Here is a 57,170-nt window from a genome sequence, read left to right on the forward strand (position 1 = left end):
TTCCTCGACCAGGGCCCCGGCTCGACGGTCAACAACGTTGTGCTGCAGGAAGGGTGCGAGCAGGACATCTCCGATCACCTGACGATGATGTACTCGCCGCGTGCTTTGTCGATCGCGCTGCGCGCGCTCGATCCGGTCCAGAACCCGAACCTGACCTGCACGTTCAATCCGTGGCTGATCGGGGGTGGTGGCTCCCTGTAGACGAGCGGACGATTCGGGTGCATCGCGGCACGGCTTGGTCGCGATGCACCCGATTTTCGTGTGTTCAGGGGACGAGCAGCGCGGCGGCGCGTTCCCAATAGGTGTGCATGTCCTGCTCCCAGTAGCCCCACGAATGCGTGCCCGCCGGGCGGAAATCGAAGGTCGCCGGGATATCCAGGGCGGCCAGGCGGTCACGCAGCAACGCGGTGCACACCACGGTGATCCCGTCGAGTACGCCGCCGATGAGCAGCTGATCGAGCAGTTTCACCGGATTGCGCTGGATACCAGGGCCGTTCAAGGTGTCCAGCGGGCCGGGCAGGCCGTTGCCGGTGCTCACATACACCTGAACTCCGCGTAGCTTCTCGGCATTGAGGGCGGCGTCATTGGCCGTCCAGGCCGGATCGGTGGGTGGTCCCCACATGTTGAGCGGGTTGCCGCGGCGCGCGGTGACGATCGAGGCCACCATCGCCTGTCCGGCCGGGTTGCTGGTCTGGATGCAGCCGCTGAACGAGCCGACCATCTGAAACCGCTGCGGTGCTTGCTGTGCCATCCGGAAGACCGCCGAGCTGGCCATCGAGAGTCCGGCGACGGCGTCGCGGCCGGTCCCGTGGAAGGCCGAATCGATGATCGGCGGCAGTTCGGTGGTGAGGAAGGTCAGCCAGCGGTTGCGTCCGGTACCGGGATCGTCGGCCTGCCAGTCGGTGTAGAAGGTGCCCGCACCGCCGATCGGCATCACGATGTTCGCCTGTTTCGCGGCGAAGAAGTCGAGGGCGTCGGTCTTGGTGAACCAGTTGCTGCCCTCGCGCCAGTCGGGGGTGTCGGTGCCACCGTCGACGCCGTTGATCAGATACAGCGAGCCGGCGGGCGCCTCGGGGTCGGCGGCGGGAATGACCGCGACGGTGACCGGTCGATTCATCGCCGCGGAGTGCACGGTCACATCGATCACCTTGCCCGGCCCGTTCGCCGCGGCCGCGACGGCGTAGGAGCCGTTCGGCGCGGGCAGCGCCGCCGCCATGCCACGGGCGGCCACCAGGTCCGGGGCCGCCTGCGCCGTCGCGACGACGGGCAGGCCCGCGGCGGCGACCGCCACCGTGAGCGCGAGCCGTCGCACCATCGAATTGCGCACTGTCTTGTCTCCGTTCACTGCTGCGTCGTTATCGCCCATGCCGACTCGTTCCGTCGACCAGGCGCAGTTCCTTGGCGTCGGGCCACAGCGCCGACCACGGTTCGCTCGGGCCGTCGCACAGCCACAGCGCGACGCCGCGGTTCACGCCGGGAAAGCCGAGGGGCTCGTCGACGCGGGTCAGCAGCGTCGTCTGCGTGAAACGGGTACGCAGCGCGGTGTCGGGACCGTCGACCCCGAGGTAGAGCACCGTGGTCGCGGTGTCGGGTGGGGCGCCGAAGTAGCCATAGCCGCGGTTCGGACTGAACACCGCGGGAAGACCGGCGGCAGGCCCGAATTCCTCGAGTGCCGCTGCCTGCCAATAGTTCTGGGTCACGATCACCACACCCTCGCGCTGCCGCGGCGGTATCCGGTGATAGGTCTCGGCAACCGCGGTGACCAGGTCGTCCCAACCGCTCGGACCGAAAAGCACACTGCGCGAGTGGATCTGGGAATAGTCGGTCGTCGACTGCCGCAACGCCGACCCCGGTAGGGGCAGCGCGACGACGAGCGCGACGCAGATCGCGGTAGCCAGCGTGCCGAAACCACCGCCGATGATCGCGCCGCGTCGCGTGATACCCCGGTCCGCCAGATACACCGCGCCCGCGGCGAACAGCCCGGGGAAAGCACCGGCCACGAAGTAGGGGCGCAGGCCCGCCAGCACCACCGCGCCCAGCCCGATCGCGATCATCGGGATCAGGAAGTAATACGGACGGAACCGCTGCGCGCGCAGCCCGGCCCACATGCCGGCGAGCAACAGCAGACCGGCTGCTCCGGTGACCTGAATCATCGTCCACGGCGCCGCGAGAACCCCGGCGGTGGCGAGCTGCTCATCGCGCACAATCGCGCCCATCGCCAGCTGTGGCCAGCCATTGCTGTGCTGCCACCACAGAATCGGGACCGCCGACCCCGCGAGCAGACCCGAGCCGAGCCACCACGCGGGCCTGCGCAGCATCTCCCGCGGCCCGAACACGGCCACGCCGAGCGCGAGCACCGCCCAGATGATCGGAATCAGCCACTTGACCTGGAAGTCGACGGCGGCGACGAACCCCGCCGCGACCAACAGGTAGTCCTCGCGAGTGCGCACCCAGCGGATCAGCAGCCACGCGAGCACCGCCGTCAAGGTGATGTCGAGGGCGAAGGTGCTCAGCATCGCCGATTGCATCACCGCCATCGGGGTGGTCGCGTAGGCGAGCGCGGCGACGGTCTGGGGGAGTCGGCCGCCGCCGAACTCCCTGGCCATCACCGCGCTGAGCACGATGGCCAGCACTGTGAACAGCAGCGCGGGTACCCGCAGTGCCACTGTGGATCCCGGTGCGAGGTGGTCCGACAGTGCCGCCAGCAGCGGAACCAGCGGGCCCTGATCGGCATAGCTCACCGACGGATGCCGTCCGGCCGCGAGGAAATACAGTTCGTCACCGCCGATCCGATAGCGGTCGATCCTGGCGAGGAACAGGATGGCGGCCACGGCGGCGACGATCGATACCTCGCGCCACGCGAAGGCGGGCAGCGTGCGGAGGGGGGCGGTGGGCACCTCGACGGTGCCGCTCCGGACGTTCATGGTGGTACTCCGCGGGTTCAGTCCCGGTCGCCGCGGACTGGCGTCGGAGCAGCTCCGGAAGGTGTCGGGTGGGCGAGGGTCTGGTGTTGCGGCGCGGGCCGCAGGCGTTCGAGCCACGTCGGCGCCCACCAGCAGGCGTCGCCGAGCAGCCGCATGGACGCGGGCACCAGCAGCATCCGCAGGATGGTGGCGTCGATGAACAGTGCGGTCACCATGCCGAAGGCGATGTACTGCATCATCAGCAGATCCGACAGTGCGAACGCGCCGGTGACCACCAGCAGGATCACCGCGGCCGCGGTGATGATGCGGCCCGTCCGGGCGATACCCGCCTGCACGGCTTCGGTGGTGGAAGCGCCCGCGGCCCTGGCTTCGACGATGCGTGACAGCAGGAATACCTCGTAGTCGGTCGAGAGCCCGTAGACCACCGACACGATCACGACCAGGACCAGCGACATGATCGGTTGCGGGGTGAAGCCGAACACCCCCGCGCCGTGCCCGTCGATGAAGACCCAGGTGAGCACGCCCAGCGTGGCGCCGAGCCCGAGCAGATTCAGCACGGCTGCTTTGAGCGGCAGCACCAGCGAACCGAACGTCAGCGCCAGCAGTAGCGTGCTGGCCAGGAAGACGAACAGGACCATCAGCGGCATCCGCTCGACCAGCGCGTCGATGCTGTCCTTCTCCACGGCGGGCTGCCCACCGACCATCAGCGTCGTGCCGGGCGGTAACGGCATCGAGCGCAGGTAGTCGATGGTCGCCTCGGCATCGCCGGATCCGGCGAGCACGGTCTGGGTGGTGAGGACCTGGGGCTGGAACGGCGACTGCATCGGTTCGGCGAACGGCGCGGCCAGGCCGGGGGCGTGGTTGGCGTCGGCGCGCACGGTATCGGCGGTCTTGGGGTCGAAGGTGACGATGACAAGGTCGATCGGGTCGATCTGGCGCAATGGGAACAGTTCGTCGAAGTGCTGCTGGGCCAGGCGCGTCGGATGCGACGGCGGGAGAAACCGCTCGTTGATGGAACCGAAGGCCAGATTCTGGATCGGGACGATGAGCAGCAGCAGACCGAGGCAGATCGGAACGGCCACCACCAGTGGACGTTTCATGACTCCCGCGGCGAATCGACCCCAGCCGTTGCCGGGAACACGATCTCTCGCGACCGGTTTACGGAACCAGTCGACGCCGAGCCAGTCGACGCGCCTGCCCAGTACGGCCAGCATCGCGGGGAGAAGGGTGATCGAGGTCAGTGCGGCCAGGGAGATGGTGATGATCGCGCCGTAGGCGAACGACCGCAGGAAGCCCTGCGGGAACACCAGAATCCCGGCTGCCGCGACCACCACGATCAAGGCGGAGAACAACACAGTGCGTCCCGCCGTGGTCACCGAGCGCCGGACCGCATCGTCGACAGTGCGTCCGTCGGCGAGTTCCTCGCGGAACCGGCTGAGCACGAACAGTCCGTAGTCGATCGCCAGGCCGAGCCCGATCATCGAAACGACCGGGGAGACGAAGGAGTTCACCTCGGTGACCGCGGTGAGGCAGCGCAGCAGTCCCCACGCGCCGAGCATGGTGAGTCCGCCGACGATCAGCGGCAGCGCCGCGGCGACGACGCCGCCGAACAGGAAGAACAGCAGGATCGCGACCGCGGGGACGGCGAACAACTCCACCCGACGCTGATCCTGAACCATGGTGTCGTTCAACGCGAGTGCGACCGGTTGTCCGCCGGCGAGTTCGACCTCGACTCCGGGGATCACGAACTCCTCGGCGATCTTGCGGTAATTGCGGCCCTGTTCGGTGGGGTCGAGGCCGCTGACCGCGACCGAGGCGAACGCGTAGTCACGGTCGGGGGATCCGAAGACCTCGGGAATCGCCACGCCGGTATCAGTCGGCCAATACGCGCCGTTGACGCGGTCGATCTCGTTCGGGAACCGCTGCGGCAGAGTGTTCAGGCCCGCCACGACCGTCGCGGCGAAAGCCGGATCGTCGATGGTGGTGCCTTCGGGCGCCCGCACCAGCAGGAGCACGTCGCTGCTGTGATCACGGCCGAACGCGTTGTCGCGCACGTGTGCCGCGCGCACCGATTCCGAGGACGGATCGTCGAAGCCCTTCGAACTGAGATCCGCGCCGAGTCCGAGCCCGTAGGTGCCCAGTGCCAGTAATCCGGTCACCATTATCAAGATCACCAGATATCGCCGCCGCACGACGGTGTCTGCCCATTGTGTCAACTCGGCGAACACATTCGCCTCCCAACTGCTCGCGATGTGGTCGAACTTGTCAGGAGTCGCCTGCCTTTTCGGTCGCTACCGCGCAATGTTGCGGCCGGTCACAACGATTCTCGGAATGCTGTTGTGAGCCATGACTTCGCGCGCTGGGCCCGATCACAGGAGACCGCGCGATTACCCGTCCGAAATTCCAGAGGTCGGTAATCGCCACGATCGCCGCGGGGGTGGGCTTCTACGTTGACACCAACGGTCACATGCCACAGGCCGGTCGAGCCGGAGGAAATTTCGTGTCGGATATTGCCATTGTCGGAATCGGATGTCGGTTCGCGGGCGGAATCGATTCCCCGGAATCGTTCTGGGACTTTATCGTCGACAAGCGCGACGGCGTCGTGGAGATGCCCGCCGATCGCTGGGATTGGCGCCGCTACTACGACCCCGAACCGCGAACCCCGGGGCGCAGCTACACCAAACACGGCGCCTTCATGACCAACGATCCGTGGGAGTTCGATCCCGACTTCTTCGGGATCTCACCGCGCGAGGCCACGGTGCTCGACCCGCAGCAACGGTTGATGCTCGAGGTGACCTGGGAGGCCCTCGACGATGCCGGGATCGCGGGGCGCTCGGCCGGCGCGCAGGTGGGGGTCTATGTGGGCGGCTTCGTCGTCGACCAGTCTGTGATCGGGGTGGTGGGCCCTGCCCTGTTCCACACCGACATGCACACCCCGGCCAGCGCCTCCTACACGATGCTGTCCAACCGCATCGCCTACGCGCTGAACCTGGTCGGTCCGGCGATCACCGTCGACACCGCGTGCTCGTCGTCGTTGGTGGCGCTGCACCTGGCCTGCCAGGCGCTGGAGAACGACGACTGCGAGGTCGCGCTGGCGGGCGGGGTCAATGTGATGCTGCAGCCGGAAACCTTCGTGCTCATGTGCAAAGGCGGCTTCCTGGCCACCGACGGCCGCTGCAAGTCCTTCGACGCGTCCGCCGACGGTTACGGTCGCGGCGAGGGCGCGGGCATGGTGGCGCTGAAGAAGCTCGAAGACGCTGTCCGCGACGGTGATCGCGTGTACGCGGTGATCAAGGCCACCGGGTCGAATCAGGACGGGCGAACGACCGCGATCACGGTGCCGAACGCCGACTCGCAGGAGGCGCTGGCCCGCACCGTGTGCGAACGCTCGGGCCTGGCGCCCGACGAGATCACGTACCTGGAGGCACACGGCACCGGCACACTGGTCGGCGATCCGGTCGAATTGCGCGCTCTCGGACGGGTTTTCGGTGCCGCGTCCGGGCGCACCGGCACCATCGGCGTCGGCTCGGTGAAAGCCACGATCGGTCACACCGAGGCCGCCGCGGGCGTGGCCAGCGTGATCAAAGCCGCACTGGCACTGCGACATCGCACGTTGCCGCCGCAGGGCTGGCTGAACGAGCCGAACCCCGACATCGCGTTCGACGAGCTGGGCTTGCACGTCCAGACCGAGGCGCAACCGCTGCCCGCCGACGCCGCGCCGATGTCGGTGGCGGTCAACGGGTTCGGGTACGGCGGCACCAATGCCCACGCGATCCTGCAGGAGTTCCGCGCGCCCGAATCGCCGACCGAACCGGCCCGTCACCTCGGCATTCTGCCCATCTCGGCCCGCAGTACGGGTGCCGCGCGTGCGTTGGCGGGCCGGTTCGCCGACCTGATCTCCGCGGGGGCCGACCCGGACCGGCTGGCCGAAGCGGCGTGGACCCGGATGGCGCACCACCCGTTCCGCACCGGTGTACTCCTCGACGGTTCCACCGACGACCTGGTCCGTGAACTGCACGAGTACGCCTCGGGTACCGGGCGCGACGCCGGCCGCACGGTGTCCTCCAGCGCCGCCGAGCCGGTGTTCGTCTTCTCGGGCATGGGACCGCAGCACTGGAAGATGGCCCGCGGGTTGCTCGCCGCCGGTGGAGTGTTCGCCGAGACCGCCGAGCAGATCGACGCGGAATTTCGCGCGATCGCGGGCTGGTCGATCATCGAGGAACTGAGCAAGCCGGAGGACGAGTCCCGGGTGACCAGCACCGAGGTCGCGCAGCCCGCGAACTTCCTCGTCCAAGTGGGCCTGGTACGCGAGCTGGCCGGATACGGCATCGTCCCCGCGGCCATCGTCGGACACAGTGTGGGCGAGGTGTCGGCGGCGTACGTCAGCGGCATGCTGACACTGCGCGAAGCGGTGCGGGTGGCCTATCACCGAGCGCGACTGCAGGCCACGACCGCCGGAACCGGCGGGATGCTCGCTGTCGGCTTGACCAAGGAACAGGCCGACGCGCTCGTCGCCGACGATCCGCGCGTCGACATCGCCGCGATCAACAGCCCCACCTCCCTGACGCTGTCCGGCGACGTCGACCGACTCGACGAGATCGCCGAGAAGCTCACGGAGGACGGCATATTCGCGCGCCGGCTGCGGGTCGAGGTGCCGTATCACAGTCGCCTGATGGATCCGATCCACGACGAACTGCGCACGGCGCTGGCCGATCTGGCGCCGCAGGCGCCCACGGTGGCGCTGTACTCCTCGGTGACGGGGGAACTCGTCACCGACGGCGACTGGAACGCCGAGTACTGGTGGTCGAATGTCCGGCAGCCGGTGCGGTTCTTCGCCGCGATCGCGAGCTTGATCGCCGCAGGCAACCGGATCTTCCTCGAGGTCGGTCCCCATCCGGTGCTGTCGGGCAATATCCGCGAGGCCCTGGTCGACGCGGACGTGAACGGCACCACGGTGCCCACCCTCGACCGCGAGCAGTCCGATTCGCACAGCATCCGGCGCACCCTCATCGGTCTGCATGCCGCCGGGGTACTCGACCGTGAACTGTTGTTTCCCGCCGAGCGTGGCGTCACCGCGCACGTACCGTTGCCGCGCTATCCCTGGCAGCGCACCCGCCTGCACTCGGCGCTGCCACTGTTCGAGCAGGCCCGCCTCGGCACACCCGGCGGGCACGCGATGCTCGGCGACCCCGATGTGGAGGGCCGCCCCGAGTGGCTGCTGCAGGTGGGCACCGAACTGTTGCCGTGGCTGGCCGACCACGTCGTCAACGGCGTCAAGATCATGCCCGGCGCGGCCTACCTGGACGCCGCGCTGAGCGCCACCGCCGCGCGGATCGGCAGCAAACAGGTTGCGCTGGAGGGCGTTCGGTTCGTCGCGCCGCTGATCATGGGTGCCCCCGATGTGCCGTTGGTCGCGATGAGCGTCGAGGAGGCCAGCGGTCGCTTCATGATCAGATCGCGCAGCGCGACCGGAACGGCGTGGACGGTGCACTCGACCGGGCGCACCCTGACCGGCAGCCACGAACAGACCGAAGTCGCGTTGCCCACCATCGAGGTCGGTGTCGACGTCGACCCGGCGATGTTCTACGCGGGCCTGGCCTCGGCCGGGCTGCAATACGGTCCGACGTTCCAGCGGGTGAGCTCCGTGCGGGTGGGACGCGACGTGGTGCTGGCCACCGTCGACGGGAGCATCGCCGAAGGCTCGCGACATCTGGCGCATCCGGCCGTCGTCGACGCCGCGATGCAGTGCGCGGCCATGCTTTTCACCGACGAACGGATCAACGAGGGCGTGATGGTGCCCGTCGGGGTGAACGCGGTGCGGCTGCTCGCCGAACTCCCCGCGGAGATCACCGTCATCGCCCGCCGCGACCCCGGTGCCCGCCTGCGCGCCGATGTCGACCTGCTCGACCGGGACCGAAACCTGGTGGCGCGGTTGACCGGCCTGCAGATCGGTGCGCTCAAGCCCGGTGACAGCCCGCTGCACCGGATGGCCGACTTCTACTACACCGAGGTGCTCGAAGAGCGCGACCCGATCGACCCCGCGGCGCTGACCGAAGCCGGGTCGGTGTCCACCGTGATCGTCGCGCTCGGTGACAGCCCGCGCACCGCCGAACTGGCCGCCGCGATCCCGGGGTCGCGGGTGCAGCTCGTCGACCCGAACAGCGACGAACTGGAGTCGGAGCTCGTCGCGAATCTGGCGGCGGCGAAAGCCGACGAAACGCAGCGCACCCACGTCTGTGTGGTCGTCGGTGCGAGCACCGACGACGTCGCCGACCTGTGGACGCTCAAGCGCGTCGCGGTCGCGGTGTCGGAGTACGTCACCCCGACCGTGGAAGGCGCCCCGCCACAGATCAGCTTCGGCGACGGCAACGTCCACGCCACGCTGGTCACCGAATCCGCCTTCACGGTTCCCGGCAGCGATGTCGCACCGGACCCGCGCCAGGCCGCGCTCGCCGGTGGCCGCCGGGTGCTGCTCAACGAACAGACCCCGCTGCGCTGGCGGTTGGTCGACACCGAACCCGGCACCACCGTCGCCGAACTCGTCGCCGAACTGGGTGTGCCCGGTGCCTTCACCCTCGACAACAGCGACGAGGTGCTGCTGCGCGACGGCAGGCGCTGGGCGCCGATGGTGACCAAGCCGCTGCCCGAGCGCATCGACGAGCTCGAGACGTCGCATCCGCTGGCCGATCCGGCGGCGAACTTCGAGCTGGACATGCCACGCACGCGGGTGCTTTCGCAGGTGGCGTGGCGTGAATGCCCACGTCCGGAGCCGGCCGCGGGCCAGATCGAGGTCGCGATGGCGGTGATCGGATTGAACTACAAGGATCCGCTCAAGGTCATCGGCCTGCTCGGCGAACGCGAACTCGCGCCGACGTATTTCGGCACCGTGCCCGGTATGGAGGGCATCGGCACCGTGGTTCGGGTCGGTGCCGAGGTCACCGATGTCGCGGTCGGCGACAAGGTCGCGGTGGCGTCCAAGGGCATGATGCGCCGATTCGCCGTCGTCGATCGGGCGCTGGCGGTGATCGTGCCCGCCGACACCGATCCCGGCTACTGCACCAGCACCATCGCCTTCGGCACGGCCGAATACGCCCTGCACGACCTGGCCCGCCTCGAACCGGGCGAGACCGTGCTGATCCACGGTGCGGCGGGCGGCGTCGGCACCGCGGCCATCCAGGTGGCCAAGTCGATCGGCGCCCGCATCATCGGCACCGCGAGCTCGCCCGAGCGGCGCGAACACGTCCTGGCCATGGGTGCGGATTTCGCGGTGAACTCGCGTTCGCTCAATTTCGTCGACGATGTCCTCGCGCTGACCGGCGGCGCCGGTGCCGATGTGATCGTCAGCAGCGCACCTGGTGAGATCCTGCGCCAGAACTTCAACGCCGCAGCTGAATTCGGTCGCATCGTCGAGGTCGGCAAGGCCGACATCTACACCGGCGGGCTGCTGGAACTGGCCAACTTCGACAAGAACCTCGCCTACTACTCGATGGATCTGGACCGCCTGGTCGCGGTGCGCCCGCAACGGCTGTCGCGACTGCTGGAGCGGGTGTTCGAGAAGGTCACCGAAGGCGTCTACACCCCGCTGCCGTACCAGATGTTCGAGACACACGAGGTGAGTCAGGCGTTCGAGGAGACACTGCGGTCCTCGCGCGTCGGCCGGGTCGCCCTGCGGATGGACGATCCGCGCCCGCCCGTGCGGCCCTCGCTGCCGCCGCTCGACATCGACGGTGCCGGAAGCTATCTCATCACCGGTGGGTTCGGTGGGTTCGGCATGGCGATCGGCCGCTGGCTGGCGCTGCGCGGTGCGCGCAGGCTGGTACTGGTCGGGCGCAGCGGCGCCGCCACCGAGACGGCGCGCCGCCAGCTCGAGGTGTGGCGCGCGGTCGGCATCGAGGTGATCGAAGAACACGCCGACGTCACCGATGCCGCCGCCGTCGCCGCGATCGTCGCCCGCGCGCACACCGAACAGCACCCGTTGCGCGCGGTGTTCCACGCCGCGGGCGCGGTGGCCGACAACCGTCTCGCCAGCATGGCGCGCGACGAGCTCGACCGGGTCTATCGCCCCAAAGTCCATGGCGCGCAGGTGATCCACCAGGCGGTAGCCGATGCGGGCATCACCCTCGACATGTTCGTGCTGTGTTCCTCGGGCGGCTCGATGTACGGGATCTACGGTCAATACAACTACTGCGCTGCCAACGTCGCCGTCGAAACACTGGCCCGGCGCTGGGCCGCCGCGGGGGAACGCGCACTGTGCGTCGGCTGGGGACACCTGTCCGGCGCCTCGGGCGGCATGGCATCGGATGAAACCGCCGAAAAGTATCTGGACCTGGTGGGTTTCGGTCCAATCGACATGGCCGACGCCACCGCCTACCTCGAACAGACCCTGCGCCTCGGCGTGACGAACGCGGCGATCATTCCCACCGACTGGGCGAAACTGACCGGAACCTTCCCGCAGCTGGTACGCACCGGCCGCACCGCCGCCCTGGCGCAGTCCTCGGCCAAGGACACCTCCGAATTGGCCAAGCTCCGCGCCGAACTCGCCGCGATGGAGGAAGCCAAGCGCGGACCCGCCATCGCCCGCAAGATGGCCGACGAACTCGCGGTGGTCATGGGGGTGCCGGTCGAATCGATCGACATGACGGTGCCGGTGCCGGAGCTGGGGCTCGACTCGTTGATGGCGGTCGAACTGGGCGCGCGGGTCACCAAGACGCTCGGCATCGACCTGATGTCGATGCAGATGGGCCGCTCGTTCAGTTTGGAACAGGCGGGCCCGAAGGTCGCGGAGCTGATTCTGGCCTCCGAACCCGCTGTCACACCGCCACTTCCGGAGGTGACGCCCGGTGAATCCGCCCCGCGGATCGTCGACGTGCCCGACCAGTGGACCGTCGAGCGACCGGCGGAAGTCTCGATGGCGGGATCGCACTGATGGTCGACTTCGGCTTGATCGACGAATGGCGCCCGGCGCCCGGTCGGCTCGTGACCTGGTTCGCCTCGGCGGACTCGGTCGCGCGCGCGGCCAGGGCGCCGGTCCATCCGGCGCCGCCCTCGCTCCAGCAGGAGCAGTATCTGCGCCTGGCCGACCGGCACGCGGGCGCGGACTTCCGGTTCTCGGGCCTGTGCCTGGTCACCGCCGAGATCCCCACCGGTGACCTCGACCGCGCCGCGATCACCCGGGCGATCCACGCATTCCTGTTGCGCCACGACACCTTTCGCACGTGGTTCGCTGTCGAAGCCGGCGGCACAGTGCGGCGTCATCTGGTGCCCGAGGCCGATGTCGAGTTCGTGCCGGTCGACTACGGCCACATCGACGATCCCGAGGCGATCTGCCGGCACGTGGAGAAGACGACACCGGGCCCGTTCCAGTGGGATTGCTTCACCTTCGGTGCCATCGAGCACGGCGATTCCATCACCGTGTACCTGGCCGTCGACCACCTGCACACCGACGGACTCGGGCAGTACCTGTCCGCGGCCGACTTCGCCCAGCTCTACGCCGCGCAGCTGTGGGACGAGGCCGAACCGCTCGCGCCCGCGGCGAGCTATCTCGACTACTGCCGCAACGAGCGGTTCTTCAGCGACCAGCAGAGCCTTTCCTCTCCCGGTGTGAAGAAATGGCTGGCGCTGTTGGGCGGCAACGACAACAAGCTTCCGGTCTTCCCGCTCGACCTCGGCAAGAAGACCGACGGATACCATCGCAGCGCCCACCGCAGCGTCGTGCTGTTCGACGACGACGAGGCCGATCGATTCGACGAGGTCTGCCGTGCCAACGGCGCCGAATTCGTCGGCGGTGTGTTCGCCGCGGCCGCACTGGCCGAACGCGAGCTGGTCGGATCGGACTACTACTTCGGCATGACCCCGGTGAGCACCAGGACCTCGGCGGCCGAGAACAATTCGGTGGGCTGGTACGTGACGCTCGTTCCGGTCGCGTTCCCGCTCGGCGAACGCACCACGGTCGCCCGCGCGCTCGCGCTCGCGCAGCGGGCCTACGACAGCGGACTCCTGCTGGCGCCCACCTCTTTTCACCGTGTTCTCGACCTGCTGCCCCCCGATTCCGAGATCAAGGCCGAGCCGGGGTGGGTCACCCCGATGATCTCGTTCATCGACGCCAGGGACTTCCTGGGCAACGAGCTGTTCGACAGCATGAACGCCGGGGTCTTCGCCAACCGGGCTGCCTCCGAGGAAGCACTCATCTGGATCAACCGGCTACCGGGCCGGACCTCGTTGAGCGTCATCTTCCCCGACACCGCGATCGCGCAGGAGTCGGTGCGCCGCTACCTGGCCACCATGAAGTCCGTATTCGGAGCCATCATCGACAGCGCCGCGGAGCACCCATGATCCGAGAAGAGTTCGTCCCGACCATCTTTCGCGACCCCGCCATTCCCGATGGCGAGAAGTCGAGATACCGCGTCGGCATCGCCGGCGAGCCCGGCGGCTTCGAGATATCGCACGTGGTCGTGCACGACCGGGGCGGCTATCACACGACACTCGAGGCGAGCCCGGAAGACAAGAGCGGACGCGACCGTGAACTGGTGATGACCGTCGAGCAGCGAATAGGGCGTATCGACGGCCGACTGCACGCGGAAAGCTATCGCGCGCAGACCCGGTCGGGGTCGACGGTGGTTTCGCGCGAGGAAGTGAATTTCGTCGACACCGTGCACCTGCAGTTCGGTGGCCTGCCCGGACCGTTCCCGCCGAATGTGATGCCGATCGCCGGTGGGCTGACGATGTTGCGTGGACTGGACTTCGCCGACGGGCTGGTCGAAACGGTCGACGTCTGGCTCGCGGCGTCGGTGCACTGGCCACTGCTCGTCCGGGTGGAGAAGCAGGTCGTGTTCGCGGGACCGGCCGGGGTGTTCCCGTGTTGGCAGGTGCGGTTGCGGCCCGGCTTCGACCAGGTGAACGGGATGCTGGACAAGATGGTCGGCTCGGTCGTGCCGCCGTTCATCGCCCTGTTCGAGGTGGCGGCGCCGCACCGGATGGTGCAGTTGAGCTTTCCGACCCAGATGTCGATGTCGGCCCCGCGCGCCACGATGGAACTGGTGTCGTGAGCGACACCACCGGGGTCGCGAAGGCGCAGGTGCCCGAGCTCGGCGCGTGGCTGGCGTTCGGCGCCTGCCTGATCGCGGTGTTCATGCAGATGATCGACGTGACGATCGTGAACACCGCGCTGCCGAGTCTGACCGCCGACCTCGGTGCGTCCAGGTCGGCACAGCTGCTGGTGATCTCCGGGTACGCGCTGGCGTTCGCCTGCACCCTGCTCACCGCCGCGCGGATCGGTGCGATGGTCGGTCGGCGCACGATGTTCCTGGTGTCGGTGGTCGCCTTCACCGCGGCTTCGGTGTGGTGTGGATCGGCCGGTGGCCCTGCCGAACTCGTGCTCGCGCGGGTGGTCCAGGGTGCGGCGGGGGCGGGGATGGCCGCCCAGACGATCGCCATTCTCACCGCCGGTTTTCCGCGCGAGCGCCATCCCCTGGTTTTCGCGCTGTACGGGGGAGTGGCCGGATTCGCCGGGATGCTCGGACCCATCGTGGGCGGTGTGCTGCTCACCATCGATATCGGTGGGTGGGGGTGGCGGTCGGTCTTCCTGATCAACCTGCCGATCGGGCTGTTCGCGTTCGGATTGGCCTGGAAATTCCTGGACCGGAGCAGTCCGGCCGGTCGTCATCCACTCGATCTGGTCGGTGCCGCGCTGTCCGGGCTCGGCTTGTTCGCGCTGATCGGGGGCCTGGCTCAGATCCAGGAGCACGGGTGGCGGCTCGACCTGCTCGCCGTCACCGGTGCCGGGCTCGTGCTGACGGCGGTGTTCCTCGCCCAGCAGCGCACCCGCACCGCGCGCGGTGCCGACCCGCTCGTGCGGCTGGACCTGTTCGGCAACCACGGCTTCCGGATCGGCTCGGTGCTGGTCGGCGCGTTCTTCGGGCTGTTCACCGCGTTCGTGTTCGCCGCCTCGATCACCATGCAGGATGTGCTCGGCTACTCGCCGCTGCTCACCGGCATGGTGATGACGCTGTTCGCTCTCGGTGCGGGCGCCGGCGCCCTCGGTTCGCTGATTCTGGTGCCGCGCTGGGATATCTGGGCGCTGGCCGCCGGGATCGCGCTGTTCGGCGGATGTATCGGCGCGGGCGGGGTGTACCTGTATCTGGTCGACGGTGTAGCGAACGCGCTGCTCTGCGCGGGTCCCGTGTTCGCGGCCGGATTCGGTGTCGGCCTGTTCGGCGTGCAGTTGCAGCCGATGATGCTGTCCGGGTTGGACGCGAATCGGATGGCCGAGTCCTCCGGTGTGCTGCCCACCATCGAACAGGTCGGCAATGCGGTCGGACTCGCGGTGCTGACCACAGTGTTCTTCGGTTCGCACAGCCTCGGCGGCAGCATCATGATGATGGGCGCCATCGCCGCGGTCGCGCTGGTGCTGGCGGTGCTCACCTTGGCGATGCCCTCGCGCGAGCGTCGAGAACAGGCCGCGATCGGCGTTTCGTAGGGTTTTCGCTGGTCGTCGGCGTGCGGGTGCCGCTGGTTGTCGGACCCCGGTGTCAGACTCTGGCACGTGAGATGGGCGATAGCGGAGACGGGCGAGGGCGGCGCTCGGTTGTGTCCGCTCGATCAGGACGGTCACCCGGCGGGACCGGTGCTCGACGAGCCCTCGCTCGTCGAGGCGGTGCGCACCCGCCCGGACGTGCAGCGGTGGGTCTGGCGGTCCACGGCCGACATCTACCGTGTGCTGCTGGCAGCGGGCGTGTGGGTCGAACGGTGCTACGACGTCCAGGCGGCGGAGTCGTTGCTGATCGGCCACGAGGAAGGACAGTCGGGGCAGGCGCGCTCGCTGGCGGCGGGCTGGGCGCGGTTGCACAACCTGGCCGTTCCGCCGGATGCGCCGGTGCGGGCCGCCGAGACGCAGCCGTCGCTGTTCGAATCGGGTCCGGTGCCACTGCCGCCGGGGATCGACGAGTTCACCGCCCTGCTGGCGGTGTACGCGGGACAGGTCGCGCGCACCGCTCGGGCCGAGCACCCCGAGCGCATGCGACTGCTGCTCGCCGCCGAATCGGCGGGCATGCTCGTCGCTGTCGAGATGGGGCAGCTCGGCATTCCGTGGCGCGCCGACGTCCACCGCGAACTCCTGGATTCGATGCTGGGAGAGCGCTTTCCGGGGGGATCGGAACCGCGGCGGATGGCGGAACTGGCCGAGGAGGTGTCGCGGGCGTTCGGGACCGGAGTTCGAGTCCGGCCCGACCTGCCCGCCGACATCATCAGGGCTTTCGGTCGCGCCGGAATCCTGCTGTCCTCCACCAGGAAATGGGAGCTCCAGCGGATCGACCACCCGGCGGTAGCGCCGCTGCTAGCATACAAATCGCTGTACCGTCTCTACACAGCGCATGGCTGGTCCTGGCTCGAACAGTGGGTGCACGGCGGCCGCTTCCGCCCCGAATACCTACCCGGCGGCACAGTGTCCGGGCGCTGGACCACCAATGGTGGTGGCGCACTACAGATTCCGAAGATCGTCCGGCAAGCGATCCGGGCCGACCCCGGCTGGTCGCTGGTGGTCGCCGACGCCGACCAGATGGAGCCGCGGATCCTCGCGGCGATCTCGCGCGACCCGGGGCTGATGGAAGTGGCCGGTCGTGGCGAGGACCTCTACGCGGACCTGGCCGCTCGCGGATTCGGCGGCGACCGCGATCAAGCCAAGATCGCGCTACTCGGCGCCATCTACGGCCAGACCTCCGGCGACGCCCTGACCCACCTCGCGGGCCTGCGCCGGCGCTATCCCGCCGCCGTGGCCTACGTCGACGACGCCGCGCGCGCCGGCGAGGAAGGCCGCCTCGTACGCACCTGGTTGGGACGTACCTGCACGCCGCTGTCGGTCGCGCTCGACGACGCGGACCCGCCCCAGGACACCCGCACCGAGTTCGGCGCCGACTCCGCCGCCCGCGCCCGTGGCCGCTTCACCCGCAACTTCGTGGTGCAGGGCAGCGCCGCCGACTGGGCCCTGCTCGTCCTGGCCGGAATCCGGCACGCGATCCGCGACCTCCGTGCGGAACTGGTCTTCTTCCAGCACGATGAAGTGATCGTGCACTGCCCGACCGAGGAAGCCGCTGTGGTGGCCGAAGCGATCGCCACCGCCGCAGACACCGCGGGCCGGATCGCCTTCGGGCAGACGCCGGTCCGCTTCCCGTTCACCACCGCCGTAGTGCAGTGCTACGGCGATGCCAAGTAGGAACGCCGCTAGATCAGTACTTCCCGCAGGTGGGGTCTAGCGTGGTCGCATGCTCAGTCTCGAACAGCTGGTCACCTTCGGCGCGGCAGCCTTGATCATCATCGTGATTCCCGGTCCCAGCGTGGTTTTCGCCATCGGCAGGGCTCTCGCCCACGGCCGGTCCGTCGCATTGGCCAGCGTGGCGGGCAACACCCTGGGTCTACTCACAGTGCTGGCGCTGGTCTCGGTGGGGCTCGGTGCGGTCGTCGCCGAGTCGGCCACGGTGTTCTGGATCGTGAAAATCGCCGGGGCGGCCTACCTGGTCTACCTCGGGGCCACCGCGATCCGACACCGCGCGGCGTTCGGAGCGGGAGACCTGAACCCGGAACGCTCCGCATTGCCGTGGCGGACCTCGGTGCGGCAGGGCTTCGTCGTCGGCGCGTCGAACCCGAAGTCGTTCATCCTGGCCGCCGCCGTCGTACCGCAGTTCGTGGATCGAGGCGCCGGGCAAGTCCAGCTTCAGATCTTGCTGCTCGGCCTGATCGCGGTCGCGATCGCCTTGGTGTCGGACAGCCTCTGGGCGGTGCTGGCCGCACGGCTGCGCGATTGGTTCCGCCGGTCTCCGCGTCGCGAGGAGACGCTCGGGACCGTCGGGGGCTTGTCGATGATCGGGCTCGGCGTCTCGGTGGCGTTCACCGGCAACCATGCGAAGTAGCGTTGTGACCAGTTCGAACGGCGACATCTGCCGCTCACGGGATTCGGCCGAACGGGGTGAGCTTCCCCCGATCCTGACAGCTCGAGGATGTCGGTCCGTAGATGTCGGTGGGTATCGGTAGCGTCTTGTCCGTGGAAACAGGGGAACGTATCCGAGAACTCGCCGACCGGATGGTCGCGCTGCGCGACGCCTACTACCAGGGGGCGCCGCTGGTCGCCGACGCGGAATTCGACGCGATCGAAGACGAGTTGCGCGCCCTGATCGAGGCGCACCCCGACCTCGCGCCGGACCCGAATCCGCTCGAGCAAGTCGGTGCGCCCGCGGTGCTGCACGCCCCGGTCCGGCACTCGCGGCCGATGCTGTCGCTGGAGAAGGCGACCAAGCCGGAGCAGGTCGAAGCGTTCTTCGATCGATTCCCCGGTCAGCCGGTGGTCGTGATGCCCAAGCTGGACGGCTTGTCACTGGCTCTGGTCTTCGAGAACGGGCGGCTGGCGCGTGCTGTCACCCGCGGTGACGGCACCACCGGTGACGACGTCACCCCGCTGGTCCGTGCCCTCGTCGACGGGGTCCCCGAGCGGATCGACCTGCCGGGCCGCGTCGAGGTGCGTGGGGAGGCGGTGATGTTGCGTTCGACCTTCCTGGCCTACAACACCGCACACCCGGACAAGCCACTGATCAATCCGCGCAATGCCGCGGCGGGCACCCTGCGCGCGAAAGACCCGGCGACCGTGTCGGAACGGCGCCTGCAGTTCTTCGGCTTCGACCTGGATACCGCCGCCGACGACGCCGCGCACGACCTCGGAGAAGGACTGCGGGCGATCGGCGTCGCGGGGGCGCAGATGCGGTTGTGCGCCGACGCCGCGCGGGCACAGGCGGCGATCACCGAGATCGAGCAGGGTCGCAACGACCTGGACTACGACATCGACGGTGCCGTCCTGCGGCTGGCCGACCGTGACGCCTACGCGGCGGCCGGAACCCGGTCGAACTCCCCGCGCGGGGCGCTGGCGTTCAAGTTCGCCGCCGAGGAGAAGACCACGCTGCTGCGCGAGGTGATCTGGGATGTCGGCAAGACAGGCAAGATCGTCCCTGTCGCGTGGCTCGAGCCGGTGTTCGTCGGCGGTACGACGGTCACGAAGGCGACGCTGGCGAACCAAGAGGTGATCCGCGCCCGTGACATCAAGGTCGGTGACACGGTGCTGGTGCGTCGCGCCGGTGATGTCATCCCGTTCGTGGCCGGCGTGCTCGACGCCGCCAAGCGCACGGGCGAGGAGCTCGAGATCATCTCGCCCACCGAGTGCCCCTCGTGCGCTCAGCCGGTCATCGAGCAGGGCAACAGCCGAGAACTGTTCTGTACCAACGTCGCCTGTCCCGCCCAAACAGTGCGCAGGCTGATCCACTGGGCCTCGCGCGCGGCGGCCGATATCGACGCCATCGGGGGAGTGTGGATCGAACGCCTCGCCGAGGCGGGCATTCTCGAAAGTCCGTCGGACTTCTACACGCTCACCAAGGAACGCCTGCTCGAATTCGATCGCATCGGCGAGGTCTCCGCCGCGCGCATGATCGATTCGATCGACGCCAGCCGCCAGGTCGGCCTGCGCCGCGCCCTGATCGGACTCGCCATCCCGATGGCCTCCGACGGTACCGCCGCGCGCCTGGCCCGGTCGGGCTTCGGCTCTCTCGAAGAGGTCGCCGACGCGGGCGAGGAACGCCTTGTCGCAGTGGAGGACATCGGCCCGAAGGTCGCCGCCTCCCTGGTCGCCCACCTGACCCGGTTGCGTCCGGAACTGGACCGCTTGCGCGAGCTCGGTGTCTGCCTGGATGTGCGCGAGGAGGACCTGCCGCCGGTCATCGCGGCAGGCGCACCCCTCGAAGGCAGAACAGTGGTGATCACCGGTGCGATCAGCGACCCACGCTCCGGCGAGAAGGTGGCCCGCCCGACGTTCCAGCGCCTGTGCGAGCAGGCGGGCGCGACGGCGGCCTCCTCGGTCTCGGCGAACACCGACATGCTCATCACCGGCGCGGGAGTCGGTGACAGCAAGCTGGCGAAGGCCGAGAAGCTCGGCGTCGAGGTCGTCGACCAGGGCGAGATCTGGAAGCTGCTGATCGACGCCAAGATCATCTGACGAGCCCGCGATGCCTCACTCGGACTGATGGTCGGGGGCTCGGTCGGTGACGAAGTCCTTGGCCCAGCGGTAGTCGGGTTTGCCACTGGGGGAGCGGGAGATCGTCTCCGCCACCCAGATGCGTTTGGGGATCTTGTACCCCGCGAGATGGGGGCGCAGGTGGGTGCGCACGGCATCGAAGTCCAGGGTGTGGTCGGGGGCGATCGAGATGATCGCCGCCACCTGCTGGCCCCACCGTTCGTGCGCGACACCGATGACGACCGCGTCGTAGATCGCGTCGTGTGACTTCACGACGGCCTCGACCTCCTCCGGGAACACCTTCTCCCCGCCGGTGTTGATCACCATGTTGCCGCGCCCGATCAGGGTGATCGAGCCGTCGGACTCGGCGCGGGCGCGGTCGTCGGTGACCACGATGCGGGCACCGTCCACCGTCTTGAACAGCCGGGCGGTGCGTTCGGGGTCGTTGTAGTAGCCGAGCGGGACTGCGCCGGTCTTGGCCAGCCAACCCTCCTCGCCGGCGGCGACGGGCCGCCCGTCCTCGTCGACGACCACCGCGCCGCGCCCGGTCTGCACTCGTGGTCCGCGCGCCGGATCGTCGTCCTTCTGCGCGAAACCGATACCGCCGAAGCCGGTTTCGGACGACCCGATCGAGTCCGACACCATCGACGTCGGAAACTGCTCCAGCAGTGCGTTCTTCACGGGTTGGGACAGCAGCGCGGCCCCGGAGGCGATGACGAGCAGCGAGGAGGCGTCCACCGGTTCCGCGCTGTAGGTGTCGATGAGTGGGCGAGCCATCGCGTCGCCGGTGATGACCATGACGTGCGGCTTGTGCGTGGCGACGGATTCCCACACCCGCGCCGGGTGGAAGCGCGGCTCGAACAGCACGGTATTGCCCGACCAGAGTGCGTTGAACGTCGGCATCATCGCCGCGGCGTGGATCAGCGGCGGGAGCACGAACCAGATGGCGGGCACCCCCTGGGCGCCCGTCGCGGACTGCTGATATTCGTCGCGCACCGGTTCACCGCTGTAGAAGTCGACGCCGCCGCCGAGCACACGCCACATGTCCTCCTGACGCCACATGACGCCCTTGGGCATGCCGGTGGTGCCGCCGGTGTACATCATGAACAGGTCGTCCGCGGTGCGAGTGACCGAGGGGCGGAACGGTTTTCCCGCCTCGACGAGCTGCTCGTACAGGACCGCGCCGGTCTCGGGGGTGCCGACGTCGCGGTCGTCGTCGACACAGATCGACAGGCGCACCCCCGGCGCGAGCGCGAGGCCGGCGCGGACTGTCTCGGCGTAACAGGCGTGGTACAGCAGCACTTCGAGGTCGGCGTTGTTGTAGACATAGGCCAGCTCGGTCGGGCCGTACCGGTAGTTGATATTGATCGGGACGGCGGCCAGCTTGAAGCACGCGAGCAATGTCTCCATGGTCTCGATGCTGTTGTGCATCTGGAATCCGACGTGCGTGCCGTGGCCGACGCCCGACTCGGCGAGCCGGTGCGCGAGACGATTGGCGCGAATATCCAGTTCCCGGAACGTCACTCGACGATCGCGCTGAATCAGCGCGATCCGATCGGGCATGGCGTCGACGGAGTGTTCGAACAGGTCGGCGAAGTTGTTGGCCATGTCAATCCATCTCTCGACGATCTCTCACACGACGGTGAGCGGCAGGGGTTTGCCCCGGTCGGTGAAGGCGAAGCTCGCACCGGTGCTGAAGCGGGTCACCGCGACCTCGGACGCTTCACGGAACGGTTGTTCGGCCAGGTCGATCTCGACGGTCCAGCCGTGCTGGTCGGTAGCGGCGACCCGGGCGACGAACCGTGGGTCGACCCCGCGAACAAGGGCATCGAGGGGGCGAAGGTCCTCGGGCGTCAGCATCGAGGGCCACGCACCGTCGGTCCGTGCCCCGCTGGCATGCGGAAACCGCAGACGCACCCCGGATTCCACGACGGAGATGTCGATTCCCGTGTAGCCCAGCGGGTTCAGCGCCGGATGCACGCGCAAGACCCGGGCCAGCGCGTCCGGATCACGGCCGAGGTTCAGGCAGTTGCGGATGCGCTCGGAGGTCAGTCCGGCGATCCCGGCGAACTGCTTGCGCCCGATCCCGAGGGCGGTCGCCGCATCGGCGCGTTCCCCGATGGCGACCATGAACCCCAGGGTCAGGAGGTGCTGTTGCAGGCAGATCTCGTCGGCCATCCGGCGCAACGCGGCATGGGAGAAATCGGCGAACCGCAGATCACTCAGCAGCGGCCCCGCGTAGTCGGCCCTGCCCTCCTCACCCACGTCGATGTCGGCCAGCTCGAGCTGCGCGGCAACGGAGTTCGTGAGCAGCGCGGCGTTGCGGGGAACCTCGGGCGGGACGTGCGCGGCATCGATGACGACCGTCCACGCGCACACCGGGGTCCGGTCGGCGGGCTTGCGCGGTGGGCGGTGCACCGGCCGCACCTGGGCGTGCGGATTGGTGGCCAGCGCCGTGGCATCGAAGGTGGGGTCCTCGATGTCGTGGCACATCGCCACCACGAACTCCTCGCCCATCGGCTCCACATCGGCCAGTGCCCCGCAGTGATCGAGCCAGAACTCGCCGTGATCGTGGTCGTCGACGCGGAACCGGAAGTCCATGAACTGCGGTGGCGCGCCGATGTCGAGTTGCAGCCCTTTGAAGATGGTTTCGACGCTGTCGCCGGTGAAGCGCAGCGCGCGCTGCATCCGGCGGGTGTAGATCGGACTGGCCAGCTGCCACTCCTCGATCGCGACCGCCGTCATTCCCTCGCGGCCGAAGGCGGCGATGGTGTGCGCCATCCCGGACCGGTCGATGAGGTGACCGCACAGCAGCAGTTCGGGGACCAGTGCGGCCAGCTGGTCCCGGGACAGCTCCGCGTATCTGCTCATCGACGTCACCACAGGGAAGCGGGCGATTCGCCGATGGGGTACCAGCCGGGCAGCGGGTCCCGCGAGACGGAGCGCTCGATGCGCTGGTGCATGCCCGGCGACAGCGCGTTGTCGGTGATCATGTCGAGGAACATCGCCGAGACATTGCCGAAGTCGAAGAAGTCACGCTGCCAGGACCATTGGAAGTCGCCGCCGTAGCGGAACCAGCTGCCGCCGATGCCCTCGGGGGAGTAGTGGCGGCCGTCGGCGCGCTTGCCCTCGTTGATCTGCTTCCAGAAGCCGATGACGGTGCCGCTGCGCTCGTCGACGACGAACTCCTGATACGGGTAGGTCCAGCCCTCGAGGCCGAGCATCTCCTGGCCCAGGGCGTAGTCGCGGATCTCGTCGCGGCCGACGGCCATGAACTCCTGCTTGGGGCCGTAGTTCCAGCCGTAGGTGGCGTCGGCCGTGTACATCTCGGCCAGGGGCTTCCAGTCGCCCTTCTCCTCACATCGCTGGTTCTCCACGACCCAGCGCCGAACCATCTCGTCGAGTTCGGCCCGCTCGAAATTTGCCATCAGTCTGTGCCTTTCGCAGGGGAGTCGGATTCGCCGCCGTCGGCGATCGACAGAGCTCGGGTGGGGCAGTAGCGGATCGCGGCCTCGACGGCCTTGTACTCCGCGGCGTCGGGGGTGGCGTCGGTGATCTGGACCGGGCCGCGCTTGGGCACGGTGAAGACCGCGGGCGCCTCGTCCTGGCAGACGCCGTGTCCCTGACACAGGTCGAGGTCGACCACGATTCTCATGACGCGCCTCCGTCCGGCGTCGGACGCAGCGGTGCCTCGGGCTGCACCTCGACCAGCACCATGTGGGCACCTCGCGGGACCGAGACCACCGTCGCGACCGCGTCGGCGAGGTGGTGCGGTCGCAGCATGTAGGGGTGGCGGGCCAGGCCCCAGTCCTTCCAGTCCTGCAGTACCGGCCCGACGATCTCGGGAGTCGAATCCATGCCCATCCCGGTGAGGGTCGGGCCGGGACGTACCAGCGAGGCGCGAATTCCGGTGCCCTCCAGTTCCATGCGCAACTGACCGACCATCGCCTCCAGCCCGTTCTTGGCGGCGCTGTAGGCGCCGGACCGCGGCCGCGGGTTGTCGGCGCAATCGGAGCTGATCACGACGAGATCGCCACGGCGCCGCGCGGTCATCCCGGGCAGTACCCGGTGGACGAGACGCTGCGCGCCGACGAGATGGACCTGCACCTGGAACAGGAAGCGTTCCGGGTCCATCTCCCCGACCAGGGAGAATTCGATGTCGCCCGCGCCGGAGACGAGGATCTCGGTCGGGCCGAGCGTGCGCTCGGCGGCCGTCACGAACTCGTCGACGGAGTCGGCATCGGTGACGTCGAGACGGTGGGCGTACGCCTCGCCGCCGCCGGCCCGGATCTTGGCCGCGATCTCCTCGCACAGCTCGACCCGGCGCGCGCCCAAGGTCACCGGATGGCCGAGTTCGGCGAGCGCGACGGCCGTCGCGGCGCCGATACCGGAGGACGCGCCGGCGATCAGCGCGGGCCTGCGGTCGGGATGGGGTTCGAATCGGGGCACTAGCTGACCTCTACTGTGATGGGGAGTTTGGCGAAGCCACGGACGTTGGTGGAGTGCACCCGTTCGATGCCGTCGGCGTCGACCTCGTATCCGGTGACGCGCGAGGCGAATTCGCCGAGCACGATGGTGGCCTCGAGCCGGGCCAGGTGCGCGCCGAGGCAGAAGTGCACGCCCGCGCCGAAACTGGCGAGCGCGCTGCTGTCGTTGCGGTCGATCACGTAGCTGTCGCCGTCGTCGAAGGCGGTCGCGTCGCGATTGGCCGAGCCGATCAGCAGCAGCACCTTGGCGCCGGCCGGGATGGTGCCGCCGTGGTAGTCGAGGTCGACCGCCGCGGTGCGGGCCACGATCTGGCTGGAGGTGTCGTAGCGCAGCGTCTCCTCCACCCAGTCGCTCACCAGTTCCGGGTCGGCGACCACCTTGGCGTACTCCGCGGGATTGGCCGCCGCCCAATAGAGTGCGTTGCCCAAAAGCTTGGTGGTGGTTTCGTTTCCGGCGACGACCATCAGGAACATGAAGCCGATGATCTCCTCGTCGGTGAGGGTGTCGTCGTCGATTTCGGCGTCCAGCAGCGCCGAGGTGAGGTCGTCGGCGGGCGCGGCGCGGCGCTGGGCGACCATGTCGGCGTAGTAGCCGAACAGCCGAATCGAGGCGTCGATCGCGTCGACGGGCACATCGAGGACGCCCTCTTCGCGGTGTACCACGAGATCGGCCAACCGGCGGATCTCGGCACGGTCGGGTTCGGGCACGCCCATCAGTTCGGAGATGACGTCCATCGGCAACTTGCCCGCGACGTCGTCGATCCAGTCGAAGCTGCCGCGCGCGAGGGCGGGCTCGAGATGCTCGAGGGTGATCTCGCGGATGCGGACTTCCATCTCGGCGACGCGTTTCGGCGTGAATCCCTTGAAGACGAGTCTGCGCATCCGCATATGCCGTGGATCGTCCATTGCCAGGAACGACATCACCCGATGCGCGTGCGGACCCCAGGCCGCCGGATCGAGAGAGACGCCATTGGCGCTGGAGAGCCGGTTGCTGTCCCGAAAAGCCGCGATCACATCGGAATGCCGGGAAAGGGCCCAGAAATCGAGATCGGGATTGTGATAAAGCGGCGCCTCGGTGCGCAGGCGGTGGTAAGTCGGATACGGATCATCGTGGAATCCGTAGTCGTACGGGTCGAAAGTCAGGGGTTGCACAGCGGCGCTCGTCATCGTGAATACCCCGGTTTCGATAGGTCGTCGCCGCCGGGTGCTGGGGTCGATCGCACCGAAGGAGACAGGTAGCTGGACATGTGTCTGGACGGTACCATCGACACAAGTTCAACACAACGGTTTCTGGGCCGAAGGAGGGCCTCGACCGGCCGTTGTCAGCGGATTTCAGGGCTGGTCAGAAATCTGGACCAGTGTCTGGAATGTGGTCCAAATCATATGGTACGGTCACCGCCATGGCAGGGGTAGACGGCGAAGTCGCACCGGCTCGGGGCGGTGCGGCGGACACGGCCGACCCGGCTGTACCGGAGGCGGAACAGGCGAGTGCGGCCCGGATAATTCGGCGCAACTTCTCCGAGACCGTCCTTTCGAGCGTGGCGACGCTCGGCCGGGCATTGCGGATGGGCGCCGGCGCCGTCTATCTCGGGGCGAACGACGCCGTTCGCGGCCGATTCCAGATACACGAAACTCTCGCGCAGGCCTGGTTTCTGATCAGAGTCACCGCGGTGCCGAGCATTTTGATGGCCATTCCGTTCGGTGTCATCGTTTCCGCCCAGGTGGGCAATATCGTGTCCGAACTCGGCGCCGATTCGATGATCGGCGCCGCGGGTGGTCTCGGCGTCATCAAACAGGGCGCGCCGATGGCCACCGCGATGCTGCTCGGCGGTGCGGGCGCCGCCGCGATCGCCGCCGATCTCGGGGCGAGAACCATCCGAGAAGAAGTCGACGCGCTCCGGGTGATGGGCATCGACCCGGTGCAGCGGCTGGTGGTGCCCCGCATCGCGGCCATGATGCTGGTCGCGCCGCTGCTCAATATCTTGATCATCTTCGTCGGCATCAGCTCCGGGTTCGTGGTCGCGGTATCGGCGTTGAACGTCACCCCGGGCAGCTACTGGCAGTCCTTCGGTTCCTTCACCACCTCGATCGACGTGTGGGTCTCGCTGGTCAAGGCGTTGATCTTCGGGTTCCTGGTCGTCGTGATCGCCTGTCAGCGCGGGTTGGAGGCCAAGGGCGGGCCGCGCGGCGTCGCCGACGGGGTCAACGCGGCCGTGGTGATGTCGATCGCCGCGGCCGTGGTGCTGAACACCGTGATCACCCAGGTGGTCACCATGTTCTTCCCGGTGAGGATGGCCTGATGAGCGCCGCTCCGTACTATCCCGCCGGGCTGCGCTGGGTGGGCAGACTGCGGCGCCGCCGCATCCGTCCACTCGGCCCGATCGAGTCGATCGGCTTCGTGATCGGCTTCGGTTGGCAGGTGCTCTCGTCGGTGCCCTACACGCTCGTGCACTACCGGCGCCAGACGGTCACAATGGTGACGGACATGACGTGGGGTCGCGGTTCGGTGATCATCGGCGGCGGCGTGGTGCCCCTGATGCTGTTGCTCGGCGCCGCCATGGGCGCGTCCATCGGCATCGAGGCGTTCAGCGCGCTGAACCTGTTGTCGCTGGGTCAGCTCAGCGGCCTGATCTCGGCCTTCGGCGTGACCCGCGAGCTCGCGCCGATCGCGGCCGGGATCGGCTTCGCGGCCCAGGCCGGGTGCCGGATGACCGCCGAGATCGGTTCGATGCGCATCTCCGAGGAGATCGACGCGCTGGAATCACTCGGGATCCGGTCGGTGCCCTTCGTCGTCACGACGCGGGTCATCGCCGGGATCTTCGCCGTGGCACCGGCATTCGTGGTCGCGCTGATTCTGAGCTACGCCTCCTGCGCCTTCATCGTGACGACCATCCACGGCACACCGACCGGAACCTACAACCACTACTTCGATCAGTTCGTGGTCGGGTGGGACGTTTTCGCCGCGACCGTCAAGGTGATGGTGTTCGCCATCGCCGTCGTGCTGATCCATTGCTATCAGGGCTATTTCGCCACGGGCGGCCCCGAGGGCGTCGGTATCGGCTCCGGGCGCGCCATTCGGGCGAGCCTGGTGGCCATCATCGCGCTCGACATGGTCGCCACCATCGCACTGTGGGGATTTCAATCCCCCGTCACGTTCACCGGGTGATGCCATGCCTGCTTACGCCCTGCCGGGCACCGAAGTCGGGCCGCTGCGCGCCCGGATCCTCGGCGCGCTCGCCATCGCGCTCGCGCTACTCGCCGTGCTGGTCTGGCGCGTGGTGCCCGACAGCGTGCCCGCCGACCAGATCCGGGTCGCGCTGCTGGTCGGCGCGGTCGGCGAGGGCGTGGGGGAGGGCACCGATGTCCGGCTCGATGGCGTGCGGGTCGGCTCGGTCGACACGATCGACTTCGCCGGCCGGAGCAAGCAGCGAATCGAGCTGACGCTGAGCGGGTCTCAACTGTTCGGCCTGACCGACGCGCTGGCCGTCGACTACGCGCCGGGAAACCTGTTCGGCATCAGCGCCATCGAGCTGCACTCGACGGTGGGCGGTGCTGAGCTGGTCGACGGTTCGACCGTCGACCTGACCGGTCGCGACGCTGCTCGGGTACACGACGCCACACTCTCCGCCTTGCTGAAAGCAACGGGACAACTCACCGACGAGGTACTGACACCGAAACTCGTCGCATTGCTCAGCACCGTCTCCCGCGATCTCACGGCGTTCACCCCGCTGCTGGAAGCGATCGGCACGACCGCCCGCTCCTACGCGGAGACCAGACAGCTACCGCCCTCGGTGCTGTTCGAACAGTTCGGTTCGGCACTGACCGGTCTGCCGCCGATGCTGACCGGTGGCCTGACGCTGCTGAACGCGGAGTACACGAACAAATACCTGGCGGTCCCCGATCAGCTCCAGCGGTTCGGCCGGATGTTCGAGGGCGTCCAGTACCAATTGCTGCCGACGGTCACGCGACTGTTCAGCACCTCTCAGCAGTACTTCGGGGAGATCTTGCCGATGCTCAGCCTTGTCCTCGACCGACTCGCCGCCTCGGTCAGCACCCCGCAGCGTTCGGCGCAGCAGCTGAGCGAGCTGCTCACCCGACTCGACACCGCCTTCCAGGACACACCCGAGGGCCCGGTGCTCCGGGCCGAGGTCGCGCTCGACGGTGTGCCGGGTCTGGCGGCGCCGCTGGCCGCGATGCTCGGGGGCGGGCGCTGATGACGACGCGTGCCCTGCTGATCCGGGTAGCCACCGCAGTCGCGCTGATGGCCGTGGTGCTGGTCGGTGTCCTGCGCGTGATCGAACGACCCGTCGACGGCGAAACCGACACCTACACAGCGCTGTTCACCGATGCGAACGGGCTGCGCAGCGGTGACGACGTGCGCCTCTACGGGGTGCAGGTCGGCAAGGTGCAGGCCGTCGAGCTCGACGGCGCGCTCGCCCGCGTGCGCTTCACCGTCGCACGGGATCGGACGCTGTTCCTCAACTCCCGGATCGCCATCCGCTACCAGAACCTCACGGGTTTCCGGTATCTGGGCGTCGAGCAACCCGACCAGCCGACGGGCCGACGTGATCCGGCGTCGGTTTTCAGTACCGCGGAGACGGTGCCGGACTTCGACATCACCCGTCTGTTCAAGGGTTTGCAGCCGGTGCTGGCCGAACTCTCTCCCGAGGATCTCAACCAGTTCGCGACCAGCATCCTCGCCGTGATCCAGGGCGAGGGCACAGGTCTCGGGCAGGCGCTGGGCGCCATCGACAAGCTCAGCCGCTTCGCCTCCGACCGTCAAATGGTCCTGTCGACCCTGGCGCGCAACCTCGCCGAGGTCGCCGATCATCTCGACGGAAAGTCGGGCAACGCCATCACGCTGCTGACCAATCTGACCAACCTGTTCATGGCCATCACCGCGAAACTGCCCGGGCTGGTGGACTTCTCGATCGGCATTCCCGGTGTGCTGAAACCGCTGCGCAGCATGCTGACCGTCTTCGGGGTCACCGGCGAGCCGAACAGCGATCTCGACGCGGCGCTCACCCGAGCCTTCCCCGATCCGTACGAGGCGGTGGCCGCGTTCGAGAGCCTGCCCGGCCTCATCCAGTCGATGACGCGGGCGATTCCGCAGACCGGGCCCGGCCTCACCTGCTCGCACGGTGACGCCACCGCACCGCCACCGCTGCAAGTGCTCATCGCCGGACAGGGGATCGTGCTGTGTCACCGATAACGCGCCGACGCGCCATCAACGATCCCCGCGCCGGTGAATTGCGCTGGGGGATAGCGGGAATGTGCGCCGCGGTACTGCTCCTGGTCGCGATCGGTTTCGTCTATGTCACCGGAACCACCTCGCAGAGAACCTATTCCGCCGACCTGACCGAGGCGGGTTCGGTCCGCGTCGGCGACGATGTGCGGCTCGCCGGGATCCCCGTCGGGAAAGTGACCTCGCTGGACCTGCTGCCCGACCGGGTCCGGATGAGGTTCACCGTCGCCGCCGATGCGTTCATCGGCGATCAGACCACCCTCGATATCCGGATGCTGACCTTTGTCGGCGGCTACTACGTGGCGGTACTGCCCGCGGGCACGCAACCGCTGGGTGATGCGGTGCTGCCCGCGCAGCGAGTGATCGTGCCCTACAACCTGACCCGGGCATTCCAGGACGCGGTGGCGCCGGTGCGCCGCATCGACGGCGAGGTCTTCCGGCGCGATCTCGCCGCGCTGTCCACCGCGATCGACAAGAGCCCGGACGCGGTGCGCTCGGCCGTGCGCGCCGCCGGTGACGTGGTCGCGATCCTGGACGAGCAGAACGCGGACATCTCGCGCACCCTGTCCATCGCCGACGAGTACCTCAGCGCACTGCGGGCCAACGCCGATGTGCTGGCGAACCTGATCATCACCCTCGGCACGCTCGAGCAGATCATCCAGACCAACAAGGTGGTGGTCGCGGATTCCCTGATCGATCTGGCGGTCGTGCTGAAACAGGTCACGCCGCTCGGACGCGCGTGGGATGCCTCGATCCAGCAGCGGGTGGCCCCGCTCGCCGCGGCGGTCCCCGCGCTCGAAGAGCTCGGCACGCGCCTGGGCGCCCTGTTCGATTCCGTACGCGCACTGGAGGAGCGGTTGCTCCCGCTGCTCCCACCGGGCGGCGGGGTGAGTGTCGATCAGTCCGGGGCGACGATCCAGCTGCCCGCCGTCTGCGTGCCACTGCCGGGGGGCGGCTGTTGATATCGAAACAGCTACTCGGATCGCGTGGGCTGATGTCGGTCGCGGTGGTTCTGACTCTCGTCCTCGCCGGTGCCCTGGGTCTGCGACTGAGTACACCGAACCCGCCGATGCGGGCCTACTGCGCCGCAATGCCCGACAGCATCGGACTTTACGAAGGCAGCGCCGTCACGGTGCTGGGGGTGCAGGTCGGGCGGGTCACCGGCATCAGCGTCGACGGAGCCTCGGCGCGCGTCGAATTCACCGTCCGCGACGATCGGAAGCTGCCGCTCGAGGTCGGGGCGGTGACGGTCAGCGACACCCTGATCGCCGATCGCCGACTGGCCCTCATCGGCAACGAACCTGTCGGGCCGGGCTGGAATTCGAGCGCGTGCATCACCAAAACCCTGACGCCCAAGAGCCTTACGCAGACCTTCGACGCCCTCGCCGGCCTGGCCGACCAGCTCAACGGCGCGGGCGATCCGGCGCAGCGGACCGCCCTCGGCGCCGGGATCACGGCCCTGGAACGCGCCACGGCGGGGACGGGCGAGCAGATCAACGACGTCATCGTGGCGCTGAGCCGGGCACTGGCCGCACCCGATGCGGCGATCGGTCACCTCGGGCAGTTGCTCGACGCGCTCACCGAGCTCGCCCACCGCGCACGCGGCGGCTGGTCGCAGGTGGAGACGACGGTGACCGGGTTGCCGCAGACTTTCAACGACATCGTCACCATCGCCTTTCCGCCGGTCATCGCGATCGTCGCCACTCTCGCCGATCTGCTGCCCCAGCTCAACGATGTGATCATGATGTTCGGCTCGCCCGGACTGCGCGCACTGGACGCGGTGCCCGACCTGTCGCGGATGATCGCGGCGGGGGTCGGCTCGCTGGCCGACGTGATCGCGATGGCGCCTGCCGTCGCCGGTGGCTTCGCCGGTGCTGTCGACCCGGCCACCGGCGCGCTGACCATCGGCTACGCGCCGCCGAAACTCGCACTCGCCCAGCAGGACTCGGGCCGGATCTGCGCGGCCGTGCAGGTCGTCACCGGGCAGCCGTGCCTGCCTTCGGACAGCGGCGCGATGACGATTCCCGCGATGCCCGTCCTACTGGGAGCGGTGAGCGCCCGATGAAACGTGTCGCCCTGTTCGTCCTCGTGGTCCTGTTCGCCGCCACCGGTTGCGGATTCCAGCCCGCCGATCTGCCCGTGCCGGGAGCCGATGTCGGCGGACCCACCTATCCGCTGCGGATCGAGTTCGCCGACGTTCTCAATCTCCCGCAGGGCGCCAAGGTGATCGCGGCGGGTGTCCGCGTCGGCGGGCTCACCGGCGTCACCCTGGTCGACCCCGTCCCCGGCACGGCGGAGCGGGCCGCCGTGCCCGGGTATGCCGTCGTCGATGTCGAGATCCAGCGGTCGGTTCGGCTCCCAATCGGCACCACCGCCGAACTGCGCCAGGAGACGCCGCTGGGCGACGTCCACATCGCCCTGAGCGAGCCCGCCGACCCGACCGCGGGCGAGTTGACAGCGGGCGCGACCATCCCGCTCGAAGACACCACCCAGTCGCCGCCGATCGAGGACATCCTGGCCGGATTGTCCACCTTCATCGGCAGCGGTGCGGTGACCGACTTCCAGGACATCGTGCGCACGACGAACGGGGTATTCCCCGACGACCCGCGCGAAACAGCCAGAATCGCAGACACTCTCGGAGCCGACATCACCGACCTCGGCGACCACCTGAACTCGGTCGACGCCCTGCTCGACGGCCTGGAAGCCACCGTCGACGAGGGGATGCGGCACAACCTGCCGATTCTCGACGAGCTACTCACCCCCTACGGCGTCCAGCACACCACCGATGCGGTGAACACCCAGATCAGCGTCATCTTCGTGCTGACCGCCCTCGGCCCGGTCGCGCCGAGCGTCCAGTGGCTCGGCCCGCTGCTGTCCGCCCTGGACGACACCACCCGCGCCGTGGTGCCCATGCTGCTCGGCAGCCACCCCCTCGACACCGACGCGCCCTCGAACATGAAGGCGCTCATCGACCTGATCAACACCGACCTGGTCCCGTTCGCGCAGCACGGACCCACGATCGACCTGTCGATCACGCCCGGCGACCACACCGCCCGGATCGTCGACTCCCTGCGAATGATCGGTCTGGTGCGATGAACCTTCGTGCGACAGTGTCACTCTCGGCGATCATGGCGGTGCTGGTCTTCGGGGTCGGGTACATGTCGCTCGGTGTGCTCCGGCTCGATCCGCGCATCAGCTACCGCACCGCGGATCTGCGGCTGGCGCACTCGGGCGGGCTGGCGCCGAACTCGCCGGTCCTGCTCTCCGGTGTCCAGGTCGGGCGCACCGAGTCGGTGCGCAAACAGGACGGGGGTGTGCTCGTCCGGTTGCGGATCGACAGTCGCTACCGCATCCCGGTGTCCAGCGATGTCCGCATCGAGCAGCTGTCGGCGCTGGGCGAGCCCTACATCGCCTTCGCACCGGAGTCAGGGGCAGGCCCGTATCTCGAGGACGGCCAGGTCGTCGCGGCGGACCGCGTCCACCTGCCGACGACCATCACCGCGCTCTCGGCCCGCCTGGTCGAGCTGCTCGACCAGCTCCGACCCGAGACGATCGCGAACCTGGTCGACACCTTCGATCGCGCGCTCGCCGGTACCGACGCCGCGATGGGGACGCTGCAGCGGTCATCGACGCTGCTCGCGGCGACGTTGCTCAGCCGCACCGAGGCGATCCGGCAGCTGTTCGCCGATATCCAAGCCCTCGGTGGTGACATGGCGTGGCTCGGGCCGTCGCTCGCCACGGCGGGCCCGCTGTTCGGCGAGTTCGGTGTCACGCTGAACGCGATCGTCGAGTCCGGTGCGGAGCTGGTGGAAAGCCGTCCGGTCGAGGACTACTTCACCGGCGACGGCCTTGTCCCCTTCCTCGACAACCTCACCGCCCTGATCACCGAGATCGGCCCGAGTATCGCCCCGCTGGGACAGCTTCTCGGGCCGGTGGTCACCGACGCGGTCCATCGGACGCCGGCCATCGACATCAGCACCCTGATCGACCAAGCACTGCAGAACGTGGACGCCGACGGCACCGTGCATTTCCGCCTCGGCGTCAAATAGCCGGACAAAGGACTGACCATGAGTACAGCGACCGAAGTAGAAGCCACCGCCGCCGACGAACAGACACCGCGCACCGTCTCCGTCCGGCTCTCGACCGTCCTGATCAGCGGCACGATCGCGGTGCTCGTCGCCGCGGTCGTCACGTTCGCGGCGCTGTACTTCTCGGCGCGGGCGACCATCGCCGAGCGCGACGCGCGCGCGGCCGACGCCGAGCGCGTGGAGCAGATCGCGACCGGCTACGGCGTCGGCGCGTCCACGATCGACTACCGCGACGTGCCTGCCTGGTTCGCCCGGCTCAAGACCGGCACCACCGGGTCTCTGGCCGCCAAATTCGACGCCACCGCACCGCAGTTGGAGCAGATCCTGCTCCCGCTGCAGTGGACGTCGAAGGCGAACCCGCTCTCGGCGAAGGTGATCTCGGAAGCCGGTGGCATCTACAAGGTCAATGCCTACCTCGACGTGGTCTCCACCAGCGCCCAGACGCCAGAGGGAACGCGGACCACCGTCACCTATTCGCTCACCGTCGACCGGAATTCCGACTGGCAGATCACCGAGGTGGGTGGCCTGCAGAACGCCCTGCCGACGAAATGATCAGTAGGCGATGAAGAGGATCTCGTCCGGGGTGTAGTCGTGGCCGGGGTGGTTCGCGGCCAGGTGCTCTTGGGTCTGCTTGATCAGATCGGCCTCGTCGGTGCCGCGAATGCTGACGCCACAGGGGCAGTTGAGACGAGTTTTCATCGATGTTCTCCTTGGGTTCCGGCTATCCGAGCATCTTTCCGGACAGTAGTCCGGATTGTATTCCAGGTCATGTGTTAGCGTCACCCGCATGGGAGCTGTAGACGAGATCTCCGCCGGTACCAGCGACCTGTTCGCCCTCGCCGAACAGACCGTCGGATTCATGCCGCCGGAGGAGGGACAGGCGCTCTACACGGCCGCCCGCGCGTACGCGGGTGACGGAATCATCATGGAGATCGGCACCTACTGCGGCAAGTCGACCGTCTATCTCGGTGCCGCGGCCCGCGAAACCGGTGCCACCGTGTGCACCGTCGACCACCACCGTGGCTCCGAGGAGCATCAGCCGGGCTGGGAGTACCACGACACCAGCATGATCGACCCGGAGACCGGCGTCTTCGACACCGTGACCACGTTCCGGCGCACCATGATTCGCGCGGGTCTCACCGACACGGTGACCGCGATCATCGGCTCGTCGAGTGCCGCCGCCCGCATCTGGCGGGCCCCGCTCCGCATGCTGTTCATCGACGGCGGCCACACCGAGGAGGCCGCCCAGCGTGACTACGACAACTGGGTGCACTGGGTGGCCGGTGGCGGGCTGCTCGCCATTCACGACGTCTTCCCCGATCCCGCCGACGGTGGTCGCGCGCCGTACAACATCTATCGACGCGCGATCGACAGCGGCAAGTTCCGCGAACTCTCGGTCACCGGTTCGCTGCGCATCCTGCAGCGAACCGCCGCGTGTAACTGAGCCGGATCACCGGGGGAGTGCGTCGCGGAAGATGCCGTTGCCCGCGGTGGTGCGGCTGAGGGCGTCGGCGGCGAGCACGACCGCCGCCGCGGTCCACGTGGTGCGCTCCTCGGGCCAGCGCTTACCGTCGGTGAAAACGAGTCCGGTCCAATAGGACCCGTCCGATTCTCGCAGATGCTGCATCGCGGTGAACAGCGTGCTCGCGGCGGCGGTATCGCCGATGGCATCGAGGGCGAGCACCAGTTCGCAGGTCTCGGCGCCGGTGACCCACGGTGCGTCGGACACGCAGCGAATGCCGAGATCGGCGACCACGAATTCGTTCCAGTGCCGCGCTATCCGGTCCGCGGCCGCCGCGCCGCGCACCGCGCCGCCGAGGATCGGGTAGTACCAGTCCATGGAGTAACGGCTCTTGTCCAGGAAGGCTTCCGGATGATGGCGCAGGGCGTTGCCGAGCCGGCTGCGAGCCGCCGCCCAATCCGGTCGCGGGTCGCCCACCCGCTCGGCGAGGGTCACCGCACAGCCGAGGCTGTGGAAGATGCTGGAGCAGCCGGTCAGCAGGGCTTCCCCCGACGATCCGGATTCGCCGGCCGACCAATGGATCTCGCCGTGCTCGCCCTGTTGCAGCCCGAGGACGAAGTCGATGCCTGCGCGGACCGTCGGCCACATCTCCGCGGCGAACCCGGTATCGCCGGTGATCGTGAGGGCGTGCAGAACACCGGTCGCCAGGTAGGCGCAGAAGTTGGTGTCGGCGTCGTGGTTCTCGATCACGCCCGCGCGTACCTGCGTGGGCCACGACCCATCGGAGCGCTGCGATTTCGCCGACCAGATGTAGGCCTCACGGGCCACGTCCCACAACCCGCCCACGGTGAGCGCCATCGCGGACTCGATGTGATCCCACGGATCGGTGTGGCCGCCGCTGAACCAGGGGATCGCACCGTCGGGTTCCTGTGCGGCGGCGATGGATTCGGCGGTCTGCCGGATCTCACGCGCGGAGACGACCCCGGGAACGGCCGGTAGCTCAACGGGCATCGCCGCGCACCGCCGGTTTCGTGAAGTAGAGCGCGACCGACTTGCCGACCAGCGGATTCAGCACACGCTCGGCGGTGCGCGTGAGCGCGGGCGCCGACATCATGTCCCACACCAGCATGCGGTGATAGGCGCTCACCAGCGGGTGCTTGTCATTGCGCACGCCGACAGCGCATTTCAGCCACCAGAAGGGTGCGTGCAGCGCGTGCGCGAAGTCCTGGTGGTGGTAGCGCAGACCGCGCGCGGTGATCTTGTCGCGCAGCTCGTCGGCGCGATAGATGCGGACGTGACCGCCCTCGTTGGCGTGGTACTCGTCCGAGAGCGCCCAGCAGATGCGTTCGGGCAGCCAGCGCGGCACCGTGACCACCAGCGCGCCACCGGGTTTGACCACCCGCGCCAGTTCGGCGATCGCCTGTGTGTCCTGCGGGACGTGCTCGAGGATCTCCGAGGCGATGACCACGTCGAATTCGTCGTTGCCGTAGGGCAGGTCGAGCGCGTCGCCGCGCACGGTCTCGGCCTTGGCGTACTCCGGTGCCTCGCCCGCCGCGGCCATGGCCTCGAACATGATGTCGACATCGGCCAGGTCGGCGGCGTTCTGGTCGAACGCGACGACGTCGGCTCCGCGGCGGTAGGCCTCGAAGGAATGTCTGCCCGCGCCGCAGCCGATGTCGATCACCCGTGATCCGGGGCCGATGCCCAAGCGGTCGAAATCGACGGTCAACATGAGGCCTCCAGGTGCTGCGCGGGGTCGGGCGGTGTCGTCATCGGGCGGTGCCCGGCGGGGTAGGGGAGTGGCGGGTGATCGCCTGGTCATAGATCGCGAGTGTTTGCGCGGCAACGGCCGACCAGCTGAACAGTTCGAGAACGCGGACACGACCCGCCGCGCCGAGGCGCTCGCGCCGGTCGGGATCGTCGAGCAGTTCGCCGAGCACCCGGGTCAGTGCGTCCACATCGCCTGGCTCGACCAGCTCGGCGCACTCGCCGACGACCTCGGGCAGCGCGCCTGCCCGGCTGGCGACCAGCGGTGTCGCGCTGGCCATCGCCTCGACGGCGGGCAGCGAAAACCCCTCGTACATCGACGGAATGCAGGCGATCTCGGCAGAGGCGAGCAACTCGGCGAGCTGCTCGTCGCTCATTCCGCTGACCGGAGTGACGATATCGGCGATACCGAGTTCGGCGATCAGCTTCTCGGTGGGGCCGTTCGGTTCCAGCTTCGCGACCAGCCGGAGCTCGACATCGCAGGTATGGCGCAGCCGGGCCACGGCTCTCAGCAGGTGTGCGATGCCCTTGAGCGGCTTGTCGGCGCTGGCGACCGCGACGATGCGCCCGCGCACCCGCGGTGTCTCGCGCGGCCGGAACAGGTCGGTGTCCACGCCGAGGGGGACGGTATGCAACTGTCCCGGCCGCACGCCGAAGTCCTGCGCGATATCGGCGGCCGAAGACGAGGACACCGTGATGAGGTCCGGAATCTGCTGTGCCACTTGCTGTTGCATGCCGAGGAAGCCGTACCATCGCCGCACGAACAGCTTGCGCCGCCACGGGGTCGCGGCCAGATCGACCGCGCGGTCGCGAGTGATCGGATGGTGGACGGTCGCCACCAGCGGCAACCGCTCGGCGATGGCGAGCAGACCGTAGCCCAGGCACTGATTGTCGTGCACCACATCGAATTCCGTGGCGCGCGCGGCCAGCAGCTTGGCCACCCGCAAGCTGAACGTGCGCGGTTCGGGGAACCCGGCCGTCCACATGGTGGCGAGCTCGAGCAGGTCGACACGGTCCCGGATCTCGCGGGGATGCGGTGTGCGAAAAGGGTCTTCGTCGCGGTACAGGTCCAGGCTCGGCACCTCGGTGAGCCGCACCCGCGGGTCGAGATCCTCGGGATAGGGCTGGCCGGAGAACACCTCGACCTGGTGGCCGAGATCGACGAGCCCCTGACTCAGGTACCGGACGTAGACACCCTGCCCGCCGCAATGCGCCTTGCTCCGATATGACAGCAGCGCGATCCGCATCAGTGCACCGTTCCCGACTCGTAGCTGACCTGCCAATGTTTGATGCCGTTGATCCAACCCGATCGCAGCCGCTGTGGCTCCGAAACCTGGGACAGATCGGGCATCACGTCGGCGATGGCGTTGAAGATCAGCTCGATCTCGAGCCGGGCCAGGTTCGCACCGACACAGAAGTGCGTGCCGGTGCCGCCGAACCCCAGATGCGGATTGGGGTCTCGCGAGATGTCGAAGCGGAACGGGCTCTCGAAGGCATCTTCGTCGAAATTCGCTGAGCTGTAGAATAATCCGACCCGCTGACCGGCGCGGATGAGTTGCCCGCCGAGCTCGGTGTCAGCGGTCGCGGTGCGCTGGAACACCGTCACCGGCGTCGCCCAGCGCACGATCTCGTCGGGCGCGGTCCGTGGCCGCTGCCGCTTGTAGAGCTCCCACTGATCCGGATTGTCGATGAACGCCTTCATCCCGTGGGTGATGGCGTTGCGGGTGGTCTCGTTGCCCGCGACCGCGAGCAGGATCACGAAGAACCCGAACTCGTCGGAGCCCAGCGCCTCCCCGTCGAGATCGGCGTGCACGAGCCTGCTGACGATGTCGTCGGCGGGATCGGTGCGGCGCTGCTCGGCCATGTTCCAGGCGTAGCCGAGGATCTCCATCGCCGCGGTGGACGAGGCGTCGGTGGTCGTGGCGTCGCCGTACTCCGGGTCGTCGTAGTTGAGCATCTGATTCGACCAGTCGAACAGCTTGCGGCGGTCCTGCTGGGGGACGCCGACGAGTTCGGCGATGGCTTGCAGCGGAAGCTCACACGCCACCTGTTCGACGAAATCACCACCGCCGGCCGCGCGCGCCGCGGCCACGATCGCGCCCGCTCGATCGGTCAACGCCGCGCGCAACCCCTCGACCGCGCGCGGCGTGAACCCTTTGGCGATGATGCGCCGGATCTTGGTGTGTTTGGGCGGATCCATGTTCAGCAGCAGGGCACCGGTGAGTTCGATCTGCTCGGGTGTCACCTCGCCGGGCAACCGGATCACCGAGCCCTTTCGCTCGGAGGAGAACAGCTCCGGATTGCGCGAAACCTCCTTGATGTCCTCGTGTTTGGTGATCACCCAGTAGCCGCCGTCGCGGAAGCCGCCCGACTGCGCGTCGGTCTGGGCGTTCCACCACACCGGTGCGGTCCGGCGGAGCTCGGCGAATTCCTGGACGGGGTTGCGGGATTCCCACAGGGCCGGATCGGTGAAATCGAATCCGGCGGGGATGGATGTCGCGGACACAGTGATCTCCGCTCGCGCTCAGCGCTGCCTGCGGCGGTAGCGGACGCGGCAGGGCTGCTGCAACTGCACCACCATCTTCGAATGGTCGTTGCGGTAGGTGTCCGACGGCTGTGCGAGCTCGAACTCCCAGTCCCGCAGCAGAATCGAGAAGATCGCCTTGAGCTGCATGAGCGCGAACGGCGCGCCGACACAGCGGTGCCTGCCCGCGCCGAACGGAATCCAGGTCCAGCGGTTGAGGATGTCGTCCTGGCGTGGGTCGAGATAGCGTGCGGGATCGAAGGCGTCCGGGTCGGGGAAGTCCTCCGGAATCCGGTTGGAGACCGCGGGGGTGGCGGCCACCATGTCGCCGGGCTCGATGCGGTGCCCGCACACCTCGAACTCACCGCGCGCCAGGCGCATGAGGATGATCAGCGGCGGGTGCAGTCGTAGTGTCTCCTTGAGCGCGGCTTCCAGATTCGGAATCTGGCGCAGCGCATGGTGACTCACGTCGGCACCGTCGGCGTAGAGCTCGTCGAGTTCGGTGACCACCCCGGCCAGTGTCTCGGGGTGGCGCAGCAGTTCGATGATCGTCCAGGCCGCGGTGCCCGAGGTGGTGTGGTGGCCGGCGAACATCATCGAGATGAAGATGCCGGTGATCTCGCTGGCCGAGAACCGCAGCGCCCCGTTCTCGTCCTTCACCGAGATGAGGACATCGAGCATGTCGCGATCGTCTTTGCTGGTGGGCGGATTCGCCTCGCGTTGATCCATGATCGCCTGCACCAGCTCGACCAGCGCCGCGCGCGCCGCGTCACGCCGGACGAAACTCTCGATCGGCGCGTACGGGTCCACGTAGGCCAGGGCGTCGGTGCCCTGCTCGAGCTCGTGATAGAGATGCGCGAAACGTCCGTCGAGCTGATTGCGGAACTTCACCCCGATCAGACACGCCGAAGAGGTGTAGATGGTCAGCTCGGCGAAGAACTCGAGCAGATCGATCTCGCCCTCGTCGTCCCACTGCGCGACCATCTGATCCACTTCACGGGCGATGGTGCCCGCGTGGCCGCGCATGTGATCCGCGCGCAGCGCCTGGTTGTGCAGCATCTCCTTGCGGCGCTCGGGGGGTGCGTCGAACACCACGCCCTCGCCGAAGATCGGCTTCATGAAGGGGTAGGCCGCGCCCTGGTCGAGATCGTCGTCGCCGGCCCGGAAGAAGAATTCGTTGGCCTCGGCGCCGGACAACAGGACGACATCACGTCCGGCGAGCTCGAAGGATCCGACATCGCCGCACTCGGCGCGAACGCGTCGCATCAGGGCGATCGGATCGGTGCGGAACTCGGCCAGGTGCCCGTGTTCGTCCTCACCTCCGGACACGCGCTGCGGTTTGACCAGCGTCATTGGAAAGTCCTTCCCGGAATACTGTCCAGACACTAAATGGACATGTGTCTGGACAGTACTACGGTTTCTGGATGCGCGACAAGGTTCGGACCGAATCCGGCGGACGGTGTGTCAGCTGTCGGTGGCGGGCGTGGCCAGCAATCGTCGCGCGCAGATCTCGAGCAGATCGGCGACTTGCGCGTAGGACAGCAGGCCCATCCCGCCCTGGAGAAGTGCCCCGGAGTACAGCAATTCGAGCGCGGCCAGGCTCTCTGGATCCTTGGTGCCCAGAGCGTCTCCGAGCCGGTGGCGGATCTCGCGCCCGATGCGCACGCGGAGGTGCCGCACGTCGGGATCATCGCCGAGCATGGCGCTGCTGACCGCCCCGGCCAGGGCGGGTTCATCGGCCACCAGCATCGAGACCTGGCGAAGAACGGCGACCACGCGCGCGGTCTGGTCGGCCTCGCCGGTCGCCAGCGGTGGCATGGCAACCAATCGCCGCCAGAACACCTCGGAGATCAAATGTTCCTTGGAGGAGAAATACGTGTAGGCGGTGGCGGTGCCGACGCCCGCCGACGCGGCGACGAGCCGGATCGTCGTCCCCGAATAGCCCTCGCGCGACAGCACGTCGACGGCGGCGACGGTCAGACGGTCCACCGTATCGGCCTGCTTTTCGGTCAAGCGTCGTCGAGTTGCTTCGATGCCGGTAGGCGCGATTTCGGACATGTGTCTGGATGGTACTACAGCCTGGTGTACGGACCAATGAACGAGTCATGGCCTTGCGTCTGATCGATAAACCGAACTATATTCCGTACACCTGTCCAGACACGTATCGGAGCCTCGCTATGAACGGCCTCGTCCCCGCCGAAGGCACACCACTGTTGATCGGCGGCAAGTTGATCCCGGGTGGCTCCGGTGTCTTCGCGACCATCAATCCCGCCACCGAGGAGGTGCTCGGCTACGCCGCCGACGCCTCCGGCGCCGACATGGAGGCGGCCATCGCCGCGGCGCGCACCGCCTTCGACGAGACGCAGTGGTCACGCGACCCGAAGTTTCGCGCGCACTGCCTGCGCCAGCTGCGCGACGTACTGGGCGAGCACCTCGAGGAACTGCGGGCGATCACGATCGCCGAGGTCGGCACTCCGGTCATGCTCACGAGCGGGCCGCAACTGGAAGGGCCGATCGCGGACCTGTCCTACGCCGCCGACCTGGCCGAGAACTACACGTGGGAAACCGATCTCGGCACCAGGGACCTGATGGGTATCGCCAGCCGCCGGGTGATCAGGCGCGAGGCCGTCGGTGTCGTCGGCGCCATCACGCCGTGGAACTTCCCGCACCAGATCAACCTGGCCAAGATCGGGCCCGCGCTGGCCGCGGGCAACACCGTGGTGCTCAAGCCCGCTCCGGACACACCCTGGTGCGCGGCGGTGCTGGGCCCGCTCATCGCCGAGCACACCGACATCCCGGCCGGGGTGATCAATATCGTCACCTCCTCCGATCACGGCCTCGGCGCACAGCTGGTCCTCGATCCGCGGGTCGACATGATCACCTTCACCGGCTCGACCCAGACCGGTCGCTCGGTGATGGTGGGCGCGTCGGCGACGCTCAAGCGCACCTTCCTCGAACTGGGCGGCAAATCCGCTGCGATCGTGCTCGACGACGCCGACATCGCTGCCGCCGCGAGCTACACCGCGTTCACCGTCGCCGTCCACGCGGGCCAGGGGTGCGCCCTCACCACGCGGCTGCTGGTGCCGCGCGAGTCCTACGACGCCGCGGTCACCGCCGCGGCCGGCGCGCTCCGCGGCCTGGCTGCCGGTGACCCGACCAACCCAGGAACCGTCTGCGGCCCCGTGATTTCCGAGCGTCAGCGAGCCCGGGTGGAGCGCTATCTCGAGATCGCCCGCACCGAAGGCGGACGGATCGAGGTCGGCGGCGGCAGGCCCGCGGACAAGGAACGCGGGTACTTCATCGAACCGACGTTGATCAGCGGACTCGACAACACCGCGACCGTCGCGCAGGAGGAGATCTTCGGGCCCGTGCTCGTCGTGATTCCACACGACGGCGACGACGACGCGATCCGGCTGGCCAACGAATCGCCCTACGGCCTGTCGGGTTCGGTGTGGGGCACCGACCCCGACCGGCTCGACCGGGTCGTCTCGGGGGTGCGCACCGGGACCCTGAGCGTCAACGGCGGCCTCTGGTACCACGCGGACGCGCCGTTCGGCGGTTACAAGCAGTCCGGCATCGGCCGGGAGATGGGCGTCGCCGGTTTCGAGGAATACCTCGAAACCAAGCTGATCGCCACCCCCGCCTGACCTCACCGACCCATTCACACTCAGGAGCTGAACACCATGGCACGTTTCACCGGTCGCACCGCGATCGTCACCGGCGCCGCGCAGGGCATCGGCGCGGTCTACGCGAGCGCACTGGCCGCCGAAGGCGCCAATGTCGTTGTCGCCGACCTCAATGCCGAGCGCGGCGAGGAGGTGGCCGAGCAGATCGTCGCCGACGGCGGGGTCGCGGCCTTCCGCCGCGTCGATGTCGCCGATCCCGAATCCGCTGTCGCACTGGCGGAGTTCACCGTCGCCGAGTTCGGCGCGATCAACCACCTGGTCAACAACGCGGCCATCTACGGCGAGATGAAGCTCGATCTGCTGCTCACCGTGCCGTGGGACTACTACAAGAAGTTCATGGGCGTGAACTTCGACGGCGCGCTCAATGTGACGCGCGCGGTCTGGCAGCCGATGATCGCGGCAGGCGGCGGCTCGATCGTCAACCAATCATCCACCGCCGCATGGCTGTACTCGGGGTTCTACGGGCTGGCCAAGGTCGGTATCAACGGCCTCACCCAGCAACTCGCCACCGAGCTGGGTGGTTCGCGGATCAGGGTGAACGCCATCGCGCCCGGTCCGATCGATACCGAGGCCACCCAGACCGTGACGCCGGGAAACATGGTCAAGGACATGGTCAAGCGCATCCCGATCAAGCGGATGGGCACCCCGCAGGACCTGGTCGGCGCCTGCCTGTATCTGCTGTCGGACGAGGCGAGCTGGGTGACCGGCCAGATCCTCAACGTCGACGGCGGGCAGATCATCCGATGACGACCGAATCCGTCAGCGCCCCGGTCGGATTCATCGGACTGGGCAATATGGGCGCGCCGATCGCGCGGCGGCTGCTGGACTGGCCGGGCGGGCTCACGGTCTGCGATGTCAGGCCGGAGGTCATCGAGCCGTTCGTCGACGCGGGTGCGCGTGCGGTCGCCGAGCCGGCGCAGGTCGCGACGCACGCGCGGATCATCTGCGTGACGGTCATCGACGATGCGCAGGTGACCGAGGTGCTCACCGGCCCCTCGGGAATTCTGCGTACCGCGGCACCGGGCACGGTGGTCGCCGTGCACTCCACCATCAGTGACCGGACGGCGCAGGAGCTGGCTGCCCGGTGCGCCGAGCACGAGGTCGAATTCGTCGACGCGCCCGTCAGCGGTGGCGCACCCGGCGCGACCCGGGGGAGCCTGGCCGTGATGGTCGGCGGTAGCGCCGCCGCGGTGGACCGGATCCGGCCGCCGTTCGGGTACTTCGCCGACCTCGTCGTGCACGCCGGTCCGGTCGGCGCGGGAACACGAATGAAGCTGGCGCGCAATCTCCTTCACTTCATCTCGTTCACCGCGGCCACCGAGGCGCAGCGCCTGGCCGAGGCCGCCGGGCTCAGTCTCACCGCACTCGGCAAGGTAGTTCGCCACTCCGACGCGGTGACCGGTGGGCCGGGTGCGATCATGCTGCGCGACACCACCGCGCCGATCGACCCCGACGACTTCTGGTTCCCCATCCTGGGCCATGTGCGCGATCTCGGCGAGAAGGACCTCTCGCTCGCGCTCGACCTCGGCGACCGGCTCGCGGTCGACCTGCCACTGGCGCAACTGGCCCTCGCCCGTCTCGCCGAGGGACTCGGCGTCGCCGAACCCGCGCTCGACAAGGAGATCTCATGACCGCCCACGGAGAAACCCCCGCCGACGTCCGCAAGCGCGGCCTGGCCAAGATGGCCGAGGTCTACGGCTGGGAATTCGAGGACGGCCCCGGCGAGCACTTCGCCGTCACCGCCGACCACCTGTTCGCCGACATCTGGTCGCGGCCGGCCCTGACCGTGCGCGAGCGTCGGCTGCTGCTGCTCGGGGCACTCACCGCGCAGGGCAATGTCGATGTCGCCGAGATCCAGATCGGTGCCGCTCTGCGCAACGGGGAGCTGTCCGAGGAACAGTTGCGGGAGATCGCGCTGTTCCTGTGCCACTATGTCGGCTGGCCCGCGGGGACGAAGCTCGACGGCACCGTCGGCAAGGTGATCGCGCAGGAGCGTCGCAAGAAATGATCGACCCCGTTATCGCCGATCCGCGATCGCTGTAGCGTGCGGACGATGGTTATGCCGAAGAATCAGCCGAAAGGGCTGAACTCGCCGATGACGACCCGGATCATCCGATACGGGTCGCGCGCACAGGCGTGGGTCTATCGCCGCACCAACGGCCGCGTCGGCGGTACCTGGCGCATCGGTGCCGGGTTCCGCAGCCCGGTGCCGACGCTGCTGCTCGAACATCGAGGTCGCAAGTCCGGCAAGATCTTCGCCGCGCCGCTGCTCTATCTCGTCGACGGCGATGACCTGGTCATCGTCGGCTCCCAGGGCGGCCTCGCGAATCATCCGCAGTGGTATCGGAACCTGCTCGCGGATCCGAACGCCCATGTCCGGGTCCGCAGCGAGCACTACCCGGTGCTGGCCCGCGTGGCCGACGCCGGCGAGCGTCAGCGCCTGTGGCCGTTGCTGACCGGCCTCTACGCCGATTTCGATGCCTACCAGTCCTGGACCGAACGCGAGATTCCGGTCGTAATCCTGTCGCGCACCTGAGCCCTCAGTCGGCCGCGAGCCGGTCGTCGTAGGCACGACGGGCATCGCGGTCGACATCGATGAAGGTGCGGTGCACGCCCAACCGCCGAGCCATGAACTCACCGAACGGGCGCGGGGTCAGCTTGTTGACGGCGGCGAGAACACCTGCCGTGCGGGTGACCGAGACACGTCGGCGTGGCCGGGCGATCAGGGCGGCGACCGCGGCGGCGACGTCGGCCGGTTCGGCGAGCAACGCACGCGGAGCGCGAGTTCCGGCGATCATCTCGGTGCGGGTGAACGTCGGCAGCACCGCGGAGAACCGCACGCCGGTGCCGCGGTGTTCCAGGCGCATGGTCTCGGTGAAGCTGAGCACCGCCTGCTTGCTCGCGCAGTAGGTGGCCATTCCCGGCGTCGGGTTCTCACCCGCCATCGAGGCCATGTTCACGATGTGGCCGCGGCCGCGGGTGAGCATCGGGGGCAGCGCGAGCTTGGTGCCGAGCAGGACGCCGTAGACATTGATGCCGAGAATCCGGCGGGTGATCTCGTCGGACTCCTCGGTGAACCGGCCGACCGGCATGATGCCCGCGTTGTTGATCAGCACATCGACAGGGTCGCAAGTCTTTTCGACCTCGGCGAGGAAGCTCGCGAACGACGCGGGTTCGGTGACGTCGAGGTGCCGCGCCATGGTCGCGCCTATCTCGGCCCCGGTACTCGCGACCGTGCTCGCATCGATATCGCCGAGGGCGAGAACCGCCCCGGCCCCGGCCAGTTCGCTCGCTACCGCACGTCCGATGCCGCGCGCACCGCCGGTGACAACGACTACTTTGCCTGCGATGGACGGCGTGTTCGATGCATCAGACATGTGTCCAGATTGTATTCTGGACATGGTTACGAATCAACCCCGGCCCCCGCGCCGCCATGGTCTGGTTCACCGACGCTGCGGGACTGGCGAGTAACATCCGGACGCATGTCTGAAAGCGATTCCATCAGCCTCGAAGCGACCCGGCGTCGATTGACCGGGAAGCAGGCCGACACCGTCGAACGGCTGACCAGGGCCGCGCTGGTGGTGCTGACACGCGATGGCTTCTCCGGCATGACGATCCGGCTGGTCGCAGCGGAGGCGGGCGTCGCCACCGCGACCGCGTACACCTACTTCTCCTCCAAGGAGCACCTGGTCGCCGAGATCTTCTGGCGTCGCCTGCTGGCCTCGCACTCGCCCGCAATCGAGGACCCCGACCCGACGGTGCGGGTGCTGGCCGAGCTGCGCAACATCGCACTGCTGGTGGCCGAGGAACAAGAGTTGTCCGGTGCGGTCACCGGCGCGCTGCTGGGCTCGGACCCGGATGTCGAACACCTGCGCACCCGCATCGGCATCGAGATCCGCGGCAGACTCGCGCGCGCACTCGGCCCCGACGCCGACAACGAGGTCATCGAATGGCTCGAGATCATCTACGCGGGCGCGCTGGTGCGGGCGGGCATGGGCTACGAGTCGTACACCGAAATCGCCGACCGCATCGAACGAGCCGCACTGAGGATCCTGCGCACCGCCTGACAATCAGGGTTCGAAGCTCACCAGCATCTGTTCCAGCGCGGCCTGATCGGGACCGACGAACGGCGCGGCCTGCGGCGCCTCGGCAAGCATGTCCCAGTACTGCGACGTGCGTCCCCCCGCGGGCGGAAGATGTGTACTGAGGATCCGGCGCGGGTCGAAGGCGCGCATCGCCGACACGGTGGCGAGGTATTTGCCCTCGTCCACGACGTGCACCCACGGGCTGTCCACCGCCGCCCAGAGATGCTGGGCCGCGCGAATCGCGGCCGGCGGCGTGTAACCCACATCGTCGGCGGTCGCGAGTTCGGCGCTGGGCAGCGGAGCGCCGAAACAGTCAGAGGTGAAGCATGATTCGCTGCGTTCATCGTAGAACCCGACAGTGCTCGGATTGTCGAACAACGGTGGGCGAAACGCGGTGAGGCGTCGGTCGCCGACATCGAGGGACTGCCCCGGGTTCAGCAGGTACACACGATCCATCGGGACCGGTCGAGCACACGACATGATGCCCAGGCCGGCGAATGTCGTGATCAGCCGGGCGTTCGGGGCGGCATCGAGCAGGTCGAACAGCGATCCGGTGTGGTCGCGATCGGGATGGGTGAGCCATATCCATTCCACGTCGGCCGGATCCACGATCGAACTCAGGGCCGCCATGAACCCGCGGTCGGGAAGGCTGAGACCGGTGTCGACGACGACAGGCTCCGCCGCGTGCAGAACGTACGCGTTGACCGGGATATGGCCGATGCCGGGAACCTCCAGTTCATCGGCGAAAACAGTGATGTCGTGCTGGATTCGATTGATACGCATGATGCTTCCTCACTCCTCGACATCGACCCGAATGATCGAGCGCGCGATGACGGCGAGGTCGTCGGCGGTCGGGTCGTAGCCGCGCGTGACCTTCAGCCCGAGTTCGAAGGGGCTGGCGCCGTCGTCCATCGCCGCTCGCATCGCGGCGCCGACTCGGGCAGGCGCGGCATCGAGGAGCACGGCGTGACCGTGGCGGATCTGCCCGCGATGGGTGATGGTGACGGGCGCGCCGCCGACCAGATTGTGGCGCCATGGTCGCTCGGTGAAGATCAGCGTCTCGTCGTCGACATGGTGCAGGCAGACCGGGATCCGCAGCGTGCGGCCGGTACGGCGGCCGGTGAATTCGACCATTCCCTGCCGGCGAATGCGACTGCCGAGCAATCGCGTCGCCAAGATACGCCGCACGACAGGATTGATCAGGCGCATCAATTGCGGTGGTGGCGGACTGAGGCGCACAGGTGTGGTTCCGGTATTCGTCATACACCGAGGCTAGGAATATCCCGGTCGCCGCGACATTCCACAAATCTGGTATTTCCCCTGGTCCGGCCGCGGCCTACCGTTGATCTGTGAGCACGGATGCGAGGCAACGCGCCGCCGACAAGATCGGGCGGTTGTGCCGAGAGCCGCACGATCTGGTGTCGCTGTGGCAGGAGACGACGGAGGTGCTGGCCACCGCCGTCCCGCACTACTGGACGCCGTGCTGGTACACCCTCGATCCCGCGTCGCTGCTGATGACCAGTCATTTCCATCTCGGCCTCGCCGAGTTTCCGCCGCAGTGGCTGGCCGCGGAATACGGCGAGGAACGCCACGGCATCGTCGATGTGGTCAGGTCGGCGACCGGACTGTCGACCTTGCACGAAACCGTCGGCGGCGACCCGTCGAAAAGTGAACGGTGGCAACGCAATATGACGATGGGTGGGGATCAGGAATTGATCGCGCGACTGCGCACCCGATCCGGCGAGGTGTGGGGAGCGCTCGCGCTCTATCGCGAGCCCGGCGCCCCGATGTTCGACGCCACCGAGAAGGACTTCGTTGCCACCGTGGCGCCGGCCCTGGCCGACGGCGTGCGCCGGGCGCTACTGATCGGGCAGGCAGGCGAACCCGAATACGCGGACTCGCCAGGTCTGCTGGTGCTCAACTCGGCGTGGGAGGTCGAATCGGCCAGTGCCGGGGTGCGGCGCTGGCTGTCGGACCTCCCCGACGGCGACTGGGACCGGGAGAAACTGCCGAGTGCGGTGATCACACTCGCCGCCCGCGCGTTCCGCAACGCGGCGGACGACCGACCCGACGAGGTACTCGTGTCGCGAGCGCTGACCAGGTCGGGAACCTGGGTGGTGTTACACGGTGCCCGCCTGACCTCGTCAGCACAGACCAGGGTCGCGGTGATCATCGAACCGGCCCACCCCAGCCGCATCTACCCGCTGCTGATGTCGGCCTATGGGCTCACCGAGCGTGAACGCGACGTCACCCGGCTGGTGCTCCAGGGTGCCTCGACCTCGCAGATCGCCCACGACATGACCGTCTCTGCCCACACCGTGCAGCAGCATCTGAAGAGCATTTTCGACAAGACCGGCGTCCACAGCCGGCGAGACCTGGTCGCCAAGGTGTTCTTCACCCACTACGAACCCCGCTTCCGGGACAACGAGCAGCGCGTCACCGCCACCAAACCGATCCGGGGTGGGCCCTGGCCGACGTACTGACCTAGGTGCCGACGGCGGTGGCGAGCAGGACGCGCAATTCTTCGACGACCTCGTCGAGCGCGGTAGTCGAGCGGTGGACACGGCACAGGATCACCGCGCCTTCGACGCTCGCGATCGCCATCGTGGCCAAGCGTTCGGCGCGTGCCGGTGCGACGCCTTCCGCGGCGATCGCGACGGCCAGGGTGTCGTGCCAACGCTGCAGGATGGCGGCGACCTCGGGTTGCAGGTGGCGGTCCTCGGGCGCCCCGCCTACCGCCACCGACACCACCGGACAGCCCGCCTCGAAATCGGACGTCAGCAGGATCGCCGTCCAGAACTCGGCGATCCCGGCCAGCACCCCCGCGGCGCCCCGCTCGGCGGCCTCCTCGATGAGGGCGCTGATCGTATCGCCTGCGAGAGTGAGCGATTCGGTCATGATCTGGGCGCGCCCGCCGGGGAAGTGGTGATACACCGAGCCCCGGGGAGCGCTACTGCGAGCGAGTACCGCGTCGACGGTCACGCCCGCCGCGCCGCGTTCGCGCAGCAGTTCGATCGCACTGCCCAGCATCTTCTGCCGAGTGTTGGTACGAGCTCCCACCGTCAGGCCTCCTTCACCGGCGCCGTGAGCACCTCGATACGGGCGGGAACGTTCTTGTGCCAGGGGCTGCCGAAGAACTTGTCGCGTCGCGACGTCGAGGTCAGCGTATTGAGCGCGACACCGACGACTGCGTCCGCGCCCGGATAGGCGACACCCATGCCGTTGGGGAGTGAAATGTGTCCTGCCTGCATCATCTCGCTGATCTCGATCGACGTGGTCGCCGAACCGGATTCGGTGACCACACGCACCCTATCTCCGGTGCTCAGCGCGAGCCGCTCGGCATCGGCCACCGCGATCCGCAGAGCGCCCTCACGGTCGCGGCGGCGCCAATCCGGGTTGCGGATGATCACGTTCGCCGTGAACGCGCGCCGCTCACCGGCGGACAGGGTGAACGGGTACTCCTCGCTGGTGTAGTCGGGGTCGACCGCGCAGACCGCGCGCAGTTCGTCGAGCAGTTCCGGGATGACGGCGTGGATCTTGCCGTCGGCGTGCTGGATGTAGCGCCACGCGTCCTCGTAGCGGTCATCGGAGAACAGCACCCCTTCCGGGTGCGCGCGCACAGCCTCGAACAACTCCTCGGCCTGCCCGAACCCGGATCCGGTGAAGCCCGCCCTGGCCACGGCGTCGGGCTGGGAGATCACGCACAGCAGCGCGAATCCCCATGCCAGCGCCAGCGCGGCTTCCCCCTCCGGAAGGCTCGCGCCCAAGGTCCGGTACAGCAGATACGGTGTCAGCCCGGCCAGTTCGGGGCGCGCCTTCAGCGTGGAGAAGAGTGCGAGCGCGAACGCCTCCCGGCTCACCCGTGCCGCCGCGGCCAGCTCCGCCAGCAGCCGGGGCTCGACCACGCCGAGACGGTCGATCACCGCACCGTAGATCTCGGGTTCGGGACGGGTGCCCGGCAACGGCGCCATCAACGGCGCGCGCACCTGAAAGCTGTTGTGCGGGAAGTGCAGCGTGAACAGCGACGCCTCGTACTTCTCGAACTGGCTCGCCGCGGGCAGCACATAGTCGGCCTGGCGAGCGGTCTCGGTCATCGCCACATCGACGACCACCGACAGCTCCAGCGACCGCATCGCCGCCACGAATCGCGCCGAATCCGCCAGCGAGTGCGCGGGATTCGACGAATCGATCCACATAGCCCGCAACCGGTCGGGGTGGTCGGTGAGGATCTCGTCGGCGATGGAGTTGCACGGGATCAGGCCGTTGAGAATCCGGGCCCCGGAAACCGGTGTGCGCGTGGGGCTGTCGACCATGCTCAGCTTGTCCGCGATCGTGCGGGCGATCGGCACCGCCACAGCGTCGAAGAACACGTCGAGCGTGGTACTCGCCGTCAGCCCGGCCACATTCCGCGAGATCGCGCCACGCCCAGCGGTCGCGGCGATCAACCGGCGCGCGGGCGTGGCACCGTAGCGCATCGCCACGGTCGCGACGCCGCGCCGCACGCGCTGTGCCCTACCCGCCCCGGCCGCCCTCGGGATGGCGTGCCAGCGGCCGGCGAGCGGGAACATCCATGAATGAATATGCACCCCGCCGGGTTTGGCGAAGTTGCCGGTCAGGATCCACAGCATCTTGTTCAGGTAGGCGACCAGGGTGCTGTTGGGGGACTGCTGCACGCCGAGGTCCTCATAGGTGGCGACGCTCTTCGCGGCGGCGATCCGGCGCGCGACGGTGCGGATCAGCGTCTCGTCGAGACCGCAGCGGTGCGCGTTCGCGCTGATGTCGACCGCCCGCAACGCTCGCAACACCGGTTCGGCACCGGTCGTGTGTTCGGCCAGCCACCCCTCGTTGTGCAGGTTCTCCTGCACCAGCGTCGCCGCGATCGCCGACACGCACCAGGCGTCGGTGCCCGGCTTGACCTGCAGGTGATAGTCGGCCAGCGCCGCGGTCTCGCTGACGCGCGGGTCGATGACGATCATCGTCCGGTTCGGATCCCGCGCGATCTCGCGCAGTACCGGCCGCGCCTGCGCGATGCCGTGGGACTGCCAGGGGTTCTTGCCGACGAAGATCGCGACCTCGGTGTGCTCGAAATCGCCGGTGGTGTGATTGCCGTAGAGCTGGGAATCGACCCAGGATTCGCCGGTCTTCTCCTGCGCCAACGCATTCGACATATACCGGCCACCGACTGCGTGATACAGCGCCCGGCCGTAGGCGCCACCGAGGTGATTGCCCTGCCCGCCCCCGCCGTAGAAGAAGATCGACTCGCCACCGTGCGCGTCACGAACCCCGGTGAGCTTGGCGGCGATCTCGTCGAGCGCGGTATCCCAGTCGATCGGCTCGTACGTGCCGTCGGCGGTGCGCCGCAGCGGAGTGTCGATGCGGTGTGCGCCCGCCTGGTACTTGTCGAGGCGCAGCGGCTTCTCACACGTGTAGCCCGCCGACCCCGGATGTTGTTTGTCGCCACGAATCTTCACCAGGTTGCGGCCATCTGTCTGGATCTCTAGACCGCAGTTGCATTCACAGAGAATGCAGGCCGTCTTGCGCCACTCGGCGGTGTTGTCATCGGATTCCGGGCTGGTCAGACGCATGCTATGCAGTATTGCATAGAACAGGTCATCGGCGCGGGCTGCTGGCGATCAATACGGTCGATGACCTGGTCTTCCGCGTCGGCCGACACGAATCGGCGGTCGTTACGCCGAACAGCCCGGTGGTGGAGATTTTGTGACGAGCGCCGCAAGTTTGCTAGGACTATTGCCGGGAACACAGTCCGCGTCTCATGATGGTCTTCTGACCAACTTGATGCCGAGGAACCGCTGTGACGCATTTCGCCGCCCGCCTCAACGAACTCTTCGACAACCCCTCGGGTCCGGACGTGCGTCAGTGCACAAACCGTCAAGTGGCGCGCATGCTCCAGGCGGCCGGCCACAGCATTTCCGCACCGTATCTGTCCCAGCTACGGTCCGGGAATCGCGAGAATCCCTCGGCGAAAACTGTTTCGGCGCTGGCCGAGTACTTCCAGGTCACGCCCGATTACTTCTTCCTCACCCCGCATCACGGCGTCGACGATCACACACTCATCCGAGCCCTCGAACTCGAGGAACCGCGCGCCCTGCTGCTGCGTGCTGTCGGCTTGTCGAGTGAGGCCATGGACATCCTCGTCGCGATGGCCGAGCGTCTCCGCGTCAGTGACCGATTGCTCGCCATTTGCCTCGACGATTGACCTAGCGGTCCGCGCACTGGATCACCGCAACCGCTCGTCCGAAGATCTTCCTTCCGTCCTGTGTGGCGGTGACCGCGATCGTCGCGGTCTTGCGGTCTGCGTCGACCGCCTTCACTCTGCCGGTGTATTCGACGATCGCTCCGCTGTCGCAGACATAGACCGGGCTGGTCAATCGCACCGCGTATTCGGTCACCACACCGGGACCGCCCGCCCATGAGGTCACGTACCCTGCGCCGATCCCGATCATCAGCATGCCCTGTGCGACAGGCGATTCCAGGTTCACCGACGCCGCCGCCTCCTTGCTCCAGTGGATGGGGTTCGGGTCGCCGGCCACGCCCGCGTAGTTGACCAGGTCGCCCAGCGTCACAGCCACGATCCTGGGCGGGAGCTCGTCGCCGACAGCGACGGTGCTGAACGGCACCATATTCCGGCCCGGGTCCGCGGTCGGTGCCGGGCGCGGTGGCTCGGCACGCTCGGCTGTGTGGTGTTGTCGCGGAATCGACGAGCCATGACGGAAGTTCTGCATCAGCAGTCGGTCGCAGATTCGCGCGGCGGCGAAATTCACCTCCCGCCGGCCGACGAAGGACGTGCGGGTGGTGACGACTTCCTTGCCGTACTGGTCGGTGACCGCACACTTGAAGCCGAAGATGTCGCCCCCGAACGCCTTACGGCGCGATTCGAGTCCGACCTCGAAGCGCAACGAATCGCCCGCGAGGATCGGCCTGTTGACGATGAGGCCGTGGTCGGTCTGCATGATCTGGCTCAGGTCATAACCTTCGGCCACACGATCGAACATCTCGATCTGGGCCAGAAACGCGGGGATCGAGACGAAGGTCAACGGCGCGACCAGGCCACCGTAACCGTGGTCTTCAGCCGCTTGCTCGCAGCGGTGAGCGGGATGATCATCCTGAACCGCACGGGCGAACTCCCGGATCTTCTCGCGCCCGACGACATAGCAGTCGCCGGTTCGATAGGACTGCCCGACCGTCGTCGCGGAGGCGACCGAATCGGCGGGTGAATCGAGCAACCTGGAGTCGTCTGGAGTTGTCCGCACACTCAGCAAAGTAACCAATAGTTAGCCTGGCGAGCGATATTTGCTGTTCTCAGAGTGTCGCGGTCTGATCGATCTGCTCGCGCAAGATGTCGCCGTGACCTGCGTGGCGGGCGACTTCCTCGATCATGGCGAGCAGAGTCCACCGCATGCTGACAGTCCCCTCACGGGGATTGTGCTTGGTGTCGTCCAGGTCGAACCGGGCGGCGATCGCCCGTGATCGGCTGCTCGCACGCTCGAACTCCGCGATGACATCGGCCAGCGACTCGTCGTCGGCCACGGCGAACGTGCCCTCGTCGCGTTGCGAGTACCCGTCGCATTCGGCTTCGTCGAGCCCCGCCCAGAACCGCTGGAACCAGATCCGCTCCGCGGCGGCGGCATGTTTGATCAAGGAAATCGGTGTCGTCAGCGACGCGACAAGCCGTCGCCGAGCGTCGGCGTCGGACAACCCGCGTGCGGTCGCGATGAGCGCTTCACGGTTGCGATCGAGTGTGTTCTCGATGATCGTTCGCTCGGCGCCGGTGGTAATTATGTTGGTAACCATGGACTTTCACTCCATTCTCTTGCTGATCGAAGGCTCGGGGGTGTCTGGCAGTCGGCAGGGCACGGCTCGGCTGGCTCAACACGGCCAGTGACGGAGGCGAACCAGGGGAGGGGAAATCTGATGTGTTTCGTCGCGGAACGCGCGCTGACCAAGGCGATGCGGGTCGATCTTCACCGCAGCCGATACCGGTCGAGCGCCGAAGAGCTCGACGCCGCCTGCCGTCAGTCTGTCATGTCACTGGGGTTTCTGTGGGATTCGGCCAAACCACGTCAAATCTCGGGACACAAGAAAACCCCCTCCGACCCAGGTCAGAGGGGGTTTTCACTGTCGGGCTGACAGGATTTGAACCTGCGACCACCTGACCCCCAGTCAGGTGCGCTACCAAGCTGCGCCACAGCCCGTTCTTGCCCCCGTCTCCGGGTGCTCGAAAAGATTACCTCTGTGAACGCCGAAACGTTGTGACGCAAACCCAGGTTCCACGCTGATCACTATTCGTAAGCGTTCGACGGAGCGGGCCGAGTGGGCACCAACGTAATACGCGCATCGGTAGCAATACCGACCTGCCCGAGCGTCAAAGGGTTCATGCAGTTCCGCTGCGGGTAGTTGAAGATCGGGTCCAAAGTCGGATCTGTATGACCGACGACTGACTTGTAGTACGGCCCGAACGGCTGCCCACCGGACACGCTCACGCCGAAACAGTCGACCTCCAGAATATAGGTCCCATCGCCGCCACAATGGGCACTCGCTCCGCCCCACGATCGGTCCAGCGTGCAGCCCTGCGGCTCCGCCATCGCAGGCCCTGATGAGATCATGGCCGTGGCACTCGCTATCAGCACCGACGTACCGAACACGCGCCACTTCATGTTTGACATTCAGGTCTCTCCAACGATGGACGGGGCAAGTGAGTGAGTCGGGTCATCATACGATCGCGGCAACGGCCCCACGGCGAACCGACACGGCACCCGCCACGACCGAGCTGACGAAAGCATCGACCGCTGAACCCACAAACCACCAACACGGCCAGCCGTCTCCACTCCTGGGCCGGCAAGCGTCAGATAGTTGGCTGATCAGGCACGAAATCGACGGCGCCCATTCCGAATCGACGCGCGTGCCGTTCGCGGTAACTCGACCACGCGATCTCGCCCAACAGCTGATGCTCATGCTGGCCGCTTGCCGGCCCACCACCTCCAAGGTCCGCGTGCGCTGACGACACACCGCACCTGTTTGTCACCATCGACAGATGAACGCCCATGGCCTGCGGGCAGTTTGCGGCAACAGCCACGCCCAGGAACCACGGTGCACGGGCGGAGGCGTGACCGCCGCGAGAATGTGCCGAACGGGCACACGTCACGTCCGAGGGCCACACGAACCGACCGCGCGCACAGGCCATGAACGCGCTGGCAAGGTCGGGCTCCTGACACGCGCAGACTTCTATGGGATCCCTACGAACTCGGCGCGGTTGTGGGCTCCGGCGCAAGACGCCGACACTCCTCCGGATCGACAAAAAGGTGCCCCTACCAGCCGATTAGTACCTTCACCAAGAGGTGAGGTAATCTTTTCGAGCACCCGGAGACGGGGGCAAGAACGGGCTGTGGCGCAGCTTGGTAGCGCACCTGACTGGGGGTCAGGTGGTCGCAGGTTCAAATCCTGTCAGCCCGACAGTGAAAACCCCCTCTGACCTGGGTCGGAGGGGGTTTTCTTGTGTCCCGACACTTGATGTGGTTCGGCCAAATCCACAGAAACTCCACGTTTTGAATCTGAACGACTGTCCAGTGTCTCGTGGTGCCGCTCAATCGGGGGTCGCCGGAGAGGCGGTCGACGCACCCGTCTGGCATCTGCGCCGTACCGTCGACGGTGGCCTGTTCGACACCTACACCGACAGTTTCAACGCGGTCTGGCGAACCGGCCGACCGGTGAAAGGCTGAGCCGATGGCGCGTACCGAATACTATGACGACCCAGCCGCACCGGAGCCGAACAGCCTTGTGGTCGCGGCGTGCGCAGTGGTATGCGACGACGTCGGCCGCGTCCTGCTGCAACGCCGCACCGAC

The 57,170-nt window shown here is 67.7% G+C and carries 51 protein-coding genes, 2 tRNA genes and 1 pseudogene (1 of these 54 running past the window's edge); 29 read left to right on the forward strand and 25 right to left on the reverse strand.

Going from position 1 to position 57,170, the window contains the following annotated elements; all coding sequences use genetic code 11:
• Window positions 1-201, forward strand: a pseudogene (locus ACFQ9R_RS21325) (lipase); the annotation flags it as partial.
• Between the two features lie 64 nt (window positions 202-265).
• Here ACFQ9R_RS21325 and ACFQ9R_RS21330 read toward each other — a convergent pair.
• The 3 genes from ACFQ9R_RS21330 to ACFQ9R_RS21340 are packed head-to-tail and all read right to left on the reverse strand — an operon-like array spanning window position 266 to window position 5,086.
• The gene (locus tag ACFQ9R_RS21330; RefSeq protein WP_378992694.1) at window positions 266-1,366 is read right to left on the reverse strand and encodes an alpha/beta hydrolase; all 1,101 of its coding nucleotides are present in this window, start codon (window positions 1,364-1,366) and stop codon (window positions 266-268) included.
• Window positions 1,356-2,924, reverse strand: coding sequence for an ArnT family glycosyltransferase (locus tag ACFQ9R_RS21335; RefSeq protein ID WP_378992695.1), 1,569 nt, complete (start codon window positions 2,922-2,924; stop codon window positions 1,356-1,358). The genes ACFQ9R_RS21330 and ACFQ9R_RS21335 overlap by 11 nt, the downstream gene beginning before the upstream one ends.
• A 17-nt stretch (window positions 2,925-2,941) precedes the next feature.
• Window positions 2,942-5,086 (reverse strand): MMPL family transporter, encoded by a 2,145-nt coding sequence (locus tag ACFQ9R_RS21340; RefSeq protein WP_378993003.1) that lies wholly within the window; start codon window positions 5,084-5,086, stop codon window positions 2,942-2,944.
• A gap of 338 nt (window positions 5,087-5,424) precedes the next feature.
• Here ACFQ9R_RS21340 and ACFQ9R_RS21345 point away from each other — a divergent pair, with 338 nt between their 5' ends.
• The 7 genes from ACFQ9R_RS21345 (at window position 5,425) to ligA (ending at window position 19,947) form a co-directional block, all read left to right on the forward strand.
• Window positions 5,425-11,850 (forward strand): type I polyketide synthase, encoded by a 6,426-nt coding sequence (locus ACFQ9R_RS21345; protein WP_378992696.1) that lies wholly within the window; start codon window positions 5,425-5,427, stop codon window positions 11,848-11,850.
• Window positions 11,850-13,256 carry a condensation domain-containing protein gene (locus tag ACFQ9R_RS21350; RefSeq protein ID WP_378992697.1) on the forward strand — a complete coding sequence of 469 codons (1,407 nt, stop codon included), beginning with the start codon at window positions 11,850-11,852 and terminating at the stop codon, window positions 13,254-13,256. The genes ACFQ9R_RS21345 and ACFQ9R_RS21350 overlap by 1 nt, the downstream gene beginning before the upstream one ends.
• Entirely contained in the window at window positions 13,253-13,969 is a 717-nt protein-coding gene (locus ACFQ9R_RS21355) for a hypothetical protein (protein ID WP_378992698.1), read from the forward strand. Before ACFQ9R_RS21350 ends, ACFQ9R_RS21355 begins: the two co-directional genes overlap by 4 nt.
• A complete protein-coding gene (locus ACFQ9R_RS21360; RefSeq protein WP_378992699.1) occupies window positions 13,966-15,399 on the forward strand; it encodes an MFS transporter in 1,434 nt (477 codons plus the stop codon). The genes ACFQ9R_RS21355 and ACFQ9R_RS21360 overlap by 4 nt, the downstream gene beginning before the upstream one ends.
• Before the next feature lie 66 nt (window positions 15,400-15,465).
• Window positions 15,466-17,130, forward strand: coding sequence for a bifunctional 3'-5' exonuclease/DNA polymerase (locus tag ACFQ9R_RS21365; protein ID WP_378992700.1), 1,665 nt, complete (start codon window positions 15,466-15,468; stop codon window positions 17,128-17,130).
• A 49-nt stretch (window positions 17,131-17,179) separates the two neighbouring features.
• Complete coding sequence (locus ACFQ9R_RS21370; protein WP_378992702.1) at window positions 17,180-17,824, forward strand: LysE family translocator; 645 nt, start codon at window positions 17,180-17,182, stop codon at window positions 17,822-17,824.
• 131 nt (window positions 17,825-17,955) lie between these two features.
• Window positions 17,956-19,947, forward strand: coding sequence for an NAD-dependent DNA ligase LigA (gene ligA, locus ACFQ9R_RS21375; RefSeq protein ID WP_378992703.1), 1,992 nt, complete (start codon window positions 17,956-17,958; stop codon window positions 19,945-19,947).
• Between the two features lie 15 nt (window positions 19,948-19,962).
• Here the strand turns inward: ligA and ACFQ9R_RS21380 are convergent, their stop codons facing one another.
• Genes ACFQ9R_RS21380 through ACFQ9R_RS21405 form a run of 6 tightly spaced genes read right to left on the reverse strand, consistent with a single transcriptional unit; the run spans window position 19,963 to window position 25,619 of the window.
• Window positions 19,963-21,573, reverse strand: a complete 1,611-nt coding sequence (locus ACFQ9R_RS21380; protein ID WP_378992704.1) for an acyl-CoA synthetase — start codon at window positions 21,571-21,573, stop codon at window positions 19,963-19,965.
• A gap of 24 nt (window positions 21,574-21,597) precedes the next feature.
• Entirely contained in the window at window positions 21,598-22,836 is a 1,239-nt protein-coding gene (locus ACFQ9R_RS21385; protein WP_378992705.1) for a hypothetical protein, read from the reverse strand.
• A gap of 5 nt (window positions 22,837-22,841) precedes the next feature.
• Window positions 22,842-23,393 carry a nuclear transport factor 2 family protein gene (locus tag ACFQ9R_RS21390; RefSeq protein WP_378992706.1) on the reverse strand — a complete coding sequence of 184 codons (552 nt, stop codon included), beginning with the start codon at window positions 23,391-23,393 and terminating at the stop codon, window positions 22,842-22,844.
• Window positions 23,393-23,620: a ferredoxin gene (locus ACFQ9R_RS21395; protein WP_378992707.1), complete on the reverse strand. Its 228-nt coding sequence runs from the start codon at window positions 23,618-23,620 to the stop codon at window positions 23,393-23,395. Before ACFQ9R_RS21395 ends, ACFQ9R_RS21390 begins: the two co-directional genes overlap by 1 nt.
• Window positions 23,617-24,414, reverse strand: a complete 798-nt coding sequence (locus ACFQ9R_RS21400) for an SDR family oxidoreductase (RefSeq protein WP_378992708.1) — start codon at window positions 24,412-24,414, stop codon at window positions 23,617-23,619. The genes ACFQ9R_RS21395 and ACFQ9R_RS21400 overlap by 4 nt, the downstream gene beginning before the upstream one ends.
• Entirely contained in the window at window positions 24,414-25,619 is a 1,206-nt protein-coding gene (locus ACFQ9R_RS21405) for a cytochrome P450 (RefSeq protein WP_378992709.1), read from the reverse strand. The genes ACFQ9R_RS21400 and ACFQ9R_RS21405 overlap by 1 nt, the downstream gene beginning before the upstream one ends.
• A 233-nt stretch (window positions 25,620-25,852) precedes the next feature.
• Between ACFQ9R_RS21405 and ACFQ9R_RS21410 the strand changes: the two genes are divergently transcribed.
• Genes ACFQ9R_RS21410 through ACFQ9R_RS21450 form a run of 9 tightly spaced genes read left to right on the forward strand, consistent with a single transcriptional unit; the run spans window position 25,853 to window position 34,337 of the window.
• Window positions 25,853-26,752, forward strand: a complete 900-nt coding sequence (locus ACFQ9R_RS21410) for an MlaE family ABC transporter permease (protein WP_378992710.1) — start codon at window positions 25,853-25,855, stop codon at window positions 26,750-26,752.
• Window positions 26,752-27,618 carry an ABC transporter permease gene (locus ACFQ9R_RS21415; RefSeq protein WP_378992711.1) on the forward strand — a complete coding sequence of 289 codons (867 nt, stop codon included), beginning with the start codon at window positions 26,752-26,754 and terminating at the stop codon, window positions 27,616-27,618. Before ACFQ9R_RS21410 ends, ACFQ9R_RS21415 begins: the two co-directional genes overlap by 1 nt.
• Before the next feature lie 4 nt (window positions 27,619-27,622).
• Complete coding sequence (locus tag ACFQ9R_RS21420) at window positions 27,623-28,666, forward strand: hypothetical protein (RefSeq protein ID WP_378992713.1); 1,044 nt, start codon at window positions 27,623-27,625, stop codon at window positions 28,664-28,666.
• Window positions 28,666-29,664 carry an MlaD family protein gene (locus ACFQ9R_RS21425; protein WP_378992715.1) on the forward strand — a complete coding sequence of 333 codons (999 nt, stop codon included), beginning with the start codon at window positions 28,666-28,668 and terminating at the stop codon, window positions 29,662-29,664. The genes ACFQ9R_RS21420 and ACFQ9R_RS21425 overlap by 1 nt, the downstream gene beginning before the upstream one ends.
• Window positions 29,652-30,659, forward strand: coding sequence for an MlaD family protein (locus ACFQ9R_RS21430; RefSeq protein ID WP_378992716.1), 1,008 nt, complete (start codon window positions 29,652-29,654; stop codon window positions 30,657-30,659). The genes ACFQ9R_RS21425 and ACFQ9R_RS21430 overlap by 13 nt, the downstream gene beginning before the upstream one ends.
• A 32-nt stretch (window positions 30,660-30,691) precedes the next feature.
• The gene (locus tag ACFQ9R_RS21435) at window positions 30,692-31,762 is read left to right on the forward strand and encodes an MlaD family protein (RefSeq protein ID WP_378992717.1); all 1,071 of its coding nucleotides are present in this window, start codon (window positions 30,692-30,694) and stop codon (window positions 31,760-31,762) included.
• A complete protein-coding gene (locus tag ACFQ9R_RS21440) occupies window positions 31,759-32,793 on the forward strand; it encodes an MlaD family protein (protein ID WP_378992719.1) in 1,035 nt (344 codons plus the stop codon). Before ACFQ9R_RS21435 ends, ACFQ9R_RS21440 begins: the two co-directional genes overlap by 4 nt.
• A complete protein-coding gene (locus ACFQ9R_RS21445; protein ID WP_378992721.1) occupies window positions 32,790-33,746 on the forward strand; it encodes an MlaD family protein in 957 nt (318 codons plus the stop codon). The genes ACFQ9R_RS21440 and ACFQ9R_RS21445 overlap by 4 nt, the downstream gene beginning before the upstream one ends.
• A gap of 18 nt (window positions 33,747-33,764) precedes the next feature.
• On the forward strand, window positions 33,765-34,337 hold the full coding sequence (locus ACFQ9R_RS21450; protein ID WP_378992723.1) for a hypothetical protein: 573 nt from the start codon (window positions 33,765-33,767) through the stop codon (window positions 34,335-34,337).
• Here ACFQ9R_RS21450 and ACFQ9R_RS21455 read toward each other — a convergent pair whose 3' ends face one another.
• Window positions 34,338-34,484 (reverse strand): DUF1059 domain-containing protein, encoded by a 147-nt coding sequence (locus tag ACFQ9R_RS21455; protein ID WP_378630312.1) that lies wholly within the window; start codon window positions 34,482-34,484, stop codon window positions 34,338-34,340. It lies immediately after the preceding gene.
• Window positions 34,485-34,572: 88 nt separating this feature from the next.
• Between ACFQ9R_RS21455 and ACFQ9R_RS21460 the strand changes: the two genes are divergently transcribed.
• On the forward strand, window positions 34,573-35,229 hold the full coding sequence (locus ACFQ9R_RS21460; protein WP_378992724.1) for a class I SAM-dependent methyltransferase: 657 nt from the start codon (window positions 34,573-34,575) through the stop codon (window positions 35,227-35,229).
• A 6-nt stretch (window positions 35,230-35,235) separates the two neighbouring features.
• On the opposite strand, the gene ACFQ9R_RS21465 is transcribed toward ACFQ9R_RS21460, so the two are convergent.
• The 6 genes from ACFQ9R_RS21465 to ACFQ9R_RS21490 form a co-directional block, all read right to left on the reverse strand.
• Complete coding sequence (locus tag ACFQ9R_RS21465) at window positions 35,236-36,258, reverse strand: prenyltransferase (protein WP_378992726.1); 1,023 nt, start codon at window positions 36,256-36,258, stop codon at window positions 35,236-35,238.
• Window positions 36,248-36,979 (reverse strand): class I SAM-dependent methyltransferase, encoded by a 732-nt coding sequence (locus ACFQ9R_RS21470; protein ID WP_378992727.1) that lies wholly within the window; start codon window positions 36,977-36,979, stop codon window positions 36,248-36,250. Before ACFQ9R_RS21470 ends, ACFQ9R_RS21465 begins: the two co-directional genes overlap by 11 nt.
• A 37-nt stretch (window positions 36,980-37,016) precedes the next feature.
• The gene (locus tag ACFQ9R_RS21475; RefSeq protein WP_378992728.1) at window positions 37,017-38,261 is read right to left on the reverse strand and encodes a glycosyltransferase family 4 protein; all 1,245 of its coding nucleotides are present in this window, start codon (window positions 38,259-38,261) and stop codon (window positions 37,017-37,019) included.
• Complete coding sequence (locus ACFQ9R_RS21480; protein ID WP_378992729.1) at window positions 38,261-39,520, reverse strand: cytochrome P450; 1,260 nt, start codon at window positions 39,518-39,520, stop codon at window positions 38,261-38,263. Before ACFQ9R_RS21480 ends, ACFQ9R_RS21475 begins: the two co-directional genes overlap by 1 nt.
• 18 nt (window positions 39,521-39,538) lie before the next feature.
• On the reverse strand, window positions 39,539-40,891 hold the full coding sequence (locus tag ACFQ9R_RS21485) for a cytochrome P450 (RefSeq protein WP_378630323.1): 1,353 nt from the start codon (window positions 40,889-40,891) through the stop codon (window positions 39,539-39,541).
• 111 nt (window positions 40,892-41,002) lie between these two features.
• Complete coding sequence (locus ACFQ9R_RS21490) at window positions 41,003-41,596, reverse strand: TetR/AcrR family transcriptional regulator (protein ID WP_378992731.1); 594 nt, start codon at window positions 41,594-41,596, stop codon at window positions 41,003-41,005.
• A gap of 119 nt (window positions 41,597-41,715) precedes the next feature.
• Here ACFQ9R_RS21490 and ACFQ9R_RS21495 point away from each other — a divergent pair, with 119 nt between their 5' ends.
• From ACFQ9R_RS21495 to ACFQ9R_RS21515, 5 genes are read left to right on the forward strand one after another with little or no spacing between them, the layout of a single operon-like run.
• A complete protein-coding gene (locus ACFQ9R_RS21495; RefSeq protein WP_378992733.1) occupies window positions 41,716-43,185 on the forward strand; it encodes an aldehyde dehydrogenase in 1,470 nt (489 codons plus the stop codon).
• Window positions 43,186-43,221: 36 nt separating this feature from the next.
• On the forward strand, window positions 43,222-43,971 hold the full coding sequence (locus ACFQ9R_RS21500) for an SDR family oxidoreductase (protein WP_378992734.1): 750 nt from the start codon (window positions 43,222-43,224) through the stop codon (window positions 43,969-43,971).
• Window positions 43,968-44,855, forward strand: coding sequence for an NAD(P)-dependent oxidoreductase (locus ACFQ9R_RS21505; protein WP_378992736.1), 888 nt, complete (start codon window positions 43,968-43,970; stop codon window positions 44,853-44,855). Before ACFQ9R_RS21500 ends, ACFQ9R_RS21505 begins: the two co-directional genes overlap by 4 nt.
• Window positions 44,852-45,232, forward strand: a complete 381-nt coding sequence (locus ACFQ9R_RS21510; protein ID WP_378992738.1) for a carboxymuconolactone decarboxylase family protein — start codon at window positions 44,852-44,854, stop codon at window positions 45,230-45,232. Before ACFQ9R_RS21505 ends, ACFQ9R_RS21510 begins: the two co-directional genes overlap by 4 nt.
• A gap of 51 nt (window positions 45,233-45,283) precedes the next feature.
• Window positions 45,284-45,760, forward strand: a complete 477-nt coding sequence (locus ACFQ9R_RS21515; RefSeq protein ID WP_378993004.1) for a nitroreductase family deazaflavin-dependent oxidoreductase — start codon at window positions 45,284-45,286, stop codon at window positions 45,758-45,760.
• A gap of 4 nt (window positions 45,761-45,764) precedes the next feature.
• On the opposite strand, the gene ACFQ9R_RS21520 is transcribed toward ACFQ9R_RS21515, so the two are convergent.
• Window positions 45,765-46,601: an SDR family oxidoreductase gene (locus ACFQ9R_RS21520; protein ID WP_378992740.1), complete on the reverse strand. Its 837-nt coding sequence runs from the start codon at window positions 46,599-46,601 to the stop codon at window positions 45,765-45,767.
• Window positions 46,602-46,706: 105 nt separating this feature from the next.
• On the opposite strand from ACFQ9R_RS21520, the gene ACFQ9R_RS21525 reads away from it, so the two are divergent.
• On the forward strand, window positions 46,707-47,291 hold the full coding sequence (locus ACFQ9R_RS21525) for a TetR/AcrR family transcriptional regulator (RefSeq protein WP_378992742.1): 585 nt from the start codon (window positions 46,707-46,709) through the stop codon (window positions 47,289-47,291).
• A gap of 3 nt (window positions 47,292-47,294) precedes the next feature.
• Here the strand turns inward: ACFQ9R_RS21525 and ACFQ9R_RS21530 are convergent, their stop codons facing one another.
• Window positions 47,295-48,092, reverse strand: coding sequence for an MBL fold metallo-hydrolase (locus ACFQ9R_RS21530; protein WP_378992743.1), 798 nt, complete (start codon window positions 48,090-48,092; stop codon window positions 47,295-47,297).
• 9 nt (window positions 48,093-48,101) lie between these two features.
• Window positions 48,102-48,572, reverse strand: coding sequence for a grhN (locus tag ACFQ9R_RS21535; RefSeq protein ID WP_378992745.1), 471 nt, complete (start codon window positions 48,570-48,572; stop codon window positions 48,102-48,104).
• Between the two features lie 86 nt (window positions 48,573-48,658).
• Here ACFQ9R_RS21535 and ACFQ9R_RS21540 point away from each other — a divergent pair, with 86 nt between their 5' ends.
• Entirely contained in the window at window positions 48,659-49,792 is a 1,134-nt protein-coding gene (locus ACFQ9R_RS21540) for a LuxR C-terminal-related transcriptional regulator (RefSeq protein WP_378992747.1), read from the forward strand.
• 1 nt (window position 49,793) lies between these two features.
• Here the strand turns inward: ACFQ9R_RS21540 and ACFQ9R_RS21545 are convergent, their stop codons facing one another.
• Both ACFQ9R_RS21545 and ACFQ9R_RS21550 read right to left on the reverse strand, forming a co-directional pair.
• Window positions 49,794-50,369, reverse strand: a complete 576-nt coding sequence (locus ACFQ9R_RS21545) for a TetR/AcrR family transcriptional regulator (RefSeq protein ID WP_378992749.1) — start codon at window positions 50,367-50,369, stop codon at window positions 49,794-49,796.
• 2 nt (window positions 50,370-50,371) lie between these two features.
• Window positions 50,372-52,894 (reverse strand): molybdopterin-dependent oxidoreductase, encoded by a 2,523-nt coding sequence (locus ACFQ9R_RS21550; protein WP_378992751.1) that lies wholly within the window; start codon window positions 52,892-52,894, stop codon window positions 50,372-50,374.
• A gap of 227 nt (window positions 52,895-53,121) precedes the next feature.
• Here ACFQ9R_RS21550 and ACFQ9R_RS21555 point away from each other — a divergent pair, with 227 nt between their 5' ends.
• Entirely contained in the window at window positions 53,122-53,526 is a 405-nt protein-coding gene (locus tag ACFQ9R_RS21555; RefSeq protein ID WP_378992752.1) for a helix-turn-helix domain-containing protein, read from the forward strand.
• Between the two features lies 1 nt (window position 53,527).
• On the opposite strand, the gene ACFQ9R_RS21560 is transcribed toward ACFQ9R_RS21555, so the two are convergent.
• The 4 genes from ACFQ9R_RS21560 to ACFQ9R_RS21575 all read right to left on the reverse strand — a co-directional run bounded on the left by ACFQ9R_RS21560 (window position 53,528) and on the right by ACFQ9R_RS21575 (window position 55,984).
• Complete coding sequence (locus ACFQ9R_RS21560; RefSeq protein WP_378992754.1) at window positions 53,528-54,580, reverse strand: fused (3R)-hydroxyacyl-ACP dehydratase subunits HadA/HadB; 1,053 nt, start codon at window positions 54,578-54,580, stop codon at window positions 53,528-53,530.
• Between the two features lie 49 nt (window positions 54,581-54,629).
• Window positions 54,630-55,121, reverse strand: a complete 492-nt coding sequence (locus tag ACFQ9R_RS21565; RefSeq protein ID WP_378992755.1) for a DinB family protein — start codon at window positions 55,119-55,121, stop codon at window positions 54,630-54,632.
• 327 nt (window positions 55,122-55,448) lie between these two features.
• Window positions 55,449-55,522: transfer RNA gene (locus ACFQ9R_RS21570), tRNA-Pro, on the reverse strand.
• Between the two features lie 87 nt (window positions 55,523-55,609).
• A complete protein-coding gene (locus tag ACFQ9R_RS21575) occupies window positions 55,610-55,984 on the reverse strand; it encodes a hypothetical protein (protein WP_378992757.1) in 375 nt (124 codons plus the stop codon).
• 722 nt (window positions 55,985-56,706) lie between these two features.
• Between ACFQ9R_RS21575 and ACFQ9R_RS21580 the strand changes: the two genes are divergently transcribed.
• From ACFQ9R_RS21580 to ACFQ9R_RS21590, 3 genes are all read left to right on the forward strand, one after another.
• A tRNA-Pro gene (locus ACFQ9R_RS21580) sits at window positions 56,707-56,780 on the forward strand.
• Window positions 56,781-56,893: 113 nt separating this feature from the next.
• Window positions 56,894-57,046, forward strand: a complete 153-nt coding sequence (locus tag ACFQ9R_RS21585) for a hypothetical protein (protein WP_378992758.1) — start codon at window positions 56,894-56,896, stop codon at window positions 57,044-57,046.
• A 4-nt stretch (window positions 57,047-57,050) separates the two neighbouring features.
• Window positions 57,051-57,170, forward strand: partial view of an NUDIX domain-containing protein gene (locus tag ACFQ9R_RS21590; RefSeq protein ID WP_378992759.1) — the 5' end (the start) only. It continues 351 nt past the right edge of the window; only the first 120 of its 471 coding nucleotides appear in the window; it begins with the start codon at window positions 57,051-57,053; the stop codon falls past the right edge of the window.

Origin of the sequence: Nocardia sp. NPDC056541 (genome assembly GCF_042794235.1) — a bacterium.
Lineage (GTDB): Bacteria > Actinomycetota > Actinomycetes > Mycobacteriales > Mycobacteriaceae > Nocardia.

Coding starts and splice junctions, on each gene's coding strand:
- ACFQ9R_RS21330 (WP_378992694.1), bottom strand. CDS start 1,366: ATGGGCGATAACGACGCAGCAGTGAACGGAGACAAGACAGTGCGCAAT.
- ACFQ9R_RS21335 (WP_378992695.1), bottom strand. CDS start 2,924: ATGAACGTCCGGAGCGGCACCGTCGAGGTGCCCACCGCCCCCCTCCGC.
- ACFQ9R_RS21340 (WP_378993003.1), bottom strand. CDS start 5,086: ATGGTGACCGGATTACTGGCACTGGGCACCTACGGGCTCGGACTCGGC.
- ACFQ9R_RS21350 (WP_378992697.1), top strand. CDS start 11,850: ATGGTCGACTTCGGCTTGATCGACGAATGGCGCCCGGCGCCCGGTCGG.
- ACFQ9R_RS21355 (WP_378992698.1), top strand. CDS start 13,253: ATGATCCGAGAAGAGTTCGTCCCGACCATCTTTCGCGACCCCGCCATT.
- ACFQ9R_RS21370 (WP_378992702.1), top strand. CDS start 17,180: ATGCTCAGTCTCGAACAGCTGGTCACCTTCGGCGCGGCAGCCTTGATC.
- ACFQ9R_RS21380 (WP_378992704.1), bottom strand. CDS start 21,573: ATGGCCAACAACTTCGCCGACCTGTTCGAACACTCCGTCGACGCCATG.
- ACFQ9R_RS21385 (WP_378992705.1), bottom strand. CDS start 22,836: ATGAGCAGATACGCGGAGCTGTCCCGGGACCAGCTGGCCGCACTGGTC.
- ACFQ9R_RS21390 (WP_378992706.1), bottom strand. CDS start 23,393: ATGGCAAATTTCGAGCGGGCCGAACTCGACGAGATGGTTCGGCGCTGG.
- ACFQ9R_RS21395 (WP_378992707.1), bottom strand. CDS start 23,620: ATGAGAATCGTGGTCGACCTCGACCTGTGTCAGGGACACGGCGTCTGC.
- ACFQ9R_RS21405 (WP_378992709.1), bottom strand. CDS start 25,619: ATGACGAGCGCCGCTGTGCAACCCCTGACTTTCGACCCGTACGACTAC.
- ACFQ9R_RS21410 (WP_378992710.1), top strand. CDS start 25,853: ATGGCAGGGGTAGACGGCGAAGTCGCACCGGCTCGGGGCGGTGCGGCG.
- ACFQ9R_RS21415 (WP_378992711.1), top strand. CDS start 26,752: ATGAGCGCCGCTCCGTACTATCCCGCCGGGCTGCGCTGGGTGGGCAGA.
- ACFQ9R_RS21420 (WP_378992713.1), top strand. CDS start 27,623: ATGCCTGCTTACGCCCTGCCGGGCACCGAAGTCGGGCCGCTGCGCGCC.
- ACFQ9R_RS21425 (WP_378992715.1), top strand. CDS start 28,666: ATGACGACGCGTGCCCTGCTGATCCGGGTAGCCACCGCAGTCGCGCTG.
- ACFQ9R_RS21435 (WP_378992717.1), top strand. CDS start 30,692: ATGTCGGTCGCGGTGGTTCTGACTCTCGTCCTCGCCGGTGCCCTGGGT.
- ACFQ9R_RS21440 (WP_378992719.1), top strand. CDS start 31,759: ATGAAACGTGTCGCCCTGTTCGTCCTCGTGGTCCTGTTCGCCGCCACC.
- ACFQ9R_RS21445 (WP_378992721.1), top strand. CDS start 32,790: ATGAACCTTCGTGCGACAGTGTCACTCTCGGCGATCATGGCGGTGCTG.
- ACFQ9R_RS21450 (WP_378992723.1), top strand. CDS start 33,765: ATGAGTACAGCGACCGAAGTAGAAGCCACCGCCGCCGACGAACAGACA.
- ACFQ9R_RS21455 (WP_378630312.1), bottom strand. CDS start 34,484: ATGAAAACTCGTCTCAACTGCCCCTGTGGCGTCAGCATTCGCGGCACC.
- ACFQ9R_RS21460 (WP_378992724.1), top strand. CDS start 34,573: ATGGGAGCTGTAGACGAGATCTCCGCCGGTACCAGCGACCTGTTCGCC.
- ACFQ9R_RS21465 (WP_378992726.1), bottom strand. CDS start 36,258: ATGCCCGTTGAGCTACCGGCCGTTCCCGGGGTCGTCTCCGCGCGTGAG.
- ACFQ9R_RS21470 (WP_378992727.1), bottom strand. CDS start 36,979: ATGTTGACCGTCGATTTCGACCGCTTGGGCATCGGCCCCGGATCACGG.
- ACFQ9R_RS21475 (WP_378992728.1), bottom strand. CDS start 38,261: ATGCGGATCGCGCTGCTGTCATATCGGAGCAAGGCGCATTGCGGCGGG.
- ACFQ9R_RS21485 (WP_378630323.1), bottom strand. CDS start 40,891: ATGACGCTGGTCAAACCGCAGCGCGTGTCCGGAGGTGAGGACGAACAC.
- ACFQ9R_RS21490 (WP_378992731.1), bottom strand. CDS start 41,596: ATGTCCGAAATCGCGCCTACCGGCATCGAAGCAACTCGACGACGCTTG.
- ACFQ9R_RS21495 (WP_378992733.1), top strand. CDS start 41,716: ATGAACGGCCTCGTCCCCGCCGAAGGCACACCACTGTTGATCGGCGGC.
- ACFQ9R_RS21500 (WP_378992734.1), top strand. CDS start 43,222: ATGGCACGTTTCACCGGTCGCACCGCGATCGTCACCGGCGCCGCGCAG.
- ACFQ9R_RS21505 (WP_378992736.1), top strand. CDS start 43,968: ATGACGACCGAATCCGTCAGCGCCCCGGTCGGATTCATCGGACTGGGC.
- ACFQ9R_RS21510 (WP_378992738.1), top strand. CDS start 44,852: ATGACCGCCCACGGAGAAACCCCCGCCGACGTCCGCAAGCGCGGCCTG.
- ACFQ9R_RS21515 (WP_378993004.1), top strand. CDS start 45,284: ATGCCGAAGAATCAGCCGAAAGGGCTGAACTCGCCGATGACGACCCGG.
- ACFQ9R_RS21520 (WP_378992740.1), bottom strand. CDS start 46,601: ATGTCTGATGCATCGAACACGCCGTCCATCGCAGGCAAAGTAGTCGTT.
- ACFQ9R_RS21525 (WP_378992742.1), top strand. CDS start 46,707: ATGTCTGAAAGCGATTCCATCAGCCTCGAAGCGACCCGGCGTCGATTG.
- ACFQ9R_RS21530 (WP_378992743.1), bottom strand. CDS start 48,092: ATGCGTATCAATCGAATCCAGCACGACATCACTGTTTTCGCCGATGAA.
- ACFQ9R_RS21535 (WP_378992745.1), bottom strand. CDS start 48,572: ATGACGAATACCGGAACCACACCTGTGCGCCTCAGTCCGCCACCACCG.
- ACFQ9R_RS21550 (WP_378992751.1), bottom strand. CDS start 52,894: ATGCGTCTGACCAGCCCGGAATCCGATGACAACACCGCCGAGTGGCGC.
- ACFQ9R_RS21565 (WP_378992755.1), bottom strand. CDS start 55,121: ATGGTTACCAACATAATTACCACCGGCGCCGAGCGAACGATCATCGAG.
- ACFQ9R_RS21575 (WP_378992757.1), bottom strand. CDS start 55,984: ATGAAGTGGCGCGTGTTCGGTACGTCGGTGCTGATAGCGAGTGCCACG.